Source organism: Streptomyces rimosus (assembly GCF_008704655.1).
Taxonomy (GTDB): domain Bacteria; phylum Actinomycetota; class Actinomycetes; order Streptomycetales; family Streptomycetaceae; genus Streptomyces; species Streptomyces rimosus.
The window spans coordinates 8,636,999-8,694,669 of the sequence record NZ_CP023688.1 but is presented as its reverse complement, the minus strand read 5'-3'; the positions used below and the strand labels follow the sequence as shown (position 1 = coordinate 8,694,669).

Annotated in this window: 42 protein-coding genes (2 of these 42 running past the window's edge); 20 read left to right on the top strand and 22 right to left on the bottom strand. The window is 73.7% G+C overall.

The annotated features are described in order from the left end of the window. Nucleotides 1-3,084, bottom strand: partial view of a non-ribosomal peptide synthetase gene (locus CP984_RS38050; RefSeq protein WP_003981455.1) — the beginning only. It extends 3,114 nt beyond the left edge of the window; the window shows 3,084 of its 6,198 coding nt (coding positions 1-3,084); it begins with the start codon at nucleotides 3,082-3,084; its stop codon lies off the left edge, out of view. A gap of 139 nt (nucleotides 3,085-3,223) precedes the next feature. Further along, nucleotides 3,224-4,132 carry a LysR family transcriptional regulator gene (locus CP984_RS38045; protein WP_003981456.1) on the bottom strand — a complete coding sequence of 303 codons (909 nt, stop codon included), beginning with the start codon at nucleotides 4,130-4,132 and terminating at the stop codon, nucleotides 3,224-3,226. Between the two features lie 72 nt (nucleotides 4,133-4,204). On the opposite strand from CP984_RS38045, the gene CP984_RS38040 reads away from it, so the two are divergent. After that, nucleotides 4,205-5,152 carry an EamA family transporter gene (locus tag CP984_RS38040; protein WP_100246542.1) on the top strand — a complete coding sequence of 316 codons (948 nt, stop codon included), beginning with the start codon at nucleotides 4,205-4,207 and terminating at the stop codon, nucleotides 5,150-5,152. Nucleotides 5,153-5,217: 65 nt separating this feature from the next. Here CP984_RS38040 and CP984_RS38035 read toward each other — a convergent pair whose 3' ends face one another. Further along, nucleotides 5,218-7,122: a sigma-54-dependent Fis family transcriptional regulator gene (locus CP984_RS38035; RefSeq protein ID WP_053806954.1), complete on the bottom strand. Its 1,905-nt coding sequence runs from the start codon at nucleotides 7,120-7,122 to the stop codon at nucleotides 5,218-5,220. 277 nt (nucleotides 7,123-7,399) lie between these two features. Here CP984_RS38035 and CP984_RS38030 point away from each other — a divergent pair, with 277 nt between their 5' ends. After that, entirely contained in the window at nucleotides 7,400-7,738 is a 339-nt protein-coding gene (locus tag CP984_RS38030; RefSeq protein WP_030417416.1) for a hypothetical protein, read from the top strand. A gap of 46 nt (nucleotides 7,739-7,784) precedes the next feature. On the opposite strand, the gene CP984_RS41660 is transcribed toward CP984_RS38030, so the two are convergent. Together CP984_RS41660 and CP984_RS38025 are read right to left on the bottom strand one after the other, a co-directional pair. After that, nucleotides 7,785-7,943, bottom strand: a complete 159-nt coding sequence (locus CP984_RS41660; protein WP_003981460.1) for a hypothetical protein — start codon at nucleotides 7,941-7,943, stop codon at nucleotides 7,785-7,787. A 101-nt stretch (nucleotides 7,944-8,044) separates the two neighbouring features. Continuing rightward, nucleotides 8,045-8,272: a DUF5133 domain-containing protein gene (locus tag CP984_RS38025; protein ID WP_003981461.1), complete on the bottom strand. Its 228-nt coding sequence runs from the start codon at nucleotides 8,270-8,272 to the stop codon at nucleotides 8,045-8,047. A gap of 195 nt (nucleotides 8,273-8,467) precedes the next feature. Between CP984_RS38025 and CP984_RS38020 the strand changes: the two genes are divergently transcribed. Then, a complete protein-coding gene (locus tag CP984_RS38020; RefSeq protein WP_003981462.1) occupies nucleotides 8,468-9,262 on the top strand; it encodes an SDR family NAD(P)-dependent oxidoreductase in 795 nt (264 codons plus the stop codon). Between the two features lie 86 nt (nucleotides 9,263-9,348). Next, a complete protein-coding gene (locus CP984_RS38015; RefSeq protein ID WP_003981463.1) occupies nucleotides 9,349-10,788 on the top strand; it encodes an erythromycin esterase family protein in 1,440 nt (479 codons plus the stop codon). A 190-nt stretch (nucleotides 10,789-10,978) separates the two neighbouring features. On the opposite strand, the gene CP984_RS38010 is transcribed toward CP984_RS38015, so the two are convergent. Next, a complete protein-coding gene (locus tag CP984_RS38010; RefSeq protein WP_129820882.1) occupies nucleotides 10,979-11,452 on the bottom strand; it encodes a hypothetical protein in 474 nt (157 codons plus the stop codon). Nucleotides 11,453-11,748: 296 nt separating this feature from the next. On the opposite strand from CP984_RS38010, the gene CP984_RS38005 reads away from it, so the two are divergent. The 12 genes from CP984_RS38005 to CP984_RS37950 all read left to right on the top strand — a co-directional run bounded on the left by CP984_RS38005 (nucleotide 11,749) and on the right by CP984_RS37950 (nucleotide 23,283). Next, on the top strand, nucleotides 11,749-12,057 hold the full coding sequence (locus CP984_RS38005; RefSeq protein WP_003981464.1) for a helix-turn-helix domain-containing protein: 309 nt from the start codon (nucleotides 11,749-11,751) through the stop codon (nucleotides 12,055-12,057). Between the two features lie 325 nt (nucleotides 12,058-12,382). Beyond that, entirely contained in the window at nucleotides 12,383-13,144 is a 762-nt protein-coding gene (locus tag CP984_RS38000) for a DeoR/GlpR family DNA-binding transcription regulator (RefSeq protein WP_003981465.1), read from the top strand. 180 nt (nucleotides 13,145-13,324) lie between these two features. Beyond that, nucleotides 13,325-14,734 carry an ABC transporter substrate-binding protein gene (locus tag CP984_RS37995; RefSeq protein WP_030417417.1) on the top strand — a complete coding sequence of 470 codons (1,410 nt, stop codon included), beginning with the start codon at nucleotides 13,325-13,327 and terminating at the stop codon, nucleotides 14,732-14,734. A 118-nt stretch (nucleotides 14,735-14,852) separates the two neighbouring features. Next, nucleotides 14,853-15,713 (top strand): carbohydrate ABC transporter permease, encoded by an 861-nt coding sequence (locus CP984_RS37990; protein WP_226048858.1) that lies wholly within the window; start codon nucleotides 14,853-14,855, stop codon nucleotides 15,711-15,713. Continuing rightward, nucleotides 15,710-16,576, top strand: a complete 867-nt coding sequence (locus tag CP984_RS37985) for a carbohydrate ABC transporter permease (protein ID WP_003987123.1) — start codon at nucleotides 15,710-15,712, stop codon at nucleotides 16,574-16,576. The genes CP984_RS37990 and CP984_RS37985 overlap by 4 nt, the downstream gene beginning before the upstream one ends. Next, nucleotides 16,573-17,565 (top strand): zinc-dependent alcohol dehydrogenase family protein, encoded by a 993-nt coding sequence (locus CP984_RS37980; protein ID WP_003987122.1) that lies wholly within the window; start codon nucleotides 16,573-16,575, stop codon nucleotides 17,563-17,565. The genes CP984_RS37985 and CP984_RS37980 overlap by 4 nt, the downstream gene beginning before the upstream one ends. Before the next feature lie 115 nt (nucleotides 17,566-17,680). Then, a complete protein-coding gene (locus tag CP984_RS37975) occupies nucleotides 17,681-18,361 on the top strand; it encodes an alpha/beta hydrolase (RefSeq protein ID WP_003987121.1) in 681 nt (226 codons plus the stop codon). Between the two features lie 145 nt (nucleotides 18,362-18,506). Further along, nucleotides 18,507-19,025, top strand: a complete 519-nt coding sequence (locus tag CP984_RS37970) for an SRPBCC domain-containing protein (protein ID WP_003987120.1) — start codon at nucleotides 18,507-18,509, stop codon at nucleotides 19,023-19,025. Next, nucleotides 19,022-20,017 (top strand): GNAT family N-acetyltransferase, encoded by a 996-nt coding sequence (locus tag CP984_RS37965; RefSeq protein WP_030417419.1) that lies wholly within the window; start codon nucleotides 19,022-19,024, stop codon nucleotides 20,015-20,017. The genes CP984_RS37970 and CP984_RS37965 overlap by 4 nt, the downstream gene beginning before the upstream one ends. Then, nucleotides 20,014-21,333 carry an ABC transporter substrate-binding protein gene (locus CP984_RS37960; protein ID WP_030179208.1) on the top strand — a complete coding sequence of 440 codons (1,320 nt, stop codon included), beginning with the start codon at nucleotides 20,014-20,016 and terminating at the stop codon, nucleotides 21,331-21,333. The genes CP984_RS37965 and CP984_RS37960 overlap by 4 nt, the downstream gene beginning before the upstream one ends. Before the next feature lie 58 nt (nucleotides 21,334-21,391). Then, the gene (locus CP984_RS37955) at nucleotides 21,392-22,414 is read left to right on the top strand and encodes a carbohydrate ABC transporter permease (RefSeq protein WP_003986962.1); all 1,023 of its coding nucleotides are present in this window, start codon (nucleotides 21,392-21,394) and stop codon (nucleotides 22,412-22,414) included. Beyond that, nucleotides 22,411-23,283, top strand: a complete 873-nt coding sequence (locus tag CP984_RS37950) for a carbohydrate ABC transporter permease (protein ID WP_003986961.1) — start codon at nucleotides 22,411-22,413, stop codon at nucleotides 23,281-23,283. The genes CP984_RS37955 and CP984_RS37950 overlap by 4 nt, the downstream gene beginning before the upstream one ends. A 14-nt stretch (nucleotides 23,284-23,297) precedes the next feature. On the opposite strand, the gene CP984_RS37945 is transcribed toward CP984_RS37950, so the two are convergent. The 5 genes from CP984_RS37945 to CP984_RS37925 form a co-directional block, all read right to left on the bottom strand. Further along, entirely contained in the window at nucleotides 23,298-23,924 is a 627-nt protein-coding gene (locus CP984_RS37945; RefSeq protein ID WP_030179206.1) for a ScbR family autoregulator-binding transcription factor, read from the bottom strand. 128 nt (nucleotides 23,925-24,052) lie between these two features. After that, nucleotides 24,053-24,307 (bottom strand): YbaK/EbsC family protein, encoded by a 255-nt coding sequence (locus tag CP984_RS37940; RefSeq protein WP_003986959.1) that lies wholly within the window; start codon nucleotides 24,305-24,307, stop codon nucleotides 24,053-24,055. A 51-nt stretch (nucleotides 24,308-24,358) separates the two neighbouring features. Continuing rightward, nucleotides 24,359-25,639, bottom strand: a complete 1,281-nt coding sequence (locus CP984_RS37935) for a hypothetical protein (protein WP_030179200.1) — start codon at nucleotides 25,637-25,639, stop codon at nucleotides 24,359-24,361. Continuing rightward, entirely contained in the window at nucleotides 25,636-26,772 is a 1,137-nt protein-coding gene (locus tag CP984_RS37930; protein ID WP_094777485.1) for a hypothetical protein, read from the bottom strand. Before CP984_RS37930 ends, CP984_RS37935 begins: the two co-directional genes overlap by 4 nt. After that, nucleotides 26,769-30,683, bottom strand: a complete 3,915-nt coding sequence (locus CP984_RS37925) for a tetratricopeptide repeat protein (RefSeq protein ID WP_050504540.1) — start codon at nucleotides 30,681-30,683, stop codon at nucleotides 26,769-26,771. The genes CP984_RS37930 and CP984_RS37925 overlap by 4 nt, the downstream gene beginning before the upstream one ends. Nucleotides 30,684-30,744: 61 nt before the next feature. Here CP984_RS37925 and CP984_RS37920 point away from each other — a divergent pair, with 61 nt between their 5' ends. Then, nucleotides 30,745-31,080, top strand: coding sequence for a trypco2 family protein (locus tag CP984_RS37920; RefSeq protein ID WP_003983469.1), 336 nt, complete (start codon nucleotides 30,745-30,747; stop codon nucleotides 31,078-31,080). A gap of 277 nt (nucleotides 31,081-31,357) precedes the next feature. Continuing rightward, nucleotides 31,358-31,618 (top strand): hypothetical protein, encoded by a 261-nt coding sequence (locus tag CP984_RS37915; RefSeq protein ID WP_003983468.1) that lies wholly within the window; start codon nucleotides 31,358-31,360, stop codon nucleotides 31,616-31,618. 109 nt (nucleotides 31,619-31,727) lie between these two features. On the opposite strand, the gene CP984_RS37910 is transcribed toward CP984_RS37915, so the two are convergent. The 5 genes from CP984_RS37910 to CP984_RS37890 are packed head-to-tail and all read right to left on the bottom strand — an operon-like array spanning nucleotide 31,728 to nucleotide 42,021. Then, a complete protein-coding gene (locus CP984_RS37910; protein ID WP_003983467.1) occupies nucleotides 31,728-33,740 on the bottom strand; it encodes a cytochrome P450 in 2,013 nt (670 codons plus the stop codon). Beyond that, complete coding sequence (locus tag CP984_RS37905; RefSeq protein WP_003983466.1) at nucleotides 33,737-38,350, bottom strand: type I polyketide synthase; 4,614 nt, start codon at nucleotides 38,348-38,350, stop codon at nucleotides 33,737-33,739. Before CP984_RS37905 ends, CP984_RS37910 begins: the two co-directional genes overlap by 4 nt. Next, nucleotides 38,347-40,275 carry a non-ribosomal peptide synthetase gene (locus tag CP984_RS37900; RefSeq protein ID WP_003983465.1) on the bottom strand — a complete coding sequence of 643 codons (1,929 nt, stop codon included), beginning with the start codon at nucleotides 40,273-40,275 and terminating at the stop codon, nucleotides 38,347-38,349. The genes CP984_RS37905 and CP984_RS37900 overlap by 4 nt, the downstream gene beginning before the upstream one ends. Further along, complete coding sequence (locus CP984_RS37895; RefSeq protein ID WP_003983464.1) at nucleotides 40,272-41,174, bottom strand: NAD(P)-binding domain-containing protein; 903 nt, start codon at nucleotides 41,172-41,174, stop codon at nucleotides 40,272-40,274. The genes CP984_RS37900 and CP984_RS37895 overlap by 4 nt, the downstream gene beginning before the upstream one ends. Before the next feature lies 1 nt (nucleotide 41,175). Further along, nucleotides 41,176-42,021: a class I SAM-dependent methyltransferase gene (locus CP984_RS37890; RefSeq protein WP_003983463.1), complete on the bottom strand. Its 846-nt coding sequence runs from the start codon at nucleotides 42,019-42,021 to the stop codon at nucleotides 41,176-41,178. A 594-nt stretch (nucleotides 42,022-42,615) separates the two neighbouring features. On the opposite strand from CP984_RS37890, the gene CP984_RS37885 reads away from it, so the two are divergent. Beyond that, nucleotides 42,616-43,809, top strand: a complete 1,194-nt coding sequence (locus CP984_RS37885) for a cytochrome P450 (protein ID WP_003983462.1) — start codon at nucleotides 42,616-42,618, stop codon at nucleotides 43,807-43,809. Nucleotides 43,810-43,900: 91 nt separating this feature from the next. Here the strand turns inward: CP984_RS37885 and CP984_RS37880 are convergent, their stop codons facing one another. From CP984_RS37880 to CP984_RS37855, 6 genes are all read right to left on the bottom strand, one after another. Next, entirely contained in the window at nucleotides 43,901-44,452 is a 552-nt protein-coding gene (locus CP984_RS37880) for an EF-hand domain-containing protein (RefSeq protein ID WP_003983461.1), read from the bottom strand. Nucleotides 44,453-44,864: 412 nt separating this feature from the next. Continuing rightward, on the bottom strand, nucleotides 44,865-45,689 hold the full coding sequence (locus tag CP984_RS37875; RefSeq protein ID WP_003983460.1) for a SigB/SigF/SigG family RNA polymerase sigma factor: 825 nt from the start codon (nucleotides 45,687-45,689) through the stop codon (nucleotides 44,865-44,867). Nucleotides 45,690-45,930: 241 nt separating this feature from the next. Further along, nucleotides 45,931-50,175 carry a hypothetical protein gene (locus tag CP984_RS37870; RefSeq protein ID WP_003983459.1) on the bottom strand — a complete coding sequence of 1,415 codons (4,245 nt, stop codon included), beginning with the start codon at nucleotides 50,173-50,175 and terminating at the stop codon, nucleotides 45,931-45,933. A 3-nt stretch (nucleotides 50,176-50,178) separates the two neighbouring features. Then, nucleotides 50,179-53,820 (bottom strand): hypothetical protein, encoded by a 3,642-nt coding sequence (locus tag CP984_RS41655; RefSeq protein WP_003983458.1) that lies wholly within the window; start codon nucleotides 53,818-53,820, stop codon nucleotides 50,179-50,181. A 125-nt stretch (nucleotides 53,821-53,945) separates the two neighbouring features. Further along, on the bottom strand, nucleotides 53,946-55,451 hold the full coding sequence (locus CP984_RS37860) for a carboxylesterase/lipase family protein (RefSeq protein WP_003983457.1): 1,506 nt from the start codon (nucleotides 55,449-55,451) through the stop codon (nucleotides 53,946-53,948). A 21-nt stretch (nucleotides 55,452-55,472) separates the two neighbouring features. Continuing rightward, nucleotides 55,473-56,387, bottom strand: coding sequence for an MBL fold metallo-hydrolase (locus tag CP984_RS37855; protein ID WP_003983456.1), 915 nt, complete (start codon nucleotides 56,385-56,387; stop codon nucleotides 55,473-55,475). 168 nt (nucleotides 56,388-56,555) lie between these two features. Between CP984_RS37855 and CP984_RS37850 the strand changes: the two genes are divergently transcribed. Next, a protein-coding gene (locus CP984_RS37850; RefSeq protein ID WP_003983455.1) for a helix-turn-helix transcriptional regulator crosses the window boundary here: on the top strand, nucleotides 56,556-57,671 show its beginning. Its footprint extends 1,695 nt past the window's final position; only the first 1,116 of its 2,811 coding nucleotides appear in the window; its start codon is at nucleotides 56,556-56,558; its stop codon lies off the right edge, out of view.

The following is a 57,671-nucleotide window of genomic DNA, read 5'->3' as shown; positions in this document are numbered from 1 at the left end:
CATCCGCTGCTGGGCGGAGGACATGGGCAGCGGGGTGGGCCGCACGGCGGGGGTCACCGCCGGGCGCGCCGCGCCGAGCCGGTCCAGGCGCCGGACGAGCCGGGCCGGGGTCGGATGCTCGAACAGCATGCGGTTGGAGACTTCGACGCCCAGTACGGTACGGATGCGGCTCGCGAGCCGGGTGGCCAGCAGCGAGTCGCCGCCGAGCGTGACGAAGCTGTCGTCCGGGCGGACCCTGGGCGCCTTGAGCACCTGGGCGAACAGGGAGCACAGGAGGTCCTCCTGCGGCGTGCCCGCCCGGCCGTCGGCGGCCTCGGGCGCCGGGTCCGGCGCGGGCAGGGCCGCCCGGTCGACCTTGCCGTTCCGGGTCAGCGGGAGCCGTTCCAGGACGACGGTCGCGGCGGGCCGCAGATACTCCGGCAGGTGGGCGGCCGCGAACCGCCGGACGGCGTCGGCGACCGGGGCGCCGGGGCGCGCGGGGACGACGTAGGCAACCAGCCGCTTGTGCCCGGGGGTGTCCTCCCGTACGGCGACCGTCGCCTGGGCGGCCTCCGGGCAGCGGGCCAGGACGGCGGCCGTCTCGTCCGGCTCGACGCGGTAGCCGCGGATCTTGACCTGGTCGTCGGTGCGGCCGAGGAACTCCAGGTGCCCGTCGGCGTTCCAGCGCACGAGGTCGCCGGTGCGGTACATGCGCCCGCCGTAAGGGCAGGCGACGAACCGATCGGCGGTGAGTGCAGGCCGGTGCAGATAGCCACGTGCGACGCCGGACCCGGCCACGTACAGCTCGCCCGGGACGCCGGCCGGTGCGGGCCGCAGCCCGCCGTCCAGGACGTACAGGCGGACGCCGGAGCGCGGGCCGCCCAGCGGCAGGGGCTCCGGCACGGGGGCGCCCGGCCGGAGCCGGTGGACGGTCGCGCACAGGGTGGTCTCGGTGGGACCGTACAGGTGGCGGATCTCCACGTCCGGGCAGACGCGGGCGACGCGGGCCACGGCCTCGGCGGGCACCACGTCGCCGCCGGTCAGGACGTGCCGCAGACCGGCCAGGCACTCCGGGGTCTCCTGGGCCAGCACCCGGAACAGACCGGCCGTCAGGTGGACCGCCGTCAGGCCCGCGTCGGCGACCAGGCCCGTCAGCAGGTCGGAGTCGGCGACGCCGGCGGGGGCCACGACGACGCAGCCGCCGTTCAGCAGCGGCACCCAGATCTCCAGGAAGGAGGCGTCGAAGGTGTGCGGGGCGTGGAAGAGCATCCGGCCGGTGGCGCAGTCGCCCCAGCAGGGGTCCGCCGCCAGCGACGCGACGCCGCCGTGGGTCGCCGTCACGCCCTTGGGCTCCCCGGTGGACCCGGAGGTGTGGAGCACGGAGAACGCCGAGTCCGCCGTCACCCGTGCCGGTACGGGCCCCGTGCCGCCCGTACCGGCGAGGGCGTCCGCCAGGTCGGCCCCGGTCACCTCGAAGGCCGCCGCCGCGTTGCCGGTCATCAGGCCGGTACGCCCCGGCGGGCCGGCCGGGTCCACGGGCACGTACGCCGCCCCCGCCTTGACGACGCCGAGCAGCACGGCCACCAGCTCCGGGGACCGGGGCAGCCGCACCGTCACCCGGTCCCCCTCCCCCACCCCGCGAGCCCTCAGGAATCGCGCGACGGCATCCGCCCGCCGGTCCAGCTCGCCGTACGTCAGCTCCGCGCCTCCGCCGACGACGGCCGCCCGGTCCCGGCACCGCGCCACCACCCGCGCGAAGGCGCCGGTCACCGTCTCCCCCGTCACGCCGGGCGGGCCGACGTTGACCCCCGTCGTCAGCCGCTCGCGCTCGCCGGCCAGCAGCGCGTCGATCTGCGCGGGCCGCACCGAGGTGTCGTCCGCGAGCTGTTCCAGCACCCGCAGCAGGCGGGCCGCCACCGCCTCGGCCGCGTCCCGGGCGAAGAGGTCCGGCCGGTAGGTGAGCCGGAAGTCGCCGGGCAGCGCGTTCAGGACGAGGGGGTAGTGGGCCGCGGACCGCCCGGTGACCGCGCCGAGCCGCACCCCGTGGCCGAGGTCGCCGGACGGCATCTCCTGTGGGAGGTTCTGGTAGACCACCAGCGTGTCGAACAGTTCCCGGGTGCCGGTGAGATGGTGCAGCTCCGACAGGCCGAGGTGCTCGTGCGGCAGCAGCGCGGCCTGCTCGGCGGACAGCCTGCGCAGGAAGTCCGCCAGCGGCTCCCGCTCGCCCCAACGCGCCCGTACCGGCAGCGTGTTGATGAACATCCCGACCATGTGCTCGATGCCCGGCACCTCCGGCGGGCGACCCGCGGCGGTCGTGCCGAATACCACGTCGTCGCGGCCGGTCAGCCTGCCGAGCAGGATGCCCCACGCGCCGCGGACCAGGGTGCTCACCGTCACGCCGAGGCGGCGCGCCTGCCGTTCCAGCCGGGCGGCCAGCGGCGCGGTGAGACCGACCGGGACCTCGGCCGGGTCCGTCGGCGCACGGGTCCCCTTGCCCGCCGCGACCAGCGTGGGCCGGACGCCCGCGAGCGCCTGCCGCCAGGCCGCGAGAGCGGCGGCCCGGTCCCGGGCGCCCAGCCAGGACATGTACGTGGCGTAGGGCGTCACCGGCGGCAGGCAGGCGGGGTCCCCGGCGTGCTCGTACAGCGTCATCCATTCGTCGAGCAGAATCGCGATGGACCAGCCGTCGCAGAGAATGTGATGCAGACCCAGCAGAACGCGGTGACGCCCACCGGCGAGCCGTAACACCGTGACCCGCAGCAGCGGCGATTCGGCGAGGTCGAACCGGCGCCGCCATTCCCGCTCCGTCACCTCCCGCAGAACGGAATCGCCCGCCGCACTCAAGTCGATTTCCGTCCAGGGGACCTCGGCCTCGCGCAGCACGAACTGTACGGTTTCCCCGGAATCCAGCGTACGGAATCCCGCGCGCAACGGCGGGTGCCGCCGTATCAGCCGCTGCAATGCGGAACGCAGCATTCCCAGGTCGAGCGGCCCTTCGAAATCCAGGGCCGTCTGACTGCGGTAGATGTCGGTGGCCCCCGGGTCATAACCGGCATGGAAGAACATGCCCGTCTGCATGGCGGTCAGCGGCCAGATGTCAGCCAATTCCGGCTTTCCCATGCGCGCGGCCCCCGCTCCGCTCTGCGATCGCTCAGCACAACATCCCGGTCATGTTATCCAGCGCGGTGCGGCGAAAGGGGACGTCCAACTGGGCACTTTTCCGCGCCTAATTGAGGTGGACGGTTCAGCCGGCCGGCACCTGGGCGGCGCGGGCCCGCAGTGCCGCGAGGCCGCGGGCGATGCCCTCCTGTTCGTGGCTGCCGCGGCGTACGCAGGTCAGGACGCGGCGCAGCGGCCGGGGGTCGCCGTGTACGGGTACGCGTACCACGCCCGCGTGCGCCGCGCAGGAGACCAGGCGCGGGACGAGGCAGACGCCGAGGCCGTGGGCCACCATGTCGAGGACGGCGTGCCAGGCGTTCGCGTGGTGGGTCATCCGGGGCGCGAAGCCGGCGGCCGTGCACAGCGCCCGGGCCAGGTGATCCTGGTCGTGGTGGGCGGAGATCCAGTCCTCCCCGGCGGCGTCGGCCAGTTCGACGTGGTCGCGCCCGGCGAGGGGGTGACCCGACGGCACCGCGAGATCCTGCGCCTCGTCGAGCAGCGGCTGCTGGTCGAAGCGGGCATCGTCCGACGACGGGCTGCCGGACAGCGGGGTCACCACGGCGATGTCCAGTTCCCCGGACAGGAGTTGCCGGTAGCACCGGTCGGTCTCGGTCTCGGTGAGCAGCGCCCGGACCGGGCGGGGTTCGCGCAGCAGCGCCTGTGCCGCGGGCGCCAGCAGGGGGCCCACGCTGGTGGCGAATCCGCCGACGCGCAGGGTGCGGTACGGACTGGCGTCGTGCCGGCTGAGATCCGCGCGCACCCGCTCCCACTGCGCGGTCAGCGCGTCGGCGTGGCTCAGCAGCACGTGCCCGGCCTCGGTGAGGCGCAGCCGGCGCCCGTCCCGCTCCAGCAGGTCCGCGCCCACCTGCCGGGCCAGTTGGCGCAGTTGCTCGGAGACCGCGGACGGCGACAGGTGCAGGGCCCGTGCCGTGGCCGTCACCGTCCCCTGGGCATGCAGCACGCGCAGCGTCTGGAGCAGCCGCAGATCGATCATGCGGTGATTCAACACGATGCCGTGCGAAATTCTGCGATGGACCCGCACGATCGCCGGACGCACGCTGGGTTCATGGCGTCACAGCGAAGCAGTGCCGGGACGGACGCGGGCCATGTGCCGGCGGAGACGGGAGCTACCGCCGGGCCGGACCCGACGGCCGTACGACCGCGGCGGCCGGGCCCGCCCGCGCCGGTGTTCGTGCTGCGCAGCGTGGTGTGCGTGCAGCTCGGCCAGGCCCTCGGCAAAGGGCTGATAGACGATGTCGGCGGACCGTGGGGCGTGGTGGCGCTGCGGTTGGCCCTCGCCGCCGTGGTCCTCCTCCTGTGGCGGCGCCCCCGGCTGCCCGCCGCACGCGGAGACCGGCTGCTGGTCCTCGCCTTCGGTACGTCGATCGCCGGTATGAACCTGGTCTACTCGGCGATGGCGTACCTGCCGCTGGGAGTCGCCGTGACCCTGCAACTGCTGGGTCCTCTGGCGATCGCGCTCGGGTCCGTACGGCGGTGGCGCGACGCCCTGTGGGGCGTACTGGCGGTGGCCGGCGTCCTGCTGTTCGCGGCCCCGGGTGCGGCCGGTTCCCTGCCCGCGGCCGGTCTGGCCTACGCGCTGGCGTCCGCCGCGGCCATGGGGAGCTATCTCCTGCTGAGCCGCCGGGCGGGCGCCCGCTCGCACGGCGCCGGGCCGCTGGCCCTCGCGGTGGCGTGGGCGGCCGTGCTCACCGTTCCGTACGGCCTGGTGGAGAGCGGCGCGGCACGGCTGACCGGGCCGTCGACGCTTGCCATGGCGCTGGGGGTCGCCCTCCTCTCGGCGGTGGTCCCGTACTCCCTGGAGTTCACGGCGCTGCGCCGGCTGCCGGTGCGGGTGGTCGGTGTGCTGCAGAGTCTGGAGCCGGTCGTGGCGGGCCTGGCCGGGCTGCTGCTCCTGCGGGAGTGGCTGACGGCGGTGCAGTGGGCGGCGATCGGGTGCATCGCCGCCGCTTCGGCCGGCGTGGTCGCCACCGGGCAGCGCCCGGAGCCGTCCTGAACGGGCTCTCCTGTATGGGCCGTCCCGAAACGGGCCTGCCTGTACGGGAGTCGGCCCCCCTCTCCTCACCGGGCTCTCGCGGGCGCCACCGTGACGCCGTAAAGCCGGATCTTGCGGTAGATGGTGGCCCGCGAGATGCCCAACTGCCGGGCCGCCGCTTCGCGGTTGCCCGCGGTGTCGTGCAGGGCCCGGACGATCGTGTCGCGTTCGGCGGCTTCCCAGGGGGTGAGGGTGCGGCGGCAGGTGCTGTGGCACTCGGGTGCGAGGTCGTGCGGCTGGAGGTCGGCCTGGCGGCGCCCGCGTGCCGCCTGCTGGAGCACCTGGCTCAGGTGCCGTACGTTGCCGGGCCAGTCGAAGCGGGTGAGGACCTGGAGCGCCGCCGGAGTGCAGGACACGGTGCCGCCGCGGCCGTGCCGGGCCAGCAGCGCGGGGACGAGTTCGCGGATGTCCTCGGGGCGGTAGCGCAGCGGCGCCACCGCCACCGTGCACGGGAAGACGGCGCTGTCCAGCGCCGGGGGCACCGGGCCCGCGGGCGCGGCGGGAGCAACCGGGCCCGGTCCGGGGACGGTGTGGAGGCCGACCACCCAGGGACCGGCGCCCCGGTTGCGGCGGGCCCCGACGAGCAGCGCTTCCAGCCGGTGTGTCAGCTCCCGGCCGGCCAGTTCCAGGTGCCGGAGCACCACCGTGCCGTCCTCGTCGCGCAGGGCTTCCTCGGTACGGGCCAGCACATGCGGGGTGCGCTGGGTGGTAGCCAGGTCCAGGACACGCAGGGCGGCCCCGGGCCGTACCCAGTGGTGGGCCGCGCGCACCAGCGCCAGTTTGCCGACGCCCGCCTCGCCCACCACCCGGGTGGGCAGCCGCTGCCGGCAGGCGGACGCGACGTCCCGGCTCGCGGAACGCCAGGACGGCGAGCTGCCCGCCAGGCCCGGCAGCAGTGCCGGGAGCGCCGCCGGGGGCCGGTGTGCCGGGGCCTGCGGGGCGGACGTCCGTCCCGGTGCGGCGGTGGCGGTACGGGCCTCCGGCATCGTCACACCGGCCAGGCAGCCGACCGGCCGGTCCGGCGGCCCGATCAGGGTGCAGCGGGCCCGTACGTCGGGACCGGAGGCCAGCCGCAGCGACGCGTCGACGCGCTGCCTGCGGCTGCCCGGCGGCGCGGCCAGCAGGTCGGCGGCCAGCGCGCCCAACTGGCGCAGGTCCTGCGGCTCCAGGAGACTGACCGCGTCGGTGTTGGCCGTCCGCAGGGTGGGGGTCACGAGGACCACCGGGCCGCTGGTGCGGCGCACGGCGGCGAGGAAGGCGTCCAGGGCCGCGCGTTCACCGCCGGAGTAGCGGTCGAGCAGCCGCTCCTCGATGTCGGCGGCGGCCCGCCGTACCACCGCGGCCATCAGCGGCGAGGCGTCCTGCCGCAGACAGGTCAGGTTGACCACGCCTTCCTGGCGCCCGGTGAGCGGGTTGCGTACGGGAATGCCGGCGCACGCGGCGCGCTGGAGCGGTTCGGCGAAGTGCTCGGGGCCGAAGACGGTGCTCAGGCGCCGTTCGGCCAGCGCGGTGCCGATCCCGTTGGTGCCGACGGCCTCTTCGGCGTAGCTGAAACCCGGTGCCAGGTGCACCCGGTCCATCAGGCGGACCACGGCCGGGTCGCCGCCCCGGCAGGTCAGGACGCGGGCCGCGGCGTCGGCGAGGACCACACTGGCCGTGCAGTCCGCGAGGAGTTCCCCGACGCGGTCGAGCACCGGTGCCGCAGCGGCCAGCAGGCGGCTGTCCCAGTCGATGTGCTGTTCCAGGTGCGGTACGTGCAGCCGGTCGGCGTCGACGGCGTGCCGGCGGCATCGCTCCCAGGAGCTGAGGATGCGGTCCCTGGTCTGCGGGTGCGGAACGCCGGACGCGGCGGCGGCCGTGCCGCGTCTTTGCGGTCCGCGCGGCGTCGCCGTTTCCCGGGCGCCGCTCAGCGCCCGCTCGCGTGCCCGCATGACCGCCCGATCGGAAGCGTCCCGGAAATCCATGGTGGCAGTCATGCCCCGGGGGCCCGGACCGCGATCCCCGCCGCCGCGCCCAATCGCGCCGCGACGCTCACGGCCGTGTCACGACAGGCCGAAGGGCCGCTCAGCAAAGGGCGGTTGGCGCCGTACCGTCTCAGAGTGAGACATCACGGCCACCGGGGGCGTGCTGTACTTCTGAGCGCGGTCCGGCGACTCCGGGCGCCGCGGACGACCGCACCCGCACCCCACCCCCGCGCGAGGACCGCCCATGCCGCCCAGGACGCAGGAGCCGACCGTGACGCTGTGCTGCGACGGACGTCCGCTCACCCTCGACCCGAGCCGGCCCCTCGACCGGTACGCGCTCAGGATCACCGAAGCGAACCGATCCGCGCTGACCGAGCTGTTCGACGCGCTGGACATACTGGAGTATCTGATCGGCGAGATCCGGGACACCGCGCACGAGACGGTGGCGGGCGCCCACACCTGTCTCGCCCAGTCCCTGCACCGCGTGCAGGCCAGTCTGGTGACCGTGGAGGCGCTGGGCGACCTGACCCGCCATCTGCTGCCCGGGCTCGCGGCGCCGCAGGACGGCGGCGGCCGTAACTGAGCCGGGCCCGCCCGGGCGGCGGGCCCGCTGTCCGGCGTACGGCCCGTCAGTCCCGGCCGGAGCGCAGCTCGCTCCAGTCCAGCAGTTCGTCGGCCTCGCGCTCGGTCTCCTTGGCTACCTGGCGGACCTGGGCCAGGACATCGCCGTGCTTCTCGATGAGACTGTCGTAGATCGGCGGTCCTGCGGGCAGGCGGGCAGCGGTCATGTGGGGTCAGTCCTCGAACGGTTCAGCCGCACCGGCCCTCGCCCGCGGCGAGGGAGGATGCGGGATCTACAACGACGCCGGAACGCCGGGCGGACGGCGCTTCAGACGGCGAGGAGGGAGTCCTCCCGCACGCCCGTGCCGGGCAGCCGGTGCCTGGCCGCGACCAGTGCCGCATCAACGTCCTTCGTTCCGGTGGATATACACAGCGAGTAGGCGAGATCGTCCATCCGCCGCCGCAGCTCAGGACTGCCGTCCTGGGCACGCAGCACCCGCAGTGTCTCGTACTGATCGACGAGGTTACCCAACACCACCGGGTGCGCCAACAACATCCTCTTCTCCTCCCATCACACTCGTGCCCTGTCTCACGGCAGCGGCTACCCGTCTCACGGCTCGCCATGCCCACGCCGAAGGAGATACATCACACGCCCCACAGCTCACCTCGTGTCCCGCGCGCCCCGCACACCGGACGCACCGCACCCGCGATGCTGGCAGCAGACGTACGCCACAGCGAAGGGAGCACGGACATGCACATCGACCTCTCCGGCCGGACGGCCGTGGTGACCGGTTCGTCCCAGGGCATCGGCCACGCCATCGCCACCGGCCTCGCCCGGGCGGGCGCGAGCGTCGTGCTCACGGGACGCGACACCGGGCGGCTCGACACCGCCGCCGGGCAGCTGCGGGAGGCGGTGCCCGGGGCGGAGGTCTCCGGCGTCACCGCCGACCTCGCCACCGAGAGCGGCGCGCGGGACCTCCTGTCGGCCGTGCCGCACACCGACATCCTGGTGAACAACCTCGGCATCTTCGGCTCGCGTCCGGCCCTGGAGATCACGGACGCGGAGTGGCGCACCTACTTCGAGACCAATGTGCTCAGCGCCGTCCGGCTGATCCGGGCGTACCTGCCGGGGATGAAGGGGCGCGGCTGGGGGCGCGTACAGAACATCGCCAGCGACTCCGCGGTCGTGGTGCCCGCCGAGATGATCCATTACGGTATGTCCAAGACCTCGCTGCTGGCCGTCTCGCGCGGCTTCGCCAAGGAGGCCGCCGGGACGGGTGTCACCGTGAACTCAGTGATCGCCGGGCCGACGCACACCGGCGGCGTCGAGGACTTCGTATATCAGTTGGTCGACCGCGATCTTCCGTGGGACGCTGCCCAGCGCGAATTCATGCGCCTGCACCGCCCGCAGTCGCTGCTGCAACGCCTCATCGAGCCCGAGGAGATCGCCAACATGGTCGTGTACCTCAGCTCGCCGCAGGCCTCGGCGACCACGGGCGGCGCGCTGCGTGTGGACGGCGGATACGTGGACTCGATCCTTCCCTGAGCCCGCTGCCGTCCCGCGCTCCGTTGCCCGATCCGTACGTCATTCCGCCCCCGGTTTCCCCGCCCGCGAGAAAGTGAGCATCCGGCATGCCCGACAGAAGTCACGACCGAAACCGGGCCGAGGACCGGGAGCGGAATTCCGGCGGCGGGAGCGGCGGGAGCCCGTTCACCGGCCGGCTGCGGGACCGGGCCGCCGTGCTCGAAACCCTCGACCCCGACGCCCCGCTCGACGACCTGGAACCGCTGCGGGCGCTGATCGGTGACGCCCGTGTCGTCGCGCTCGGCGAGAATTCCCATTTCATCCGGGAATTCGGGCTGGCCCGCGAACGCGTGCTGCGTTTCCTGGTCCAGCGGTGCGGTTTCACCGCCCTGGCCTTCGAGTTCGGTTTCAGCGAGGGCGTCGCGCTGGACGCCTGGGTCCAAGGGGCCGGTACGGAGGAGGACTTCGACCGGCAGACCGGAGCCGCCATCCCGATCGGGCTCTCCGGTCCGCTGCACTGGCTGCGCCGCTACAACCGGACGGCCACGCTTCCCGTACGGTTCGCCGGTGTCGACGTGCCCGAGGCCGGGGGCTCGCTGCTCCCGGCCCTGGCGCCGGTGGCCGAGTACCTCCGCGAGGTCGATCCGGACGGCCTGCCGCTGGTCCAGGACGCGATGAAGATCGCCGACCGGTTCGCGGGCGCGTCGATGGCGCTCGCCGCGCCGGCCTGGTCCCGGCTGGACACCGCCGAACAGGACGCCCTGAGCGCGCTGCTGACGCGGCTGCGCACCCGGCTGCGGGCCATGGAACCGCTGTACGTCGAGCGCGGCGGCCGGTGGGAGTACGACGTCGCGCTGCACCGGGCCGAGGCGGCGTGCCACACCGACCACCAGTTCCGTGCCATGGCGGAGCTGTACGCCGGGCGCGGCGCGGTGGCCGACGCCTCCGCCCGCGAGGTGTTCATGGCCGACTCGGTGCGCTGGCTCCTGGACCACACCCCGCCGGGCACGCGCGTCGTGCTGCCCGCGCACAACGCCCACATCCAGCGGACCCCGGTGTTCTTCGACGGCCGACTCACGTCGCTCCCCATGGGCCATCATCTGCACCACGCGCTGGGCGACGACTATTTCGCCCTCGCCATGACCAGCGTCGGCGGCCACACCGCCGAGATGCACCTCGACGAGGACACCACCTTCGGCTTCCGGGTCGAGGACACCCCGCTGGCCCCGCCCGAGCCCGGCAGCCTCGAAGCCGCCGTCGCGGACGCGGGGCTGGGGTCCGGTATCGCCCTCGCCGGGCTGCGCGGGCACCAGGGGCCGGGCGGCCCCGACCGTATCCGCATGCACAGCGGTTACCTGCACACCCCCGTGCTCGACGCCTTCGACGGCGTCCTGAGCGTCCCGGCCTCCACCGTCGCCGACGACCTCGGGTTCTGGCCGCCCCGCCGGCCGCCCCGTTCCGCCCGTTGCGGGGACAGGGGCCGGTCGGAACGGCAGAGTGGAAGCCTGGACTCTCGCACGGGTCGTCGGGGAGTGAGGCCGCCATGACGTACGGGCTGGTACTGACACGTGAGGCACGGAGCCGGCTGAACGGCCTGCGCCGTGACGATCCCCGGGCGGCCCGGCTCGTCGGGGAAGCGGTCACCGCGCTGCTGGCCGAGGGCCTGCGGCTGGGGCCGCCCCTGGTGGCGCCGGTGGGTGTCGCGCTGCGGGCGGGCGAGCCGCGGGAGGCGCTGGACTACTGGTACCGGCGCCAGCTCGCGCTGCTGATGAAGATCCGGCGGGCGGTGGCCGACGTGAAGGCGTCGCGGCGGCAGCTGGACCGGCAGATCGGCGAACTGGGGCGGCAGGCCAGGCGGCTGGCCGAGCTGGGGGCGCGGGCCGCGGGCTCCGGCCGGGAGGACCTCGCCGAGGAGGCGGAGGAGCGGCGCACGACGGTACGGCAGCGGCAGGCGCTGCTCGGCGAGTCGTCCGCCGGTGTCCGCGAGCGGGAGGCCGACCTCGTCGGGATCAGCCGGCGGGTGCAGGACAAGGTCGACCTCTTCCTGGCCCGCAGGCGGGGCGTGGAGGCGGTCCAGCACGCCGGGCGGGCCCAGCAGGACGTCCACGACGCGCTGACCGAGCTGGACGGGCCGCCCGGCGAGGGAGCGGCGGCGGCCCGTGCCGTCGCGGACAGCACGGTCGTCGCGGCCCGCACCGAAGCGCGCGACATGGCCGACGGGGCGCAGCGGCTGGAGCACGAGGTGCGTGCGCCGCTGGGCGTACGGCCGTCGGCGACGGAACTGTACGAACTGCGGCTCGCCGCGCTGACCGGCCGGGACCTGCGGGTGCTGTGCACGGTCGAGGCCGCGGAGTCCGGGACGGCGCAGGCCGGCGCCGTGGTGCTGCTCGCGGTTCGGCGCGGACCGCGGCCAGTGGTGGGACTGGTACGAGCACGCCCTGCCCCTCGCCCGCGAACGCCTCGCCAGGAGGGAGCGGCGGGGCCGGGAGCCCGGCGCGGAGGACGCGGTGTTCGCGGGCAGCCGGGAAACCTTCCGCGACTGGTATCCCGGGACCGAGGAGGAGCGGCAGGACGGCGCGGCCCTGCTGGTGGCCCGCAACCGGGCGCAGCGGCTGGCCTCGGTACGCCGCCGCCGGGGCCTGACACAGCGTCAGGTGGCCGTGCTGATGGGCGTGCCCGTCGAGCGTGTGGCGGCGCTGGAGCAGGCCGAGCCCGGCGCCGTCGAGGTGCGTACGCTCGCCGCCTATGTGGCGGCTCTCAGCGGCCGGCTGGAGGTCATCGCGGACTTCGACACCGAGCGGCTGATCCTGGGCTGAGCCCCGGGCCGCCGCCGGGTCCGGTCCGTCCGTCATGCGTCGGATTCAGGCCGTACGCGGCACACCTCCAAGCCATCCGCCGCGTAGCGGTCCCGGGGGCCGCGTACCGGTGTGCGGGCCCGCCGGAGAGGCGAACGGGCAGGGGCGCGGCGCCCCGGCCCGGGAACACGGCCGAGCAAGCAGGCAGAAACGGGCGGGTTTTCTGCCGCTACGGGCATCGGAACGCGCCCGGCCGCTTGCTATAAACCTGGTGCCGGGCAGAAACGGGCAGGACGATGACCGAACGGAACGCCGTGGAACCGAGGGAACCGAGCAGGAGTGCGCCGTGAGAGCCGAGGAACGCCAGCACCGCATCCTCGTGCTGGCCCGTCAGGCCGGACGGGTGGACGTCACGGACGTGGCCGGTGAGTTCGGGGTGGCGCGCGAGACCGTACGGCGTGATCTGAGCGAACTGGAACGGCGCGGCCTGGTCCGGCGCACCCACGGGGCCGCGTACCCGGTGGAGAGCGCCGGATTCGAGACGACGCTGGCCCGGCGCGAGACCCAGCACGTGGCGGAGAAGCGGCGCATCGCGGCCGCCGCCGTCCAGCTCGTCGGCGAGGCCGAGACGGTCTTCGTCGACGAGGGGTACACCCCCGAGCTGGTGGCGATGCTGCTGCCCACGGACCGGCAGCTGACCGTGGTGACCTCCTCGCTGCGCACCGCGTCGCTGGTCTCCGCGTCCGACGCGGTCACCGTGCTGCTGCTCGGCGGGCGGGTGCGGTCCGGCACCCAGGCGGCGGTGGGGTCCTGGGCCCGGGACATGCTCGCCGGCTTCGTCATCGACCTGGCGTTCCTCGGGGCCAACGGGGTCTCGCGGGAACACGGCCTGACCACGCCCGACCCGACCGTCGCCGAGGTGAAGGCGCAGGCGGTGCGCTCGTCGCGGCGGCGGGTGCTGATCGGGGTGCACAGCAAGTTCGGCGCGAGCAGCTTCTGCCGGTTCGCCGCCGTACGCGACATGGACACGATCGTCACAGACACCGGCCTCTCCGCGCCGGAGGCCCACCGGTACACGCTGCTGGGGCCGCAGGTGCTCCGGGTCTGACCGGGGCGCGTACCCGAAGAGAATCCGCGCCTGTACGGGCGTGACCACACCACGGCGGGACCACCCGCACACCAGGGCCGCACGGGAGCCGGCGTGCGGGCCGGCGGTCCGCCGTGCCCGCGACCGCGCCCGGCGGGTCGCCCCGGCCGGCGAGTTCTTCCAGCAGAGAGGTGTTGAGCCGTGCGAGCACGATCCCCCGGACGGACCGTTCGCGGTGAGCGGTCCGCCGTACGCCCCGGGCGCCGCGGCCCGATCGGATGGGCGGCGGCCACCGTCGCCGCCGCGCTGGTCCTCAGCGGCTGCTACCGCGGCGCCGGCAACCTCGGCAACGAGGGCCGGGACACCATCAACGTCCTGATGGTGAACAACCCGCAGATGGCCGACCTGCAACGGCTGACCGCCGAGCACTTCACCCGGCAGACCGGCATCAAGGTCAACTACACCGTGCTGCCCGAGGACGACCTGCGCGACAAGATGAGCCAGGACTTCTCCAGCCAGGCCGGCCAGTACGACGTGGCCAGCCTCAGCAACTACGAGACCCCGATCTACGCCCGCAACGGCTGGCTGAGCCCGCTGGGTGAACGCGCCGCGCGGGACACCTCCTTCGACCAGGCGGATCTGCTCGCCCCCGTACGCAAGTCGCTGACCGCGGCCGACGGGAAGGTCTACGCCGAGCCGTTCTACGGGGAGTCGTCGTTCCTGATGTACCGCAAGGACGTGCTGCGGGACGCGGGGCTGACGATGCCCGCGAAACCCACCTGGAAGCAGGTCGCGGCGCTCGCGGCGAAGCTCGACGGCGCGCGGCCCGGCATGAAGGGCATCTGCCTGCGCGGCCAGCCCGGCTGGGGGCAGCTCGCGGCGCCGCTGACCTCGGTGGTCAACACCTTCGGCGGCACATGGTTCACCAAGGACTGGCAGGCCCGCGTCAACAGCCCGGAGTTCACCGCCGCCACCCGCTTCTACGTCGACCTGCTGCGCGAGCACGGGGAGGCGGGCGCCCCGCAGGCCGGGTACACCGAGTGCCTGAACGACATGCAGCAGGGCAAGGTCGCCATGTGGTACGACGCGACCGCCGGCGCGGGGTCGCTGGAGAGCGGTGACTCCAAGGTCGCCGGGAAGGTCGGCTACGTACCCGCGCCGGTCGAGCGAACGGCGAGCTCGGGCTGGCTCTACACCTGGGCGTGGGGCGTGCAGAAGGCGAGCACCCACCAGGACGCCGCCTGGAGATTCATCTCCTGGGCGTCCGGCAAGGGCTACGAGCGGCTGGTGGGCGAGCGGCTGGGCTGGTCGAAGGTGCCGGCCGGGAAGCGCGCCTCCACCTACCGCGACCCCGACTACCTGCGGCAGTCCGGGGCGTTCGCCGCGGCGACGAAGAACGCGATCGCCTCGGCGCGCCCCGACGACCCCGGGGTGCAGCCGCGGCCCGCGCCCGGCATCCAGTTCGTCGGCATCCCCGAGTTCTCCGATCTGGGCACCAAGGTCTCGCACGAGGTCAGTTCGGCGATCGCCGGGCGGCAGAGCGTGTCCGAGGCCCTCGACAAGAGCCAGCGGCTGGCGGAGGAGGTGGCCCGTGCCTACGCGAAGCGTTGAGACCCGGGACGAGCGGGGCGGTTTGAGCGGGACGCGGAGCCCCGGCGCCACCGCCGCCCGGCCGCGCGGCGGCGCCCGCGCCCCCGGTCGCGCCGCCGCCTGGGCCCGCCGCGCGCCGCTGCTGCCCGCCCTGGTCTTCCTGATCGTGGTGACCCAGCTGCCCTTCGTGGCGACCGTGGTCATCTCCTTCGTCCGGTGGAACGCGCTGGCCCCCGACAACCGGGGCTTCGCCGCCTTCGACAACTACAAGGCCGTCTTCACCGACCCCGCGATGCGCTCCGCGATCTGGACGACGGTCCTGCTGACCGTGACCGTCGTGCTGGTCAGCCTCGTACTGGGGCTGGGGCTCGCGCTGCTCCTGGACCGGAAGTTCACGGGACGCGGCGTCGTCCGTACGATGCTGATCACCCCGTTCCTGGTCGTACCGGTCGCCGCCGCGCTGCTGTGGAAGCACGCGCTCTACAACGCCTCGTACGGGCTGATCAACGGAACGCTGACCTGGATATGGAAGCTGTTCGGCAGCGCCGACCCGCCGCAGCCGGACTGGATGACCACCTCGCCGCTGGCAGCCGTCGAGGTGGCGCTGATCTGGCAGTGGACGCCGTTCATGATGCTGATCCTGCTGGCCGGACTGCAGAGCCGGCCCGCCGACGCCGTCGAGGCGGCGCGGGTGGACGGCGCCTCCACCTGGGACGTGTTCCGCTACCTCACCCTCCCCCACCTGCGCCGCTACCTGGAGCTCGCCGCGCTGCTCGGCACGATCTACGTGGTGCAGAACTTCGACGCGGTGTTCACCATCACCTCGGGCGGCCTGGGCACCGGCAACCTCCCGTACACCATCTACCAGACCTTCTACCAGGCGCACGACTACGGACGGGCCTCCGCGCAGGGCGTCGTGGTCGTGGTCTGCTCCCTGCTGGTGGCGACCTTCGCGCTGCGCACCGTCTCGTCCCTGCTCCGTGAGGAGATCACCCGATGAGCGCGACCACGGTACGGGCCGTCGCCCCCGCCGAACGGCGCCGCCGGCGCACCGGGAGCCTGCTGGGCCTGGCCGCCTGGCTCTGCGGCATCGCCTTCTTCCTGCCGGTCGCGTGGATGGTGCTCACCTCCTTCCACAGCGAGGCGGACGCGGCCACCAACCCGCCGAGCGTCGGCGCCGGGCTGACGCTGCACGGCTACCGCGAGTTCTTCGGCGCGGGCACCGGCGTCAGCCCCTGGCCGCCGCTGCTGAATTCGCTGACGGCCTCGGTGGCGTCCACGCTGCTGGTGCTGGCGCTCGCCGTACCGGCGGCGTACGCGCTGTCCATCAAACCGGTGCGCAAGTGGAGCGATGTGCTCTTCTTCTTCCTGTCCACCAAGATGCTGCCGCTGGTGGCAGGGCTGCTGCCGGTCTACCTCATCGCCCAGAACGTGCGCATGCTGGACGACATCTGGCTGCTCGTCATCCTCTACACCTCGATGAACCTGCCGATCGCGGTGTGGATGATGCGCTCCTTCCTGGCCGAGGTGCCGGTGGAGATCCTGGAGGCGGCGTCCATCGACGGCGCCGGGCTGCCGACGACCCTGGTGCGGATCGTCGCGCCGGTCGCGCTGCCCGGCATCGCGGCCACCGCGCTGATCTCCTTCATCTTCAGCTGGAACGAGCTGCTCTTCGCCCGGGTGCTCACCGGCATCGTCGCCGGGACCTCCCCGGTCTTCCTGACCGGGTTCGTGACCAGCCAGGGCCTGTTCCTGGCCAAGGTGTGCGCCGCCGCCACCGTCATCTCCCTCCCGGTGCTCGCCGCCGGGTTCGCCGCCCAGGACAAGCTCGTCCAGGGCCTCTCCCTAGGAGCCGTGAAATGAAGGCCGCAGTGATCAGCGCCCCGGGCCGTGTCGAGATCACCACCGTCGACGATCCGGCGCCCGGGCCCGGTGAGGTCGTCGTGGATGTGGCGGGCTGCGGACTGTGCGGCACCGACCTGCACATTCTGCAGGGCGAGTTCGCGCCGACGCTGCCCGTCGTGCCCGGTCACGAGTTCGCCGGTACGGTCGTCGCCCTGGGCGCCGGGGTCACCGGACTGGCCGAGGGCGACCGGGTCGCCGTCGATCCGTCCCTGTACTGCCACACGTGTCACTACTGCCGCATCGGACGCAACAACTTGTGCGAGCGGTGGGCCGCCATCGGCGTGACGACCGCGGGCGGCGCCGCGGAGTTCGCCGTCGCGCCCGCCGCGAACTGCGTGAAGCTGCCCGAGCACGTACGGACCGAGGACGCGGCCCTCATCGAGCCGCTGTCCTGCGCCGTACGGGGCTACGACATCCTGCGCTCCCAGCAGCTCGGCACCCATGTGCTGATCTACGGTTCCGGGACGATGGGCCTGATGATGCTGGAACTGGCCAAGCGCACCGGCGCGGCGAGCGTCGACATGCTCGACGTCAACCCGCAACGCCTGGAGACCGCACGGCAGTTGGGGTGCAGCAACGCGGCCGCCTCCGCCGACGAGCTGGACCGGCCGCGCGGCTGGGAGGTGGTCATCGACGCGACCGGCAACGCGCACGCCATCCAGGACGGGCTGGGCCGCGTCGGCAAGGGCGGCACGTTCCTCCAGTTCGGCGTCTCCGACTACGCGACGCGCGCCACGATCGAGCCGTACCGGATCTACAACCAGGAGATCACCATCACCGGCTCGATGGCGGTGCTGCACAGCTACGAGCGGGCCGCGGAGCTGTTCGCCGCGGGCGTCCTGGACCCGGAGATCTTCATCAGCGACCGGCTGCCGCTGGACCGCTACGCGGAGGCGATGGACCGCTTCAAGGCGGGGCAGGGACGGAAGATCCAGGTCACGCCCTGACCCAGGTCACGCCTTGATCCAAGGCCGTTGTCAGACCCCTGCGGCATGATGCGGGTGTGGGCCCGGAGAGCTGTCGGTGGCGGTCCGGGCCCCGCGCCGAAGGGGGCCGAGGGGCATGACGGACCGGAAGTGTTACGTACTCATCCCGGGGGCCGGGGGCGTGCCCTGGCACTGGCACCGGGTGGCGGCGGAGCTGCGGCGCCACGGCCATGACGTGATCGCGGCGGACCTGCCGAACGACGACCCGTCGGCGGGCCTGGCGGAGTACGCCGACGCGGTGGTCCGGGCCGTGGGCGACCGGCCGGGCGTCGTCCTCGTCGCGCATTCGCTGGGCGCGTTCACCGCGCCGCTGGTGTGCGGGCGGATACCGGTGGAGCGGATGGTGCTGGTGGCGGCGATGGTGCCGGCGCCCGGCGAGCCGCCGGGCGACTGGTGGGAGAACACCGGCCACAGCGCGCTGATGGCCGAGCGGGAGCGGCTGGACGGCGGCCCGCCGGACGAGAATGTGCTCTTCTACCACGACGTGCCCCCGGAGCTGGCGGCCGAGGCGGCTTCGCGGGAGCGCGTACAGTCGGGCGGCCCGTTCGGGCAGCCGTGGCCGCTCGCCCGCTGGCCGGAGGTGCCGACCTCGTTCCTGCTCTGCCGCGACGACCGGCTCTTCCCCGCCACGTGGCTCCGCGGCCTGGTGCGGGAGCGGCTGGGCATCGAGCCGGAGGAGATGGACGGCGGCCATCTCCCGCTGCTCGCCCGTCCCCGGGAGCTGGCGGAGCGGGTGATGCGGCTGAGCGGGGGGTGAGCGGACCCAATCGGGGGATTGACGGCGGCCGATCGCCGTCGGTGTGCACGTCCTTCAGGGCTGTGGTGCGGGAGGTGTTGGAGCCTGGACCGATGGCGGGGACCATGGCCCTGCCGGCTCGTACGGGATGGACGAGAGGACGCCGATGGACGACGCGACGCTGTACCTGGAAGGCGCCCGGCCGGTGCTCCGCTTCGAGCGGGTGCTCCCCCGGCCGCCCGAGGCGGTATGGCGGTCGCTGACGGACCGCGAGGAGCTGGCCGGCTGGTTCCCGAGCGCGATCGCCGCCGGCGGTACGGAGCCGTGGGCCGCCGGCGCTCCGCTGACGTTCACCTTTCCCGGGGCCGAGGGCCCGGCGCCGACGGGCGAGGTCCTCGAATCCGACCGGCCCCGCCTGCTGGCGTACACCTGGGACGGCGAGGCGCTGCGGTTCGAGCTGTCACCACGGCCGGACGGCGGCACCCACCTCGTCTTCTCCTACCGCGCCACTCCCGGCACGGCGGCCCTGAACGCGGCCGGCTGGCAGGTCTGCCTCGCCAAACTGACCGACGGCCCAGCGCGGGCCCCGGCCTGGCAACCCCTGTTCGACGGCTACGTGGCAGCGTTCGAACCCCTCCTCGGCCCACAGGAAGGCCCGCCCGCGAGCGTGGGACGGGAACGGTGAGCGGGGCGGGGAGCGATGTCGGGGGTGGGACCACCCACCCCCACGTACGCCCCTTCGCCCCCGGCGACGGCGCCCCGCTCGTCGCGGCATGGGCACGTAGCGTCCCCTACGACCCCGTCACCCGGGAGCGCTTCCGCCGCCACGTCCTGCTTGATCCGAACTTCGATCCGGCGGGGCTGCGCGTCGCCGTTCGGGACGGCGAGGTGGTCGGTGCCGCGTACGGGGTGCGGCGGAGGGTGGCGGTGGGTGGGGATGGTCTGGAGCCTGAGCAGGGTTGGATTCCGTTTTTCTTTGTGGATCCGGCTGTCCGCCGTGCCGGGCTGGGGCGGCGGCTGCTCACCGGCGTTCTCGACTGGCTCGCCGGACACGGCCGCACTCGCGTCGACTTCGCCTCGTACACCCCGCATTACTTCCTCCCCGGCCTGGACCGGGATGCCTATCCGGAGGCCGCCCGGCTGCTGACGGGCCTGGGCTTCGCGCCCCGGCTCGAAGCCGTCGCGATGGACCGCGGCCTGGTCGGCTACCGGATGCCCGAAGCGGTACGGCAGCGGGCCGCCGCGCTGGCCGCCGAGGGCTACCGCTTCGGCACGCCTCGGGACGACGACCTGGTGGGGCTGCTGCGGCTGGCCGAGGCGGAGTTCGGCCCGGACTGGCCGCAGACGATCCGGCATGCGCTCGACACCGGCGCGCCCCTGGACCGCATCGTCTCGGCCCATGATCCGGCGGGTGAGGCCGTGGGGTGGGCGATGCACGGTGCGTACGAGGGGCTGGCCGAGCGGTTCGGCCCGTTCGGCGTACGGGCGGACCAGCGCGGCACCGGCCTGGGCAAGGTGCTGCTGCACCTGACGCTGGAGCGGATGCGGGCGGCGGACGCGCACGGGGCCTGGTTCCTGTGGACCGGCGAGGGCAGCCCGGCCGGGCATCTCTACCGGTCGGCGGGGTTCGCCACGACCCGCAGGTTCCAGGTCTTACGGCGGGAGGTACGGCCATGAGGCGGCGCCGGGTCCTGGCGGGGCTGGCGGGAGCGGCGGTGAGCGCGGCGGGCTGCGGCGCCCCCGACCGGGGTGGCAGCGGGCGTCCGGGCGACCCGATCGTGCTCACGCTGCTGTCGCACTATGCGACCGATCCGCTGAAGTCGGCGCTGCAACGCGTGGTGGACGAGTGGAACGCGGCGCACGACCGGGTGCACGTACGGACGACGGCGGTCCGTTTCCAGGATCTGCTGACCACCCTGATGGTGCGGCAGGCCGCCGGGCAGGGCGCGGACATCATCCACCCGTACAGCCTGTGGGCCGGGCAACTGGCGCAGGCGGGGGTGGTGCGGCCGGCGCCGCCCGAGGACACCGCCCGTATCGAGCGCGGTTTCGCCCGGCCCGCGGTCCGGGCGGCCTCGGTGCGGGGCCGGCCCGTCGGCTATCCCACCGAGGTGCAGTCGTACGCGCTCTACTACAACAAGCGGCTGCTGCGCGCGGCCGGACTGGCCGGGCCGCCGCGCACCTGGCGGGAGCTGGAGGAGGCCGCGTACCGGACCGCGCGGCGCGACCGGCACGGCAACACGCTCGTGCAGGGTTTCGGGCTGTCGCGGACGGACGATTCCACGGTGGTGAACCAGACGCTGGCGCTGCTGGCCTCCCGTGGCGGATCGTTCCTCCAGCCGGACGGTACGCGCAGCGCCCTCGACTCCCCCGCCGGACGCGCCGTCTTCGCGCTGGAGCGGCGGCTGATCGACCGGGGCGCCAGCGACCCCGGCATCGACCTGCTGAAAGCCTTCCCCGCCGGCCGGGTGGCGATGGCGGTCAGCGGCGCGTGGTGGACCGGCAGCCTGAAGCAGACGATGGGCCGGGACTACCGCGATGTCGGGGTGGCGCCGGTGCCGGGCCCCGCGCCCGGCAACCGGGGCACGGTCACCACCGGCTTCCTGCTGGGCGTCAACGCGAAGAGCCGGCATCCGCGGGAGGCGTGGGAGTTCCTGCGCTGGCTGAACGACGAGGTGGTGCCGGCCGGTCCCCGGGCGGGCCGGGCCGCGGCCGTACGGGCCACGCGGATGAGCGTCCTCCAGATGTCCGTCGGCACGATGACCGGCCGCACCGGTGACATGCGGGCGCTGCTGGCCGCCGGCGGCGACCCGAACCTCGGCCCGTTCGTCGACGCGCTGGACTACGCCACGCCCGAACCGAACGGGCCGCGCGCGCAGAAGGCCAAGGCGCTGCTGCGCAAGAACATCGAGGAGATGTGGACCGGCCGCCACCCGCCGGACGCGGCCGTGCGCAATGCCGTACGCCAGGTTGACCAGGAACTCTCCCGCTGACCGCGCGCCCCTCCCCCGGGCCCCGATCGGTCCGCCCGTCCCGAAAGGCTGGTGCTGCATGGCGACAACCGTCACAAGCGCGGACGGCGACGGCGGCGAGGCCGAGCGCCCGGGCAGAGCCGAAGGCCGCGGCCGTGCGGCGGGCGGACGGAGCGTACGTACGGCCGGGGACCGCGCCCGCCCCGCCGCGCGCCGGACCCGCTACCGCTGCCGGCAGACCGCCGTCGCCTACCTCTTCCTCGCCCCCAGCCTCGCCTTCTTCGCGGTCTTCCTCCTGCTGCCGCTGCTGTTCGCGGTGCTGCTGTCGCTGTCCCGCTGGGCCGGCTTCGACCTGGCCGACATACGGCCGGCGGGGGTGGACAACTTCGCCGCCCTCTTCGCCCGCGGCTCGTCCTTCCTGACGCCGGTCCTGACCAACACCCTGCTGTACGCGCTGGGCACCGTGGCCCTGGCGCTGACCGGCGCCGTACTGGTCGCGCACTGCATCACCCACCTGCGCTTCCAGGGGTTCTGGCGCACGCTGTACTTCCTGCCGATCGTGACGACCGTGGTCGCGGTCGGCAATGTGTGGAAATACATGTACGAGCCGGGCGGCCTGGTCAACGGCGTGCTCAACGCGCTCGGGCTGCGCTCCGTGGCCTTCCTCCAAGACCCGGCGACGGCGCTCCCGTCGGTCGTGGTGGTCCAGGCGTGGGCCTCCCTCGGTTCCGCGATCCTGATCCTCACGGCGGGCCTGAAGGCCATCCCGCACGTCTACTACGAGGCGGCGGAGCTGGACGGCGCCGGGCCGTTCACCGTCTTCACGCGCATCACGCTGCCGCTGCTGCGGCCGTCCCTGCTGTTCGTGTGCGTGACCCAGTTCATCACCGGCCTCCAGTCGTTCGCGCTGATCATCGTCATGACCGGTGAGGGCGGTCCGGGCGACGCGACGAACGTGGCGGCGCTGGAGATGTACCAGCGGGCGTTCACGTACGGGGACTGGGGCTCGGCGAGCGCGGCGGCCCTCGTGCTGTTCGTCCTCATCCTGGTGATCACTTTGGCGCAGTTGTGGCTGTTCCGGCGCAAGGGAGCGGACGGATGAGGCGGCGCGGGCGGGTTCCCTGGCTGTCGTACCTGCTGGTGGGGCTGGGCGCGGTGGTGACGGTGGTGCCGTTCCTGGACATGCTGCTGACCTCGTTCAAGGGGCCGGGCGAGTACGGCAGGCTGCCCTACCGCTTCCTCCCCGAGGCGTTCGACCTGTCCAACTACCGGGAGGCGTTCGTCCGGCTCGACCTGCCGCTGCTGTTCCGCAACAGCGTCGTCGCCACCGCGGTGATCACCGGTTCGGTGCTGCTGACGTCCTCGCTGGCGGGCTACGCCCTGGCCAAGCTGCGCTTCCCGGGCCGCGATGTGATCTTCCGGCTGGTGCTCGCGACGATGATGTTCCCGCCGTTCGTCTTCTTCATCCCGCACTTCCTGATCCTGGTGCACTGGCCGCTGGCGGGCGGCAACGGCCTGCTCGGCGAGGGCGGGGCCGGGCTGACGGTCAGCCTCGCCGCCCTGGTCATGCCGTTCCTGGTGTCCGGCTTCGGGATCTTCTTGATGCGGCAGTTCATCGTGTCCGTGCCGGACGAGATGCTGGAGGCGGCGCGCATCGACGGCGCCGGGGAGTTCACCGTGTGGTGGCGCATCGTCGTACCGCAGACCCGGCCGGTGGCGGTGACGCTCGCGCTGCTCACGTTCGTGGGCGCCTGGAACGAGTACATCTGGGCGCTGCTGGTCTCCACCGCGAACCCCCGGCTGATGACGCTTCCCGTGGGCATCCAGACGCTGCAGAGCTACCTCGACCCGAACCGCATGGTGCCGGTCATGATGGCCGGGCTCATGCTGAGCGTGCTGCCGGTGCTGCTGCTGTTCCTGCTGCTCCAGAAGCACTACATCCGGGGTGTCATGCTCAGCGGCCTCAAGTAGGGCCGCCGGGACGCTCAGGCAGCGGTGCCGTCGCGCTGTTCCGCGAAGGTGATCCGCGCCTTGACGTCGGGCACGGCGACGCCCGGCAGCAGGTACCGCCACAGGGTGATCACCCGCTGGTGCAGGTCGGCCCGGCCGGTGGAGATCTGCGACAGGAGCTGCGTACCGGAGTACGAGCTGACCAGCATCCAGGCCAGGTCGTCCACGTCCACCTCCGGCTGCAGCTCCCCCTTGTCCCGCGCGGCCCGCAGCTGCCCGGCGAACTCCTGCACCCAGTACTGGTACGGAGCGTCGTCCTGCACCCCGAACTCGCCCTGCTCGATCGCCAGCCGTACGCCGGCCCGCAGCGCCGGGTTGGTCTGCAGCTCACCGGCGAGGTACAGCGTGATGTCGACCAGCCGCTGGAGGCCGTCCTCGCCGGGCGGCAGCTCCAGCCCGTTGCCCTGCTCGACCATGACGGCGTGCGCCAGGGCCTCCTTGGACGCGAAGTGGAAGTACATCCCGCCCTGGGTGACCCCGGCCCGCTTCATGATCTTGCTGACGCTCGCGCCACTGAACCCGAACTCGTCGAACACTTCGGAAGCCGCCCGGAGAATTGCCTCCCGCGTCTTGACCGCCCGCTCCTGCACTGACCGCACCATTTCCCTCGGCAAACACGTGAATGGTACGAAGAAAACGCGTCCCCTGCCGACCCGGTACCGACGCCACCCGTGATCTGGATCACGTCAACGGATCTCCCGGGGCTCTCCGGGCGGACGGCCGGGCCCGGTCAGGCGCCCACGGACAGCGCCTCCCCCTCCGTCATGGCCGGCAGCTCCTCGAACGTGGTGGGGAACATCGTGTGCGGCAGCCCGGCACCGGCCCACACCCGGTCGTACCCGGCCGGCGCGGTGTCCACCAAGGTCCGCAGCGGCGCGGGATGCCCGACAGGAGCCACCCCGCCCACCACCTGCCCCGTGGCCTCGAAGACGAGGCTGTTGGCGATGGTGCCGACCGGACAGCCCAGCAGTTCCTCGGCGGCCACCGCGGCGGGCGCCGGCGCGGCCCCCTGGCGGGGGCGGCCCGTACCGGGGGCTCAGTCGCCGAGGCGCCCGCACAGGTGCTCCAGCGCGAAGGCGCCGGCCCGGTGCTGGGTCAGGCGTTCCGCCTCCAGCTGCCGCAGCAGGCCGTCGAGCAGGCGGGCGTCCTGCGGGTCCTGGAGGAATTCCAATACGGCCCGCTGGAACGCGCCGCGCAAGGTCGACGGCATCGCGTCGGAGGCGTCGAAGCACACCTTGTCCGCGGCCCGGAAGAGTTTCTGCACCGCCGCGGTGCTCGCCGAGAGCTGACCGCTGCCCGTACTGCCGTCGGAGAAGAAGGGCCGCTCCCCCGGGCGCGCCAGCCGGGCCCACTCGCCGCGGGCCGGTTGCGAGGTCAGCGCCGCCAGCAGTTCCCAGGCCGCGGCGCTGGGGCGGAAGACGGCCGCCATGTCTCCGGAGACCTCGAAGGCGCGGCGGTCGGCCGGGAGGCCGGGGACGAAGGTGTGGGTGGGCGCGGGCAGCACATCGTCGGCGTAGTGGCGGCGGATGAAGGAGCCCTGGTGCTCCAGGGTGCATCGGCCGGAGTTCAGCAGGCCGTACCGGCCGTCGCCCAGATACTCGAATCCGGTGGAGATCGCGTTCTCGGCGGCCTTCGGGCCGTCCTTCGCGAGCAGGTCCCGCCACGCCTGCCACGCCCGCCGCACCGGTGTGCTGGTCCACGGCAGGTCGCCGGTGGCCCACGCGTCGTACACCGTCGGGCCGTACTTCTGGAGCAGCAGGTCCTCGACCCAGTCCGTGCCCGGCCAGCCGGATGTCGCGCCGGAGGCCATGCCCAGGCACCAGCGGGGGTGCGCGGCCGTCCGGCGGTCGCCGGGCCGACTCCACACGATGCTCTTGAGGTCCACCCGCACCGGCACCCAGTAGGAGTGCTGGCGCCACTCGCCCTGCTGGTTCTTCAGGGTGATCCGCTGGGCCCACGGGCCGAGCGCCAATCCCGCCACATCCTCCGCGAGGGGCTTGGCGGAGCCTTCACGCGCGTACTCGGACAGTTCGCCCAGTCCGTTGAGGATCGCGACGTCGGGCGGCGAGTCCGTGCGCAGCTGGGTCGCCAGGGTCTCCGTGAGGGAGCGGGTGCCCTCGTAGACGTACGTATGGCCCGTGCGCTTGCCGATCTCCTTCAGCGTCTCGACGAACGGCCGCTCCTCCTCGTCCGTCCACGGCCCCAGGACCACCACCGTCCGGTCCTCCTCGGACGAGCAGCCGGCCGGCAGCAGGGCGGCCGTGACCAGCAGGCAGCAGGCCAGGGCGGGGCGGAGCATCCGGCGCGGGCTTCTCATGCGGACCTCCAGTCGATCTTCCAGTGTTCGCGGCCGTACTGACGGAGCGTCAGGCCGCACCCCACGGCGCCCGCCGCGCCCACGACCAGGGCCAGCACCGATGCCAGCACCCACGCGCCCGGGTGGGTGCCGCGCAGCCGCCCCGCGAGGTCGGCGTCCACCTTCTCGATCGCGGCGTCGGGACCGTCCGCCCCTTCGGTCCGCTCCGGTCCGGCCGCGCGCGGCACGGATATCCGTCCGAGCCGGGCGGTGGAGCGTTCCACGTCCTGCTGGGCGCCGTGCTGCACGGTGACCCCGGACCACAGCACGCCGAACACCAGCAGGACGGGCAGTGCGTACAGGGCCAGCAGGGGGCTGCGGACGCGCAGGCGGGCGCGGACGTAGTCGAGCAGGCCGACGAAGACGAACGCGAGGACCAGGGCGGCCAGCAGCGCCGCCGAGGCGGTGACGGCGAACATGGCGCGCCAGCCCGACAGATCGGCGACGGCGGCGCGGAGGTCGGTCTCCAGGACGCCGATGCGGTTCAGGACGGCGGTGGAGCCGGTGCGCAGCAGGGTCGTCGCGTACTCCATGCCGGCCCTGCGCAGCGGCCGGCTGTCGTGGTGGCTGTCGGCCCACTTGATCCAGTCGTCGTAGGCGACGACCAGGCCGGAGACCACCCGGACCTCCTGCTCCTGCGCCTTGCTCAGCGCCCCGGTCTGCACGGCGTTGTTGAGGCTCTGGGACGCCGCGGTGACCAGGGACGGATAGCGCTCGCCGAGCCCGACGAGGTCGGTCTGCGGCAGGGGTTCGCCGTCGTCCGCGCCGAGCCGGCGTTCGGCCTCGGCCTGGGCGAGGGACAACGACACCCGGGTGTGGGCCAGTTCGACGAGGGCCGGGGCGTAACGGCCGCGCAGGTCCTCCGTACGTCCGTGGACGTCGAAGTACGCGGTGCCGGCGAGGGCGAGGACGGTGAAGGTGAGGGCGGGCAGCATCAGCATCCGGCTGAACAGGAACCTGCCGGTGTGCTTGCGTCCGCGCACCGGGTCGCGCCCCGAGGACCAGCACCACAGCGCGCGGAGCGGCCGCCTGCGGGCCGGGGGGTCCACGGGCGGCGCGCCGCGTCCCGGTGATCCGCTGCCGTGGCCGCTCATCGGGCCCCCTCGCTCGCGGTGTCGTCGTACGGGGGAAGGGCCTCACCGGACCGTCCGTACCGGCTCGCGCGGCGGAACCAGCGGGGGCGCTGGTCGCCGCGGCGGTGCCGGAAGCCGATGGGGCGGGTGCGGTAGGCGTTGTCGAGCAGGGCCTCGGCCAGGGCCCGGTCCCGGGCGCGGGCGGCGGGCGGCAGCTGTTCGAAGAGCCGCAGATAGCCGGCCGCCAGCTCCTCGCGCAGCGCGTGCTCCGTACGCGGGACGGTGATCTTCTCGGCCTGGATGTCGGGTTCCGCGCAGAGCGCGCCCAGCGGACCGGGCTCCGCCGCGGGCGCGGTGGTGACGAGCAGGAGCAGCAGTTCCAGGAGGTCGACGCGGAGCCGGTCCTGGGCGTGCCGGTCGGTCAGCCCCTCCCTCAGGGTGAGCCGGTGCAGCGCGAGCCAGGCCAGCCGGGCGGCGGACACGGTGGGCGGACCGCCGTCGGCGGGCGGGGCCGCGAGGATGCGGACCATGGCCGTCCGGGCGGCGGTGCGGTGCCGCGAGTCGGCGGGGACGGCTTCGAGGCAGTCCAGGGCGAGCTGCGGCTTGGCGTCGGCGAGGTGGATGCGGGCCAGGCCGAAGGCGGCGCTGCCGAGCGCGTGGTTGCGGTGCCAGACCGCCCCGTACAGGGCCACGGCCTCCTTCGGGGCGCGCAGGACCTCGTGGCAGTAGCCGAGGGCCAGCTTCGGCGCGTACTCCCCCGGGATCGCCTCGTAGACCCGGTCGAAGCACTCCAGCGCCGCCGGCACCCGGTCGTCCACGAGGTGCAGCAGCCCTTCGTGCCAGTGCAGGCGCCAGTCGTACGCGGCGAGTTCGCCGACGGCGGTGCGGGCGCGGGCCAGCTCGGCCCCGGCGGCGATCCGCTCCCCCGCGGCCGCCTCCGGGTGGTCGCGGGCGATCTCCAGGTGGAGCCGGCAGTGCAGCAGCGCCTTCTCGGGGGACTCCTTCCACGCGTCGCTGAGCTGGAGCAGGCCGACCGGGTCGTCGTAGGAGGTGCGGTGCAGTTCCGTCCAGTTTCCGTCGGCGATGTCCGGTTTGGGGACCGGCAGGCCGAGGGCGACCTCGGCGGGCGTGGGCGGCCGGGCCGTCAGCCCGCGCTTGACGTTGCTGCCGTCCCGCCACTGGCCGAGCGGCGGTGCCTTGCCCAGCTCGCCGTCGAGGGCGGCGGGCGCTGCGGCGAAGAGCGAGGAGGGCTCGAAGGCGGCCTCCTCGCCGAGCCGCAGCGAGCGCAGCTCCCGCAGCACACCGCGCAGCTGTACGGACATCTCGCGGGCGTCGGCGAAGCGCTCCTCCGGGCGCGGGGCGGTGGCCCGCGCCAGTACCCGTTCCAGGGAGCGCGTGCCGAGGCCCGGGGGAGCTTCGGGGACCCGGGCGACCAGCTCCCCGAGCACGGCGCCGACCGCGTACAGGTCGGCCGCGACGGTCATGGCGGTGGAGCTGTGCAGTTCGGGCGCCGGGTAGGTGACGGGGCCCGAGGTGCCGATGGGGCGCACACCGGCCACGTCGATGAGCTTGATGCCGGCGCCGCAGTGGATGATGTTGGTGAGGGAGAGGTCGCCGTAGACGAGGCCGCGCTCGTCGTGGAGGTAGGTCAGCGCGTCCAGGATGAGCAGTCCGTAGACCGCGATGAATTCGTGCACCCGGTGGTCGTGGAAGGGCTCGGCGCGCCGCGCGATCCGGTCGGCGACCCAGCGCAGCGGCGCGCCGTCGGCGAACTCCATCACGATGAAGCTGAGGTTGCCGTCCGCGGGGCCGGGCTGCCGGGCGTAGTTGAACACCTTGATGATCGACGGGTGGTTGAGGCCGACCAGCCGCAGGCGCTCCCGGCCCGCCTCCTCCACGGCCCGCGCGTCGTCCGGATCGTGTACGCCCTTCAGGGCCACCGGCCGCTCGGCGAGCATCCGGTCGCGGGCGAGGTACACCTGTCCGTAGCTGCCCTGGCCGAGGCGGCCGACGACGCGGTACTGCTGGTGCAGCTCCTGGCCGCGGACGAGGCCGGGCCGCCGTGCGGGGAGCAGCAGCGGTACGGGGCCGTCCGCCGCGCACGGCGCGGGGGCCGGGTCGGGCTCCGGCTCGACGAGGGAGTCCGGGTTGCCGACGGTGACGTGCGGGAGGTCGGTCAGGCCGTCGCCGGGCGGGAGGACGACGTAACCGCGTGGGGCGCGCGGCAGGTCGAGGCGCTGGAGGGCGTCCTCGACGGCGATGCCGATCCGGAACAGCCGGTACGCGGCGTCCGCGCTGTTCTTCAGGGTGCCGCCCTGGCGCAGCTCCGCCAGCTTCGCGGCGAGCTGCCGGTGCGTCGGTGCGTATCCGTCGGCGTCCTCCGGCCCGGCGCGGGTGCCCCGCAGCCGGCGGTACTGCTCCTCCAGGCCGGACAGGACGGTCAGCCGGGCGGCGACGGCCGCTTCGTGGCGGCTGGCCCAGCGGTCGTCGAGGAGTTCGCGGACGACGCGGGCGAGCAGCGGTGCGCGCGGGTCGCGGAAGACGAGCAGGAGGCGGCTGTGTCCCGGGGTGAGCAGCGCGCGCAGCAGCACCAGGACCGGCTCGTCGGCCGAGGCGAGCCGGTCGACGGAGAGGAAGGCGGCGGACAGCGGCGGGGCCTGCTCGGCGATCTGCCGTGTGATCTCGACCGTGTCGCCGGCCGGTGCCTTGGAGGTGGTCAGGCCGGCCCGGACCGCGATGCGCCGGACCAGTTGGCCGGCCGTCCAGCCCGTCGCGTCCAGGGCGATGTCGATCGAGCCGGCCCGCGGCTCGGTGGCCCCGCCACGCCGCAGCGGCCACGGATTGCGCTCCCGGTCGGCCAGGATCAGCGCGGAGTGCAGCGCGGTCCGGGCGTCGTGCTCGTCGTCGGCGACGAAGGCCAGCTCGACGGTCTCGGCCGGGCTGTCCGGACGGTGGCGCCCCGGGGTGCCGCGGACGCCGTCGGACCGCACCGGCGAGCCGCGGCGCGGTACCGCGCCGCTGCCCGTGCCCGCGGTCCGGCCCGCGCTGCCCTCTCCGGCCGTGCCCCGGCCGGTGACCGTACCCCGGCCGGTGACCGTCACTCGGCCGGTGGCCGGTCCGGTGTCGCCGAGCCAGCGGGCGAGCCAGCGGCGCAGCCCGAGCGCCCGGTCGGAGCCGGCCGCGCCGGGGACGAGCCGGATGGAGCCCGCGACGGCCCGCGCGCCGGTGACCCGCAGCCGCAGCTTCTCGTCGGCCAGGTGGGCCAGGATGGTCTCGGTCGGGATCATGTAGGCGTGGCTGGAGGGGACCGGGAAGCGCTCGGTGCCGTGCTGGTGGACGAGGATGCCGATGACGCCGCCCGTACGGCCGTGCACCACGCCGCTGCCGCTGAAGCCGTGCCGGACCACATAGGGCGCCGACTCCGGGTCGAGCTGGACCCACTCGGGTTCGTGGCCGGGGCCGCCGCGGCCCATGAGCCGCGCGGTGATGTGCTCGCCGCCGGGCAGGTCCTGCGGATAGCCGACGGTGTGCACCCGTTCGTCGCGCGCCGGGACCTGCCGGTGCAGCACGGCGGGCTCCACCGGCGGCTCCTCGGCCAGCCGCAGCAGCGCGATGTCGGCGCTGAACCGGGAGGTGGGCGGCCTCAGATGCCGGGTGAGCACCTCGGCCGCCAGGGGGCGGGGCACCGCGTCCGGGGCGCCGGGGAATTCGGCGTACACCTTCTCCAGGGGCAGCGGCGGGGCGGGCGGACGGCCGTCCGTGGCGGGGGCGCGTCTGGCGAGGACGACGTGGGCGCAGGTGAGGACCAGGGCGCCGGGCAGCAGCACGCCCGCGCCGAGCGGTGTGGCACCCCGGCGCTCCCCCTGGAACAACCGGACCCGCCAGCATCCGTCGCCTGAGGAGTAGTTGGAAGTTCCCCCGAGCTCCCTCATACTCCTGACGATAGCCGCGGGGAGTGACAACCGTCCCCCGCCGCGTGACGGGAGGTCCGTGATGGGCGCGAACGGCGGGCGGGGCGGGGCCGACGGCGCGGAGACCGCGGGCCTGTCGGACGTGATCGGCCGCATCCGCGAGGAGCTGGAGACGGCGCAGCGCGAAGGCGAACAGAGCCGGCTCCGGTTCCTGGTGGAACGCGTCAACGTGGAGTTCGCCGTCCAGGTCCGCCGTGAGGGCTCGGGCCGCGGCGGCCTGCGGATCGGCGTGGTCACCGCGGAGGCCGGCGGCACGCTCGCGCGGGACAGCACCCACCGCATCGAGATCGAGCTCAAACCGCACGACCGGGACGCCCCTCCGGAGGGGCCGGGCATCAGCGTGGGCGGGCCTTCTTAGCGGCGGTACGGCGGTTCGGCGGCGGTACGACGGTGTGCGCAGCGGCCTTGCGGAAGCGTGCACGGTGATCTTGCGGGGCCGTCCGCGGTGCCCCCGCGAGGCCCCGCGGTCACCCGTACGGACGAGGGCCCGGAAGTGCCCGGGCCGGGCGGTGGAGCAGGACGTCAGCGGCGGTTCTCCGGGGCCGCGGCCCACTTCGCCGGCCGGGTCCCGGGGTGCGGGCGGGGCGGTGGCGGGTGAGAGTCGTGTCAACAACCCCGCTCCATAAGGAGAGATCATGCGTCGCATCGCGATAGCCGCCGTCGGCGTCCTCGCCGCCGGATTCGTCGCCGCCGCTCCCGCGGCCGCCGCCCCCGCGGGCGGCGGTGGCAAGCACCTCCACCACCACACCGCCAGCCACTGGCAGGCCGCCCACAAGGAGGTCGTGAACGCCGGCGGGCCGGACGGTGCCACCGTCGGTGAGGCCAGCGCCGCCTCGCACACGAAGGTCAGCGAGCTCGACAAGCACAAGTACTACTTCCACCACTGGGCGCGCTGACCACACGCCGCCCGGTTCCACCACGCACACCCGGCCGTATCGGCCCGCAGCCCTTCGCCCGTTCCCCGGTGCGAAGGGCTGCGCCGTGCGGCCGTGCGGGCGTCCGCGCTCACCAGGCGACCGGCAGGGATTCCACTCCGTACGCGGCGTTCAGTGGTGTGAAGCGCAGCTCCTCGACGGGGACGCGCAAGCGCAGACCCGGCAGCCGCCGCAGGACACGGGGCACGCAGACCCGCAGTTCCATCCGGGCCAGTTCGGCGCCCAGGCAGTGGTGCGCGCCGTGGCCGAGGGCGAGGTGGGGCGTCGGCTCACGGGTGACGTCGAGGCGGTCGAGGCCGTCGGCCAGCGCCGGATCGCGGTTGGCGGACGGCAGATGGCACAGCACGTACTCGCCCGCCGCGATGTCCTGGTCCGCGATCGTGACGTCCTCCTTCGCCTGGAAGACCTTGCCGAAGGTCACCACCGACAGGTGGCGGATCAGTTCCTCGGCCATCCGGTCGGGCCGGGCGCGCCCGTCGCGCACCAGCTCCGCCTGTACGGGGTCGAGGATCAGGGCGAGCAGGGACAGGCCCAGGGTGCCGGCGATCGTCGCGTATCCGGCCAGCAGCAACTGGCAGGCGATTCCGGCGAGTTCGTCGTCGCTCAGCTCGGCGCCGTGCGCGGCGACCAGGTGGCCCAGGACGTTGTCGCCGGGTGTGGCGCGTGCGGTTTCCACCAGTTCCCGCAGGTACGCGTCGAGCCGGCGGAACGCTCCCGCCTGCGCCTCGTGGATGGGGTGGAAGTCGTGCAGGAGCGCCAGGTCGTGGTGGAGGCGCCCGGCGTCCTGGAGGGGCACGCCCAGCAGTTCCAGGAACAGCAGCCGGGGCACCGGCAGCACGAAGTCGGCGATCAGGTCGGCGGGCGGCCCGGCCCGCTCGATGGCGTCGAGGTGCCGGTCGGCCAGGGTTTCCGCGCGCGGCTCCAGGACGCGGGCACGCTGGGCGCTGAACTCCGGGGTGAGCATCCGGCGGATGCGGCCGTGCTCCTCGGGCTCGTACGTGTAGAAGACGCCGGGCCGCGGCGGCGGAAAGCCTTCGGGCGGTTCCGGGGGCGGCACCGGGCCGTTCACGGCGGCCCGGGAGCTGAAGCGCCGCTGGTCGGCGATGACGCGGCGGGCGTCGGCGTAGCGCGTGACCATCCAGGCGCGGGCCCCGGTCGGCAAGGTGGTGCGGACCACGGGCCGCTCGGCGCGCAGCCGGGCGAAGTCCTCCGCCGGGTCGAAGGGGCAGGCGCCGGAGCGGCGTACGAACAGCGGTACGGCGGAGGCGGTGGCCGGGCCGGTCGCGGTGCTTCCGGCGGCGCCGTTCGCACCGCCCCGACAGGCGTCCATGACATCGGCCACCAGCCCGGCCTCCTCGGTGGCCAGGTAGAAGTGGTTGCCGGGCAGCGTACGGAGCCGGAAGGCGGCGCCGGTCATCGCGCGCCAGGACCACATGTCGTCCTCGCTCGCCCTGGGGTCGTCCGCGCCACGGTAGGCGACGATCGGCGCGGTGATCCGCGGGGTGCGTACGGGCCGGTAGGCGCGGAGCAGCGCGTGGTCGGCGCGGAGCACCGGCATGACCAGGTCCAGCAGCTGGGGCGAGCCGCGCAGCGCCGGGTCGGCGGCCATCGCCAGCTCGGCGATCTCCCGGTCGTCCGCCGCGGTGTCCGGCGGCGGCCCGGCCACGCACAGATACGGGGCGCCGTGCCCGGACACCAGCAGGGCCACCGGTGCGGTGCCGTCGCGTTCGGCGAGCCGCACGGCCACCTCATACGCGACGACCGCGCCCATGCTGTGCCCGAAGAGCGCCAGCGGGCGGTCGAGCAGCCCGCGCAGCGCCGCGTGCGCCTGGTCGGCGAGGTCGTCCATGGAGGTGAGCGGCGGCTCGGCGATCCGGTTCTGCCGCCCCGGATAGCAGACCGCGCCGACCTCGGTACCGGCCGGTACCCGGTCCTGCCACCCGTGGAAGAAGGTCGCGGCGCCCCCGGCGTGCGGGAAGCAGATCAGCCGCAGCGCGGGGTCCGACAGCACCCGGCGGCGCAGCAGCCACCGGGAGGCGTCGGTGCGGCCCGCTGCGGGTTCGCGGGCGGATACGCCGGTCATACGGGGTCCTTCCGCTCGGGGGCGGGGCCTTCGGTTCCGGGTACGGCCGCACCGCGCGCCGCCTCCAGTTCCGCGGCCAGGAGCGAGACGGTCGGCGCGAGGAACACCGTTTTGACGGACAGGTCCACGCCGAAGCTGTCCTGGCAGCGCTGGACGACCTGGAGGGCGGCCAGGGAGTGCCCGCCGAGGGCGAAGAAGTCGTCGTGCAGGCCGATGCCTTCCTCGTTGCCGAGCACGTCCTGCCAGATGCGCAGGACTTCGCGTTCGAGGGGGCTCCATGTGGTGGTGGCGGGGCCGGCGAGCGAGGTCTCCAGCGCCTCGTCGGGCTGCTCACCGCCATCGGCCTGCGGCTCGGCGCCGCCGTCCCGCCCAGCGTCATCCCTTCCGGGCGGGCCGGTGACCGTATCCGGCGGCAGTACGGAAACGACCACCTGCCCGAGCGACAGCGCACCGAGGCACCGCTCGAACGCGGCCAGCGCATCGGCCGGTTCCAGCCCGCCCAACGGTGCCCCGCTCCTTAGCGCGCGCTGCCGCCGCTCGCCTTCCCGCCCCATGCCGACGCCGTTCCAGCGGTCCCAGTTCACGGCGAGAACCGCTGGGCCCTCGATACGGGCCGCGGCGTGCGCGTACGTGTCCAGGAAAGCGTTGGCCGCGCCGTAGCAGGACAGGCCGGGGGCCTGCGAGAACGCCGCCAGGGAGGAGAAGAGCAGCACGAAGTCCGGCCGGGCGCCGGTCTCGCGGAGGGCGTCGGCGAGGGTGACGGTGCCGGTGGTCTTGGCCGCCAGCGCCTCCGCCACCGTGTCCGGGGTCAGCAGCTGGGCCAGGCCGCCCGCCGGCACACCGGCCGCGTGGACGACGCCGTCCAGGCCGCCGAAGCGCCGCAGCGCCTCGCGCAGCACATCGCGGGTCCGCGCGGCGTCGGTGATGTCGGCGCTGACGGCGAGGAGTTCGCCGGGCAGCTCCGACAGTTCGTCCGCCGTGGCGCGCACCGCGTCCGGGTCGCGGCCGAGGAGGACGACGCGGGCGTGGTGGTCGCGGAGCAGGTGCCCGGCGAGCAGCCGTCCGATGCCGCCCGTACCGCCGGTGATCAGATAGCACCCGCCGTCCCGGAGAGCCGTTCCGTTGGCCACGGGTGGCGTACGGAGCGGCTCGAACCGGCGCAGCCAGCGGCGGCCGGCACGCAGCCCGACCGGTCCGGATTCCGCCGGTCGGGTGAATTCGCGCAGGAGGTCGCGGGCCAGATCGCGAGCCGCGGGTCCGCCGTCGGCCGCCGCGCCCCGCCCGTCGATGTCCACCACCCGTACGGTCGCGGCATCACCCAGTTCCGCGCGCAGCGCGCCCGCCGCGCCGACCGTGAGCGCTGCCCAGGGGTCAAGGTCCTCGCTGCCGGTGATCTCCAGCGCCCCTCGGGTGACCAGGCACAGTTCGGTGCCGTCCGCCGGTGTCGCGAGCGCGCGGGCCAGTCCGGCGAGGTCGCTCAGCGGCGGGCAGGTGGCGTGGGACGGCGCCCCGTTCCAGGTGCTGACGATCCGCAGCGGGAGGCCGGGGCCTCCCCCGGCGGTCTCGATGGCTTTGGCGTACTGGTCGGGTGCGCACGGGTCGAGGGCGACGGTCCGTTCGCCGTCCAGGTCGTGACCGTGCCGCGCGACGCCGCTGTCCGGCAGGACGGTGGTCAACGAAGCGCCCTGATCGGCGAGTTGGCGGCGCAGCGCGTCGGCGGTCGGGGTGCCGTCGTGGAGGAGCACCCAGCGGTGGCCGGTGACTTCCGTACCCGTACGGACCGGTTCCGGTGCGAGGTCGCGCTGCCAGGCGATCCCGTACCAGGGCCCGGCTGCCTGGTCCAGTGTCGGAGCAACAGCCGCCGCCGGTCGGTGCCGCGTGGGCGCGAAGGGGTACGCCGCCGCGGGCACCCGCGGGCCGGGCGTCGGCCACAGCGCGGCCAGATCGACGTCGATGCCCGCTTCCCAGGTGCGGGCGAGCGCGGTCAGCAGCACCTCGCGGTCGTCGCGTCCCTCCAGCGGGTGCCGCATGGCGGGCACGCCGCGGTCGAGGCCCTGCGTACGGGCGAGCGTGGTCAGGGTGGTGCCGGGACCCGCTTCGAGGAGGACGCGCGGGTCGTGGTCGCGCAGGCAGGCGAGCCCGAGGTCGAAGCGGACGGTCTCCCGGAGGTGACCGACCCAGTACTCGGGGTCGGTGAAGTCGGCGTCGGCGGTGCCGGTGACGTTGGAGATCAGCGGTACGGTCGGCCGGTCCAGGGCGATGCCGCGCACCACGTCGCGGAAGGCGCCGAGCACCGGCTCGACGAGCGCGGAGTGCGCGGCGGTGGCCAGTTGCAGGACGTTGCAGGCGATGCCCTGCGCGGTCAGGCGGCGGCGCGCCGTCTCGATGCGGGGCGCGGGCCCGGACAGGACACAGGCGTCGGGGCCGTTGACCACCGCGAGGCAGACGCCGTCGCCGCGGAAGGCTTCGAGGTCGCGGGCGTCGGCGCGGACGACCAGCATGGCCCCGTTGTCGATGCCGGACAGCAGCCGGCCCCTGCTGCTGACGAGGGTGAGCGCGTCCGGCAGGGACAGCACGCCCGCGAGGTGGGCGGCGGCGTACTCGCCGAGGCTGTGGCCCATCAGGACGGTGGGCGTCACGCCGAAGGAGCCGAGCAGCCGGGCCACGGCGATCTCGGTGATGAAGACGGCGGGCATCGCCACGCGCGGATCGTTGTCGGCGTCCGGCGGGGTGTCCGCCGCGGACTCCGTGCCGGGCCCGGCGGGCCACCAGGCGCGCAGGCGCCGGGCCGCCTCCCGGTCGGGCAGCAGCCGCAGGCAGGTGTCCACGGCCTCCCGGAACACCGGTTCGTCGCGGTACAGCCCGCATCCCATCCCCGGGTACTGCGAACCGCCGCCCGGGAAGACGAACGCCACCTCGCCCGCGCGCCCTTCGCGCGGCAGCGCCGCTTCCGTACGGAAGGCGGATTCCGTGAGCGCGTGGGCGCGGTCGCGCAGGACCACGGCGCGGCGCAGCGGCAGCCGGCGCCGCCCGACGGCCAGGGTGCGGGCGTAGTCGGCGAACTCCTCGTCGCGCAGGCCGCGCAGCGTACGGGGGTGCGCGGCGGCCATCGCGTCGAGCCCCCGCTCGTCGCGCGCCGACCAGGCCAGCAGCTGCCAGGGCCGGGCGGGCGCGGGCGGCCGGGCCGGGGGCGGTTCCTGGAGGATGACGTGGGCGTTCGTGCCGCCGACTCCGAAGGCGCTGACCGCGGCGCGGCGGGGCGCCGACGTACGCGGCCAGTCCTCCGCCGTCACGGCGGGCACGAACGGGCCGGTGGCGAAGTCGATGTCGGGGTTGGGGTGGAACGGGGCGTTCGGGCTGGGCGGGATGCGGCCGTGGCGGACCATGAGGGCGGCCTTGATGAACCCGGCCACCCCGGCGGCGGCGTCGGCGTGTCCGATGTTGGCCTTCACCGAGCCCAGCCGGCAGGTGCCGCGGCCGGTGGCGCCGGCCGCGCGGTAGGCGCGGGTCAGGGCGGTGACCTCGATGGCGTCACCCAGCGCGGTGGCCGTGCCGTGCGCCTCGACGTATCCGATGCTGTCCGGGTGGACGGCGGCGTCCCGCAGTGCCGCTTCGATGACGGCCTGCTGCCCGGGGACGCCGGGCGCGGCGTAACTCAGTTTGTCGTTGCCGTCGTTGTTGACGGCGCTGCCCTTGATCACGGCGTAGATGCGGTCGCCGTCGGCGCGGGCGTCGGCGAGGGGGCGCAGGGCCACGATGCCCAGCCCGTCGCCGGAGACGAAGCCCGAGGCGTCCCGGTCGAAGCAGCGGACGTATCCGTCGGCCGACCAGACGCCGCCCGCGCGGCGCAGATAGCCCTGACGGCGCCACGGCGACCAGGACACGCCCCCGGCCAGCGCCAGGTCGCAGTCGCCCGCCGCCAGCGCCCGGCAGGCGACGTGGACGGCGACCAGCGAGGTGGAGCAGGCCGCCTGCACGGCGAACGCGGGCCCGGTCAGGCCCAGTTTGTAGGCGGCGCGGGTCGGCAGGAAGTCCTTGTCGTCCGCGGCCATCAGCAGGTCCGCCGAGGTGCCGAGGAAGACGGAGCTGTCCGGGGTGCGGTGGGTGCCGACGGTCTGGCCCGCGTAGACGCCGACGCGTCCGGGGAACCGTTCGGGGTCGTGGCCGGTGTCGTCGAGGGCGTGCCAGGCGGCTTCCAGGAACATCCGCTGCTGGGGGTCCATGACGGCGGTCTCGCGCGCGGAGTAGCCGAAGAACGCGGAGTCGAACCGGTCGGCGTCCCAGAGGATGCCCGCGGCGGGCACCAGCGCGGGGTCGGCCAGGCGCGCGGGCCCGGCGCCCGCCTCGGCCAGCTGCTCGGGGGTCAGTTCCCCGATGCCGCGCCGCCCTTCGGTGATCATGCTCCAGAACTCGTCCGGGCCGGTGGCGCCGGGGAAGCGGCAGGCGATGCCGACGACCGCGACATCGGTCTCCCGCCGGGCGGGGCCGGGCCCGGGCGCGGGGTCCGGTACGGCCTGCGGGTCACGGTCGGACGAGGCTGCGGGCCCGCTGCCGGACGGCGTCACGGGCCCGCCGTCCCCGCCCGCCGGCTCGCTGCGCGCTGCGGTCACTTGAATCCGCCTTTCACCGTGCGTACGGCCGGTAGAGGATGCCCGGGAGCGCGCGCGGCGCCGGGCGGTGCGGTGCCCGCGCCCCGGGCGCCGTTGCGCGTACGGTCGAGGAGCGCGGCCAGTCGCCGCACCGTGCGGGCGTCCATCAGGTCGGCAGCGGCCAGCCGGGTGCCCCAGCGCGCGGTGACGGCCGCCTGGATGCGGATCATGTCGAGCGAGGTGGCGCCGAGGTCGGCGAAGTCGTCGTCGGGGGCCACCTCGGCCAGGCCCAGCACGGTGGCCACCAGCTCCGCCACGTCCCGTTCCCGCCCGGGGCCGGTGGTGTCGCGCCTGGTCTGCGGGGTGCACCGCCGTACCGCGGGCGGCGCCAGGGCCGTACGGTCGATCTTGCCGTGCGCGGTGAGCGGCAGCCGGTCCACGAGGACGAAGGACGACGGCACCAGGTGGGCGGGCAGCAGCGCGGCCAGGTGCCGGCGCAGCGCGGCGCCGGTGACCGTGGTGCCGGGGGCGGCTTGCACGTACGCGGTGAGCCGGTCGGTGCCGCCGACGGGCGGCGGGCCGTCCGGTCCCGGCGGCGGTACGGAGCCGTCGGGCGCGCCGCGCGTCGCGGTCACGGCGGCCGCGGTGACGTCCGGGTGGCGCAGCAGGGCCGCCTCCACCTCGCCGGGCTCGATGCGGTAGCCGCGGACGTTGAGCTGCGCGTCGATCCGCCCGAGGAACAGGTAGGAGCCGTCCGGGAGGCGGCGGGCCAGGTCGCCGGTGCGGTAGAGCAGGCGGCCGGGACGGTCCGCCGCGAAGCGGTCGGGGACGAAGTGGCGCCGGGTTTCCGCCGGGCGGTCGAGGTAGCCGAGTCCGACGCCGGGGCCGCCGATGTGGACCTCGCCGGGTTCCCCGTCCGGTACGGGGGTTCCCCGCTCGTCCAGGAGGTGTACGGAGACGCCGGGCAGCGGGTGCCCGATGCCCGGGGTGCCCTGTCCGGGGCGGCAGCGGCCCATGGTGGCGCAGACGCCCGCCTCGGTCGGCCCGTACGCGTTGAACAGGCGCACCCGGCCGCCCCAGCGCCGTACCAGGTACTCGGGCAGCGGCTCACCGCCGGAGGTCAGGGTGGTGACGGGGATGGGCTCCTCCTCCGGCAGCGTCGCCACCAGCGAGGCGGCGCCGGAGAGGTGACTGATGTGCAACTCACGTAATATCCGGCTGAGTTCGGGCCCGTGCAGGGGCACGTCGGCGCGCGGGACGACGAGGGTGCCGCCGCTGAGCAGGCTCATGGCCAGCTCCCAGATCCACACGTCGAAGGTGAACGGCGCGAACTGCAGCACCCGCGCGCCGTCCAGGTCGCCGTAGACGTGCTGGAGCCCGCACGCGAGGTTGACCACCGCACGGTGCGGTATCCGTACGCCCTTGGGCGCGCCGGACGAACCCGAGGTGTGCAGGACGTAGGCGAGGTCTTCGGGACCGGCGGCGTGGCCGGGCTGGGCGGTCGGCGCGGGTGGGCGTGCGGGCGCCCGTAGTGTGCGGTCCGTCAGGCGTACGCAGGTCACGGCGTCCCCGGCGGAGCCGGACAGCACGTCGGGGTCCGGCTCCCGGTCGGTGAGCACCGTCCGTACCCCGGCCTCCCGGAGCACCGCCCGGTTGCGTGCGGCCGGGTACGAGGCCGGCAGCGGCACATAGGCGCCGCCCGCCGTCCAGAGCGCCAGCACCGCCACGGGCAGCAGCGGCGAGCGCTCCATCGTGACGCCGACGGTGTCGCCCGGCCGCACTCCGGCCAGGGCCAGTTCGGCGGCCAGGGCGCGGGCCCGGCCGTCCAGTTCGGCGTAGGTCAGCCGGCCGCCGGGGTACTCCAGCGCGGCGCGCCCGGGCACCGATCGCGCCCGCTGCCGGAAGAGCGCGACCGCGCCCTCCCCCGCCCGGCCGCCGCCCGTCACGCGCCCTCCATCGGGCGTGGGGCGGCGCCCCGGCGGGCACGGAACTGTTCGGTGAGGATGGCGATGTGCTCGCGCCGGTGGCCCTGGTCCAGCGCGGTGCGCACCCGGTCGCGCAGGGCCTTGAGGTACGAGGCGTCGATCCCGGCGCTCTCGGCCGCTCCGGTGAGGTTCTCCAGGACGTCGATGTGGGTGGTCAGCGGGGCCTGCTCGAAGTGGTAGTCGCCGCGTTCGATCAGGTCGAGGCCGACCCGTACGGTGTTCTCGAAGCCCGGGTCGTACAGCGGCACCGAGTCGGCGAACGCGCCGAGAGGCACCCCGATGTGCTCGGCGATCGCCGCGCACTCAAGGAAGCCGCTGACGAACGCGTAGTAGAAGGCGCTGGCCACGACGTGGTACGCCTTCGCGTAGCGCGGTTCGGCGTGCAGGTGCACCTGGTGGCCGGACATCGCCTTGGTCACCGGGCCCAGCTCGGCGAAGTCCTCCGGCGCCCCGCCGTAGACGGTGAAGCAGGCGTCGGTGCCGATGGCGTCCGGGTAGTTGAGGATGGCCGCCTCCATGTAGCGGCCCCCGGCGCCGGTCACCCGGTCCTGGAGCGGCCCGACGCTCTCCGGCACGCCGCTGGAGTGCTGGACGACCAGCCGCCCGGTCAGGTCGGCGCCGGATTCCTCCAGCACCTGGTGGGTGACCGGGTAGTTGAGCAGACACAGCAGGGTGGTCCGGGACGCGCCGATCGCCCCGGCCGCGGTGGGGTGGACCCGGATCCGCGGGCTCTCGGCCGCCACGTCCCGGGCGCGCCGCTCGGTGCGGTTCCACACCGCCACCTCCAGGCCGGCCGCGGCGCAGGCCCGGATCACACCCGAGCCGATCACACCGGTGCCGATCACGGTCACGTCCGCCATGTCAGTGCTCCGTCCTGGTGAAGGTCATGAGGATGGCGCCGACCTCGGGCGCCTCGGCCCAGCCGGCGAAGGCCGCGAGGAGGCGGCCGGCCTGTTCGTCCCCCAGCGTGTCCGCCAGGCGGGCGCGGACCTTTTCGAGCCGGGCCAGCAGCCGGCCGAAGGAGCCCCGTACGTCCTCGGTGAGGTCCCTCAGTTCGGTGATGTGCAGCCCGGCCTCGCGGGCCGCCGCCAGATGCGTGTGCGGCGGGTCCAGCGACACCGCGTTCAGCAGGCTGAGGTAGGGGCCGATGCGGTCCAGCAGGTCCGGGGTGATCCGGCCGCGGACGTACGGGGTCTCGACGACGAGCCGGCCGCCCGGCCGCAGCACCCGGGAGAGGGCCCCGTACAGCTCCGCGACGTCGAAGTGCGGGGTGCTCTCGAAGGCCAGCGCCGCGTCGAAGGAGCCGTCCTCGAAGGGCGGCCGCAGCGCGTCGGCGTGCTGGAAGCGCACCGCGTGGCCGAGCCCGAGCTGCCGGGCGTACGCGGACGCGGCGGCCAGGGCCCGGTCGTCGATGTCGATACCGACGACGCTCGCGCCCGAGGTCTCGGCGAGGCGGACGGCGGGACGGCCGTTGCCGCAGCCCACGTCCAGGACGCGGCTGCCCGGGGCGGCGCCGAGCTGGGAGAGCACCAGGGCGGTCAGCCGCTCGGTGGCCTCCTCGACGGTCGCCGGGTCGTCGGCGCCGGTCCACATACCGAAATGCCGGTCGGGCCCGGCGGCGTCCTCTTCGAGGACGGTGAGCATGGCGTAGGTGCGCTCGATCTCCTGGTGGGAAAAGGCCCCGGTCCAACTCGGTTCGGCGGACATGCGGAAATACCCTCCGTCGTGATCTGTACCGAATTACGGACCGGCCGGGACCGACTGCCGCCGCCCTCCTCCCTCTTCCCGCTGCCGGCACGTGAAAATGCAAGTACGGGCGCCCGCGCGGGCAATGCGGTGCCGCCCCGCGGCGCCGGAAGTCCGGCGGTACGAAAACAACGCGATGCCGGGAGCGCTCCTGGAGGTCCGGCATCCGGCTGCAAGAGTTGCCGAGGGCCGGGCGGGCGTCAAGCAACGGTTTTGGCCACCCGTCGGCACCCGGCCGGAACGCTCCGGGCGGGCCGCCGCGGACGTACCCGGCGGGGCAATTCGATTGCACCCCATCATCCCCATCGACACCTCGCGCGTTCCGTTCCGCACCGCACGCTCCGGCGGAATCGGCCACCTTCCGCGTACGGCCCGGGATATGACCAATAGGGGTCGCCCCTCGGCGGCACGGCGGCACTAACGTCTTTCCGGTGAGTTGCCGCGCCGGGTGACACCCGTACGCGCCGCAGGCACGGAAAGCACCGCACACCCGGGGCACCGGCACCGGGGAAAGACGATCGCGGGCAGGGCTCCTACTTCCGTACTGGAGATTCCGTGGACACACACCCCGAACCCATCGATTACCCTTTTTCCGAGCCGTCCGGGCTCACCGTCGATCCGGAATACGAGGACTGCCGCAGCCGCCCCGGCCTGACGTGGATCCGGCCGCCGTACGGTGACCACGCCTGGCTGGTGACGCGCTACGCGGACATCCGCTTCGTCCTGCGGGACCGGCGGTTCGTCCGCACGCCCCCGCCGGGCAGCGACGAGGCGCGGCTGACCCCGCTGCCGCTGCAGGACAGCATCCTGAACACCGATCCGCCCCAGCAGCCCCGCCTGCGCAAGGCCCTCGCCCAGGGCCTCAAGTTCAACGCCGAGCACGTCCGTGAGCTGGAGGAACTGGCCACCGGGGAGGCGCGGCGGCTGCTGGCCCGCTGCACGGCGGAGCCGCCCCCGGCCGATCTGGCCGCCGCGTACACCAAGCCGCTCACCGTGGCCATCCTCTGCCCGCTGATCGGCATCCCCGAAGAGGACCTGGCGGTCTTCCTCGACTGGTTCGAGGGGTTCGCGGGCACCGGCCTGCCCGCCGACGTGGTGGAGTCGCGTATCGAGGAGATCTCCCGCTACACGGCCCGGCTCATCGCCGACCGCCGGCAGCGGCCGCGGGAGGACCTGGTCAGCCGCCTGGTGGCCCGGCTGGGCCAGGACGACGGGCTGTCGATGGAGGAGCTGGGCGAGCTGGTCAACGACATCCTGCTCGCCGTCGACAACGTCACCACCCAGCTCACCAACGCCTGTTACGTGCTGCTCTCCTCCCCCGCCCACTTCCGGGAGCTGGCGGCCGACCCGGACCTGCTGCCGCGGGCGGCCGACGAGCTGCTGCGCTACGCGCCGTTCCCCTCGCACGTCACCTTCGCCCGGTACGCCACCGAGGACGTGGAGGTCGGCGGCACCCTCGTACGGGCCGGTGAGCAGGTGCTGCCCGCGCTGCCGGCCGGCAACCACGACCCGCGGATGTTCGCCGAGCCGGAGCGGCTGGACTTCCACCGCGGCGGCAACCCGCATCTGTCCTTCGGCCACGGCACCCATCACTGCATGGGGCCGCCGCTGGTGCGGATGCTGGTGAAGGTGGCCGTGGCCGCCCTGCTCGGCCACCCCGGCCTGCGGCTGGCCGCGCCGGACGAGGAGCTGCCGTGGCGCGCCGACCTGATCATCCGGCGGATCGAGGAGCTGCCGGTCACCTGGTGAGCAGACGAAAAGCGGAGGCCGGGCCCAGCCCGGCCTCCGCCCGAATTCCGCGTGCCGACCGCGAATTCCGCTGTTCGTGTCCGCCAGGATTTCAGGTACGGGTCAGCGGCCCGAACACCTGGCTGCTGCGGTCGTCAGCGGCTTCCCTGGAGTAGAGGTCACGACAGGCCACGAAATACTCCTCGTGGCTGATGCGACCGTCGCTGTCGGTGTCGATGCTGCGGGCGCCGGTCCGGGCGTCGCGGGTCGACAGACCGAACGCGCGCAGCAGTTCGGCGTACTCGTCCTGGGACAGGTACCCGTCGTTGTCCGTGTCCGCCACGTCGAACTCCGCGTCCGTGATCGGACGGAGCAGACCGTCGGCCGTGGACGGCTTCGCGTTGCGGTCCATGTAACCCTGGAACTCGGTCCGCGAAATCCTGTTGTCCTTGTCCGTGTCGGTCAATTCGTACATGATCTGCCAGGCTTTGGCGTACGCCTCGTGCAGGCGCGCCCACTTGGGGCTCTCCTTGCTGTAACCGAAGTGCGTCAGCGTCCGTTCGGCCAGTTGCCGGAGGTCGTCTTCCTCGATGTAGCCGTTACCGTTGACGTCCGCCAGGTTGAACCACTGGTCCGATTTCTGCGCTATGACACCGGCGACCATTCCGCTCTCCGTTCCTGTAGACGGCAAGCTGTGATTCGCGCATGGAGCACTCTACCGACGCGGGTGTAAGGGGCCACCTCGAAAACGCGACATTCGCCCGTCCGCACGGGAGTTTCCGCCGGGAATTCCGTTGCCGCTGAGCGGTACTGGCCGTCGTGGTGGGCGAGGTGAGCGGTGTCCGCGTCAGGCTCCTGCGTCGGCGGGGGCGCAGCGGTGCAGGGACTCGGCGGTGAGCGGGGAGGGGACACCGGGGAGAGCGCCGCCGAGCGGCAGCGCCGGCAGCTCCGTCTCGGTGGTGGCCGGGCGGCGAACGCCAGAAGGCGCAGCGGCGGGCACCCGCGGTGACCGGCCTGTCCGAGCTATCCCTCGGATTCCGGTTCCGCGATACGGTGCCCGCCCCTTGGGAGCGCCGTCACGCGGCGGCCCGGTACTCCTCGTCCGCGTTCCGGGTGACCTCCGCCCGCACCCGGGCCAGGGCCCGGCTGATCAGGCGCGAGACGTGCATCTGGGACAGGCCCAGCTCGGCGGCGATGGCGCTTTGCGTCATGTCCTTGAAGAACCGCAGGTACAGGATGCGGCGTTCCCGTTCGGGCAGCCGGGCCAGGGCGGGCTTGACCGCCTCGCGGTCCTCTATGAGCCCGAAGCGGCTGTCGGCCGAGCCCAGGGTGTCCATGAGGGTGTAGTCGTCGTTGTCGCCGCTGCGGTCCAGGGCCACGTCCAGCGACAGCGACCGGTAGGTCTCCAGGGCCTCCAGCCCGAGGACGGCCTCCTCCTCGGTCAGCCGGGCGTGCCCGGCGATCTGCGCCACGGTCGGCGAGCGCCCGTCCAGGGTCGTGCTCAGCTCGCGCACGGCCTTGCGGACCTTGTTGCGCAGCTCCTGGGTGCGCCGGGGCACATGCACGTCCCAGGTGTGGTCGCGGAAGTGCCGCTTGAGTTCGCCGGTGATGGTGGGGATGGCGAACTGCTCGAAGGCGTCGGCACGCTCGGGATCGAACCGGTCGACCGCCTTGACCAGGCCCAGCGCGGCGACCTGCTTGAGGTCGTCGAGCTGCTCCCCGCGCTCCCGCAGCCGGACGGCCTGCCGGTGCGCCAGCGGCAGCCAGGCGGTGATCACCCGCTGCCGCAGCCGCTCCTTCTTGGGCCCGTCCGGCAGCGTGATCAGCAGCCGCATCTCCTCGGTGGTGTCGGGGTCGTCGGCACGGCGCCCGTGGTGGCGCGCGATCGTGGTGGTGGCCATCGCCGGCTCTCCTTAGACGCTGGTGGGCGGTTCGCAGGCTTACGAGTGGCCACTCGCCGGAAGACGACAGACTGGCCCCTCTGTGACGGGGTGCCTGCGGTTCCGAAGCACTGACGGTCTTGTGTCCAGGCATGCGCGGCTCACACTCCGGGATTGCGGACTTTTTCTTCCGGCCGTGCCTCTGGGGTAAAAGCCCAGGTGAGACGGCTGCGCGGACAGCGGGCGGCGCGGCCCCGGCTCCTCACTCCTCCAGCACGACCTTCCCGAACACCGTCGTCGTCAGCCCGAAGAAGTCCGCGTGGACGAGCCGTCGGGACACCGGGCGGGTGACGCCGCCCGCGGTGACGGTGGCGGTGGCCGTCGTGCGGTCGGTGAAGCAGGTCTCGGACTCCTCGATCAGGAGGCGGTGGCGGGTGGGGGACGGGAAGCGGCCCGGCGGCGGGGTCAGGTCACCGGTCCAAATGAAGCCGGTGCCGCGGGGTGTGCAGGTGAGTTCGGCGGTGGCGTCGGCCGGCGTCCATTCGAGGTCGCCGGCGGTGCTGGGCCGCTGCTGCACGGTGGCGACGACGCGGCGGCTCGCGGCGGCGCCCTCGCGTCCCGGCCCGGTGAACTCGCCGACGTCGTTGGCCGCCGCCGGGCCGCTCAGCTCGATGTGGATCCGGCCGTCCGCCGTCATCGCGGCGGTGACCGTGCGCTCGGGCATCAGCTGGACGTATTCCCCGGTGACCACCTTCGACAGGTGGAGCGGTTCGACGGCGTACGGCTGGTAGCGGGCGAGGGCGGGCCGCAGGAAGGGGTAGTACGCGGGGCTGTCGGCGAGGTCGCCGAGGTTCACGTCGATGTCGCAGGACCACAGACCCAGCTGTGTGTCGTAGACGGGGGCGAAGGTGGCGACCGAGACCGTGGCGGGTGCGCCGCCGACGGTTTCGGCCAGGGTCCGGCCGGTGGCGGTGCCGGCCGCGTTCGGGAAGTTGGCGGGGCGCAGCCGCGGCAGGACGGAGTCGTCGGCCCATACGGGGTCGATGCCGCAGCGGGTGACGAGTTCGGCCGGGAGGCGGCTGCCCGGGTCGAGGACGACGGCGAGGAGTTCGTCGTCGCCGGAGCTGAACCACGGGCGGCGGAGGTATACGCGGATGCCCGCGGCGCGGCGGGTGCGGGTCACCCGGTGCGCGTCGGTGTCCACCGTCTGTTCCCAGGTGAAGGTGGGGACGAGATGGCTCACTTCGGGTGGCTCCGGGCGCCGGGTGGCCGGGACCGGCCAGCCCTGCCCGGCGGGCCCGGAAGCGGCGGGCCCCCGGCTGGTGATCAGTTCGGGCCGGTCGGTGATCGCCGGGTGGAAGTACTCGCGGAAGCGGGTGGTCGCGGTCGGCGTGTAGGTGACGTTGCGGTGGCGGGTGTCGCGGAACTCGTGCCGTACGCCGCTGAACGTGAACGTGTCGCTGCGGGGGCCGGGCGTGAGGTCGCCCACGTGGTCGTACCCGGTCACCCGCCGGGGCGCGGGCTCCTTGACGTCGTCGAGCCACTCCTGCCAGGTCGCGTCGAGGTCGATGCGGCCGGTGCTCCTGGCGTGCAGGGAGAGCACGCCCTCCACGAACGCGGAGGTCTCCCCGGCCGTACGGCTGAACCGCAGGTCCGCCAGGGACGGCGGCGCCAGGGGCTTCTCGACGGCGTGGACGAGGGTGAGTTCCGTCCACGGCGTGATCATCCAGTTCTCGCCGGCCGCCGACGCCACCGTCAGTTCCCGCCGCTTCTCCGGGGTCAGACCCAGCGGGTCGTTCCACAAGGGCGAGGCGGTGAGCAGCTGCCACACGCGGAACAGCCGGAGGTCCTGTTCGGCGATCCGGCAGCTCAGGCGGACGGTCACGACCTCCGCCTTGGGCACGTACACGGTCAGGACGCCGCCCGTCGGCGGGTCCGGCGGGCGGTCCCCCTCCACGATCCGCAGCCGCAGCGGCCTCGCCTGGGGCCAGGTGCCGGTGAAGTCGTACGTGCGGTGGGGTCCCGCGTCCGTCCCCGTGCCCGTGCCCGGAAGTCCCCGCAGGGCGATGCCGCGCGCGGGCACGTCGGGCAGGTACGGCAGCAGCAGTTGCGGGGCGTCGTGGACGACGTACTCGCCGGTGTGCAGGCCGCTGCCGCGTGGCACGGGCAGTTCGGTCAGCGGGGACGTGTCGTGCGGGCTGTGCTTGGCGACGTGGATCTCCCCGGCGGCCTTGAGGTCGCGGGTGACGCGCGGGTCCTCCGGGAGGCTGACGACCGTGTCGAGGTAGCTGCCGGACTCGCGGGACGCCGCGGCGAAGTACTGGCGGCGCAGCGCGTCCGGCTTGCCGGGGCCGAAGACCGCGTCGTACACGCCGTGCTGTTCGGCCATCTGGAGCGAGCTCTTGGGCGGGCTCAGGTGGCGTTCGTCGAAGGCGCGGTAGCGGCGGTCGAGCCCGTCGGCGGGCGACACCTGCTCGTGGTCGGGAACCTGTCCGTTGCGCAGGGCGGCCCACTCGCCGGGCGACAGCGGCCGTCCGGACGCGTCGATGGTGCTGCGGATGACCAGACGCGGTTCCGACTCGCCTTCCAGGAACGGCCACCTCGGCACGATGACGGGCGGTGGTACGGGTTCCCAGCGGCCGTACGTGACGGGTTCGGTGGCGGTGCCCTCCACGGAGGGGGCCTCGGGGCCGAGGCTGTTGCCGGCGAGGTCGACCAGGCGGGCGCGCAGCCGGTAGGTGCGGCCGTAGCGCAGCGCGGGCAGGGTGCCGGGGGTCGGCCGGAACGCGGCGGCGAGCGGGAAGCGGTCGGAGATCTCGGGGTTGGGCACCTGCGGCCGGTCGCCGGGGCCCAGGGTCCGGCCGGGCGGTGGCGCGGCGAGGCTCCAGCCGTGCCAGCCGAAGAGCGCCTGGTGGACGTAGAGCTGCTGGTCGTCGGCGCGGTCCCGGGTGACGGCGGACGCCTTGACGTGGCCTTCGTCGGGTGCGGCGCCGATCGGTACGGCGGGCGCTCCGGGCCGCCTGATCGCGTACTCCCCCGTACGGGCGCACAGCGGATACCAGGCGGTGACGCGCCCGGTCCGCTCGTCCGCCGCGCCGACGTCGACGCGCAGGCCGCGTACGAGGTGCGCGGCGTCCAGGACCGCGGCGGCGACGGGCTTGCTGTCGGGGCCGACGCCCGCCGTGTGCCGGGCGTCGGCCTCCATCTGGTCGGCCAGGGCGCGGTCGCGGTCGTCGTGGACGACGGTCAGGCCCGCGCCGTGCAGGGCGGGGAGGGCGGTGGGGTCCGCGGCGGCGGCCGTGCCCGGCGCGTTCGTGCCGCTCAGATACTGGTCGAGGACGCGGGAGAACTCCACGAACTTCATGGCCGCGCCGTCCAGGTCCAGATCCGTGACGTGCACGGTGTCGGCGCCCAGCTTGAGCATCCGGTGGCCGTGGAATCCGTCGTCGGCGGCGTACGGTTCGAAGCGGCGGCCCGGTACGTGGCGCAGCGCCGTCCAGGGGCGCAGCGACTCGTCGGTGTTCAGCTGCCCTTGGGCGGCGGTGAAGGTCACCCGGGCCTGCCACCCGTCGGCGAGCCCGGCCGGCGGGGTGACGACCAGGTCCAGGGCGAGGCCGAAGCGGCGCAGGAGTTCCGGGTAGTCGGCGAGCAGGGCACACGCGATGTGGAAGTCGAAGTCCGGTTTCGCGGGCGGTGCTTCGGCTTCGGCTGCCGCCTGGCCCGTACCGGCTCCGGACGCCGCGGATCGCGGCGCGCGGTCGTAGAACCGGTACATCTCGGCGAGCCCGAGCAGCGCGCCGTCCTCCGCGTACTCGCGCGCGGCGCGGTTCATGTGCCGGGGGCGGTACGGGTTCGGGTCGGCGGCGGCGCCGAACCGACCGCCCGCCGACCGGGCGAGGAGTTCGTCGAGGCGCGGATAGCCGGCGCCGACCCGGCCCGCGAAGGTCCGGATGGCGGAGGTCAGCACGCCGCGGAGATCGTGGCTCTGGGGATGGTCCCAACTGGCGACCACGCCCTGGGTCGGCCCGGCCGCCAGCGCCGCGCCGTTCCCCGCGCTTCCACCCGACGGGGGCTCCGCCCGGCGGGCCGCTGTGGCGCTGACCGCCGCCTCGTACAGCGCCGTGACCTGGTCGCGGACCGCACCGGCGGGGTACGAGCGCAGCGTCGGGGGCCGTTCGGCCGCGGCGGCGAAGGCGCCGGCGGGCGGGCGGACCACCGTGTCGCCCTTGAACAGTTCGCCCCACAGTCCGCTGTCGGCCGGTGGGAAGCGCCCGGTCCTCGCCGTGGTGGGGACGAGGACACCGGGCCCGGTGGCGCCGGGCGCCAGGAACTCGATCTGAAGCGCGGGCGCGTACCTGCGCAGGGTGTCCGGCCAGTCCCGGAAGCCGTCGAAGGCGTCCAGCCGGGTGCCGCCGGTGAGGCGGGGGCTGACCAGCACGGTCAGCCGGAGCGTGCCGTCGGCCGCCTGGCCGTCGGGCAGTACGGTCCAGCGGATCGTCTCGGGCATGGCTCAGCTCACCTCCGCGAAGGCGGTGCAGTATTCGGTGACGGGGTCGCGCCGGGCGCCGGTGACCGGATCGGTGTAGGGCGCCATCATCTCGGCGAAGGCGGGCGGCCGCGGCGGTTCCTCGGCCGCCGCGCCGAGCGGCGCGGGGGCGGGTCCGCTGCCCACGAACCGCTTCTCGCATTCGATGGTGACCGACTGCGACCAGAAGCCGATGTGCACGCTGACGGAGATTCTGGCGCGCCCGTAGACGGTGCCGGTCGCGGTCTCGAAGGTGAGGTCGAGGTAGATCTCGATGGAGGCGGAGACGATGCCGAGGACATCGACCTCGCCGCGGGCCCGGAAGTAGCCGGTCAGCCGGGATTCGCCGGTGGCCAGCTCCAGGCGGAAGTAGATGCCCGCCATGACGGACAGGCTGCCGCTGGCCACCCCGAAGTTGAGCGAGACGGCCGCGCCGAATTCGAGGGCCGCTTCCAGTACGGCCACTCGCTTCGGCGTCAGCACGATGCCGAAGAAGCCCCCGCCGCCGAGCAGCGAGACGGTGAGCCGGAACGGGGCCTGGCGGCTGCAGAAGGCGAACCCGATCTCCAGTGACCGGCCGATGAAGGGCAGGTCCAGATAGGCGTCCAGCCGCAGGTTCTCCAGGCTGAACACGCCGATGGCCAGGTTCGGCAGCGGCAGCCCGTACCGGGCGACGATGCCGGACGGGGTGACCTGGATGCCGGGCGGGTCGCTGAAGCCGTCCACCGGGATCAGTTTGCGCAGCGTCTGGACGAAGGCGAGCGGGCCGATGAAATCGACGCTCTTGAGGACGACGTCGATGTCGGGTTTGCGCCCGGCGCGCGCGACGAAGCGGACGTGCTTGAAGCTCAGCCGCAGCGCGTTGAACTTCGGCACCAGGATGAGGGAGAAGTTCTCCAGGCTGCAGCTGATGTCGGCGCCGACGCTCAGGTCCCCGCGCAGGGAGCCGCGCAGGTCCACGACGAGGGACAGCCGCCCGCCGGTGTCCGGCAGGAAGACCGGCGACCCGTCGAGAAGCACGGGCTGGATGTCGGGGTTCCACTCCAGCCGCGCGTTGACGGTCTCCGGCAGCTTGAAGCCGTTGGCGGCGGCCTGCACGGCGTCGCGCAGCGCGACGACCTCCCCGGCGGCCCGGGTCCAGGTCGCGATCTGCTGCTGCACGCGGGTCAGCAGCGTCCGTACGCCCGGGTCCGTACCGGCGGGCAGGGCGGCGACCAGATTCGCCAGCGCGGCGGCGAAGGCGTTGAAGGCGTCGTCCACCTGCCGCATCGTGATCGGTCCGGTGCGCCCGGCGAGCCCCTGGGCGACGAAGTCGGCGACGACGGTGGCGAACTTCTCCGCCGTGTCGGCGACCTGCCGGGCGGCCGGCGGATAGCGGTCCAGTTCATGGGTGAGCAGTTGCCGGGCGCGGCCGAGGTCGGAGAGGAAGCCGGTGACCGCGCTGACGGTCTCGGTGAAGAAGTTGGGCACCTTCAGGGCCTTGCCCAGCCCTTCCACGCCCTTGATCACCTGGGCCAGCGGGACCACGCCCAGCAGGCTGGGCCCGATCTCGTCCAGTACGTCCAGCGGGCGGAAGAACTCCTCGGGCTTGAAGGTGCCGTTCGCGATGCGGTCGAGCGCGTCCTGCCCGGCCGCCACCGGAACGCCGGAGACCGGCCCGGTCAGCCGGGACAGTCCGGACACGATCATGCTGGGCGCGGTGAGGCCGCCGGACCGGTCCCGCTGCCCGCCGAAGTCCATTTGCAGCGGCTGGTCGGCGGGGGTGAGCAGGCTGAGGAAGACCTGCCCCGCGTTGGCCTTGCGGACCGGTCCTCCGACGGTGTCGAAGCCGGACAGGGCGTACCGCTTCGCGTAGGCGACGGGCACGGTGGCGTCCCTGCCGCTGAGCCGGCCCACGGCGGGCACGGCGGCCTGCGCCCAGCGCAGCTGCGGCAGGAACGGGGCGTTCTTCGACACGGCCGGATCGCCCGGCGCCGGGTCCGCCAGCGCGGGCGGCGCGGCCATGCCCCACACCATCCGGGCCACGTCGAGCCGGGTGTCGTCGGGCCGCAGGACGGGCGCGAGGGCCACCGACTGGCCGAGCAGGTCGGCGCTGGCCTCGGGCGGGTGCGCCACCGCGACGGCACCGGCGGCGGCCGCCGGGTTCGGCGGGTTGCGGTCCAGCGCGTTGTACTCGGCGACGGCAGCGGCCAGCCCCTCGCCGGTGGCCAGGGTCTCATCGAGGAACAGCAGCGGCGTACGGAACTCCACCGCGGTGCCGCCGTGGTCCACCGCGGTGACCTTGAAGTGGAAGAGCTGCTCGGCGGGCGTGGCGGGGAAGAACTTCCGCCGGTCGGCGGGCGGGACGAGGTTCGGCGTCTGCGGGGTGTCGAGCCGCACGCTGGTGAAGGGGAACAGCACGTTCGCCAGGTCGCTCGCGGGGTCGGGCCCGGCGGGCAGCGGGGTGTTCGGGTCGTACGTCTTCAACGGCTGCCGGACTACCACGAATTCGCGCTGGATGAGATAGGCGCCGCGGACGTCGTCGAACTTCCGCTCCGTGACGCGGACGTACACCGCCTTGTGTCCGAACGGGCAGAGGAAGCCCTCGCGCATCACCCGTACGTACTGGTCGCGGCCCATGGAGGCACGGTGGCGCCACTCGGAGAGCGAGACGCCGCGGGGCCGCCGCGGCCAGCTGCCGAGACCGTCCAGCCAGCCGCCGGCCGTCGAGAGCATCAGCAGCCGTACGGCGACCGGTTCCGGGACGTACGGCGTGCCGTCGGGCTGGAGGAGGCCGGCGCCGGTGGTGAGGTCCACGATGTCCCGGCGATCCTCCGGCTCCAGCGCCTGCCGGAAGGCGTACGGGGCGCCGGGGTCGCCGCCGCGCTCCCGGTTCCAGACCGCGCGGACCGTAGCGGCGTCGAGCCGGGTGTGCCAGAGCTCGACGCGGGTGCCGGGGCCGGATGCGGGGGCCCGGTCCCGGTGGATCCAGCGCGCTTTCTGGGAGGGGGACAGATACAGCCGGTAGGGCAGTTCGATGCCGGTGCGGGGGCGTGCGGGGTCGGCCAGCGGGTCCTGCGGTCCGGCCGCGGCGAGCGGTGCCGCGGTCCCGGCGGAGGCGGTCGGCACGCCCGCGGCCCGCGCGAGGGCGAGCGCGGCTTCCGGCCCGTGGCGGGCGGTGAGTTCGGCCGTCGTACGGAGCAGCCGCACCAGGGTCATGGCCCGGGCCGCGGCGTCCTCACCGCCTGCGTCTGCCGGCGGTGGCCCGAGCGCCGGAGCCGCCGGCGTCTCCGGTGCGCGCGCGGCGTCCACGACGCGCAGCGGCAGCCGTCGCATGGCGTCGAGCAGGCCGTCCTCGGAGAAGGGCACCGCGTCCTGCGGGCCGACGTCGAAGACGAGGACGCTCCGGCCGCTGATGAGCGAGCCCACCGGCAGCGCGCGGGACTCCCCCGGCACTTCGTCGCTGAAGGCCTGCTCCACCGTGTGCTGCGGCCCGAAGGTGACGGCGATCCAGCCGTCCGCCTGCGGGTCCGCACGCACCAGCCGTCTGTTCCCGCCGGTCTCCTCGACCTTCAGCCCGGCGAAGCCGAACGTCAGGTCCAGCAGATCGGTACCGCGCAGCAACCGCAGCGCCGCCGGAGTGCTCATGGCTCCCCCTCCCCGCGCATCGTCCGGGCTCTCCCGGCCGTGCGCACAGCCCCCACGTGGTCTAGCTCTACCACCTACCTCTGACAGCGCAGCCGCACCAGAGGGTGCGGTCGATCGCAACAGCCCTAAATTTGTTCGAAGTTGACCCAGGTCCGTCGTTCCGGGCCGCGGGGATCGTCGGCCTGGGACCATGCGGCGTCGATACGCATCGTGGCTCGGCGCTCGGTGTCGTACGGGTCCCAGCCAGGGTCGCCGGTGGCGGCGAAGCGTACCCATGCCCCGTGCATGCGGGCGGCGAGGTCCGCGGGCGGCTCGTCGGGGCCGAGCAGGGCGTTCGGTCCGTACAGCTGGGGAAGACGCGCGAGGTCGAAGACGAAGGGCAGCTCGACCGCGTGGGTGGCGCCCAGCTGCCCCTCCAGCGCGCGCGAGCGCCAGGCGAATTCGTACGCGTAAGTGGCGGACCCGGCGTGGGCGGCATGGGCGTCGGCCAGGGCCCAGCTGCCCGCGCCGAACAGGGCGTCGCCCATGACGGCGGACCGCAGCGCGCCGTGCGATGCCCCAGGGCGGGTCTTCCGGTAGGCGTCGACGAGCCGGGCCGGGTCCGGGTGCGAGCGGGCCGCCGTGGCATCGACGTCCGCGGCGGTCGAGGTGGCGTATGTGCCCACGGGGACGAGGTAGAGGTTCGCCTCCTCGGTGTTGGTTCCGATGAGCAGGTCGACGCCGGTTCCGGCGCCGGCGGCGACGGCCTCGGCGGGCTGGGTGGCGAGGACGAGACCGAAGGGGCTGAGGCCGAGCAGCGGGTCGCGGTGCGTCGCGGTCCGGAGGTCGATGCCCGCGAGCCGGGTGGCGGCCTCGACCAGGCGCTCGTCGGAGACCTCCGCGAAGGCGTCGATACGGGGCGCGATGCCCAGGTGCCCGGCCGCCGCCTCGGTGACGCGGGCGGCCTGCTCGCCGGTGAACGCCCCCAGGCCGTTGCCGCTCTGGACGATCACCCGGCGGAAGAGCCCCGCGGCCTCAGAGGTGGCGAGTAGACCGCCGACGATGGTGGCCCCGGCCGACTGGCCGAAGAGGGTGACGTTGCCCGGGTCACCGCCGAAGGCGGCGATGTTCTCCTGCACCCAGCGCAGGGCCGCGGCGGCATCGAGCAGTCCGCGGTTGGCGGGCGCGCCGGGGATGTCGAGGAACCCGGCGATGCCGAGACGGTAGTTGAGGGTGACCAGGACGACGCCGTCGCGGGCGAACGCGGACCCGTCGTACAGCGCGGACCGCGTCGATCCGGCGACGAATCCGCCGCCGTGGACGAACACCATGACGGGCAGGCCGCCGCCCGGCGCGGCGGGCGTCCAGACATTGACGGTGAGGTAGTCCTCGCCGCGGCTCCAGCCGGTGCCGAAGTACGGGGACATGTCCACGCTGCCGAGCGCGCGCTCGGACTGCGGCGCGTTGGGCCCCGGCACGGTGGCATCCCGTACGCCGTCCCACGGCTCGTGCGGCCGGGGCGGCGCGAACCGGCCGGCGCCGCGGGGAGGGGCGGCGTAGGGGATGTTCAGGAAGGCGGCGGTGTCGCCGCGCCGCAGACCGCGGACGGCTCCCTGCGCCGTGGTGACGACGGGGGCGGGGTGGTGGTTCACAGTGGTGCCTCTCCGCGGGCTTCAGCGCTGCTCGGTGTACGGGGTGAAGGGCGCCCAGCCCTTGATGGCGAACTTCTCTCCCTCGCGTGCCACTTCCACGGCGCCGTGGCCGCCCAGGTGCGCGGGGATGACGAGGGCGTTGGTGTCGGCCGCCCGGCCCAGCACCTTGCGGCGGGTGGCGCGGGCGCCCGCCGGGTCCTCGCAGAAGCAGCTGTTGGTGTCCGGTTCGAGGATTTGCACGGGGTTGTGCAGCATGTCGCCGACGAACACCGCGCGGTCCGTCCCGGAGGTGAGGGTCAGTACGGAGGAGCCGGGGGTGTGTCCGGGGGCCGCTTCGAGACGGAGGTTCGCGTCGATCCGGTGGCTGTTCTCCCACAGCAGCGTCTGCCCCGCCTCGTGCACCGGGGCCACGCTGTCCTCGAAGACGTTCTGATTACCGCGGCCGAGCACCGGCTTGTGACCGTTCTCGGGATTCCAGAAGACGAAATCATCCTTAGGCATCAGATACGTGGCACGGGGAAAGGTGGGCACCCAGCTCCGTCCGTCCAGATACGTGTTCCAGCCGACGTGATCGATGTGGAGATGTGTGTTGATCACGATGTCCACGTCCTCGGGCGCGACACCGGCCCGGGCGAGATTCGCCAGGAAGTCCGTTTCCCGATGGCTCCAGACCGGTGCGTACGGGCGCTCCTTGTGGTTGCCCACACCGGTGTCGACCAGAATGGTCCGGCCCTCGCTGCGCAGCAGCCAGGTCTGGATGGCCGAGTTCACGATCCGCGTTCCGGAATCCAGGAAATGCGGCTCCAGCCAGGAGGCGCCGTCCTCCCACACGTTCTTCGGACTGTCCGGAAAGAATGTCTCGGGTGTCATGTCGACGGGTCCGAAGTATTCCCATACCCGGGTCACGGTGACATCGCCGAGCGTTATTTGTTCCATGGTGCGTCCCTGGTAATTCGGATGATTCACCGGAACCGTACGAGCGGCCTGGACGCTCGCGGTATCCGTCATCTGACTGCACCTGCGTACGGGCCTCCGGCCGCTTGTAGCCTGAACGGGCAAGGAAAAACGGCTCCGATACGTAGAGCCACAACTTCTGGAGACTCCGTGGACGGGCACGCAGGCGACCTCGGTACGGCCACGGAACCGGAATCCGGTACGGAGCCGGTCGTCGGCCGGGACGCCGAGCTGGCGCGCCTCCTGCGTACGGTGGACCCGGCGTCGGCCGAGCGGGTTCTGATGCTGGTCGGCGACCTGGGCGTGGGGAAAAGCGCGCTGCTGGCCCACGTGGCGCGCCGCGCCGAGGCCGACGGCACGCACGTACTGCGCGCCGAGGGAAGCGAATCGGAGTCGGGCCTCGCGTTCTCCGCGCTGCACCAGTTGCTGCGGCCGGTGGCCGCCGAAATGGACCGGCTTCCGGAGCGGCAGCGCGCGGCGCTCCGCGACGCCTTCGGCGCGGGACCGGCGACGCCTGCGCAGACAACCGCATCCGATCCCCTGCTGATCGGCGTCGCCATCCTCAGCCTGCTCTCCGCCCTGGGCGACCGGCGCCCCGTACTCGTCGTGCTGGACGACGCGCAGTGGTGCGACCGCGCCTCCCTGGACGCCCTGGCCTTCGCCGCCAGGCGGCTGGACGGCGACGATCCGGTGACGGTGCTGGTCGCCACCCGTAACGCCCACCTACCGGGACTCGACCGTCACATACCGACGCTCACCCTGGAACCGCTCGACGACGCCGCGGCCAACCAGCTGCTGGACCTCCAGCCGAACAGCCCCACCGGCCGCACCAGAATGCAGATCCTCGACCAGGCCGTCGGCAATCCTCTGGCACTGGCCGAGCTGACAAGGGCAGCGAGCCTCCACGGCACGGCTGCGTCGCTCACGCCCGCGGGCCCGCTCCCGCTCACCGACCGCCTGGAACGCCTCTTCGCCGCCCGCCTGGACGGCCTTCCCGCCCCCACCGCACAGGCCCTACTGCTTCTGGCCGCGATGGACAGCGTCGATTCCGCGCTCTCCGTACAGGCCGGACTGCCGGAAGCCGGGGACGCGGTGTGGCTGCCCGCCGAAGAGGCCGCACTGGTACGGCGGGCCGGCCGGAACGTCCGGTTCCGCCATCCGCTGGTCAGATCCGCCGTGTACCACTTCGCGCCCTCGGACGCCCGGCGCGCCGCTCACCGCACGCTGGCCGAGCTGCTGCGGTACGAACCGGACCGGCGCGCCTGG

What these genes read in the sequence shown, in the direction of transcription:
- CP984_RS37950 (WP_003986961.1), top strand. Translation starts at nt 22,411, where the DNA reads ATGAGGCGGCGCGGGCGGGTTCCCTGGCTGTCGTACCTGCTGGTGGGG.
- CP984_RS38040 (WP_100246542.1), top strand. Translation starts at nt 4,205, where the DNA reads ATGGCGTCACAGCGAAGCAGTGCCGGGACGGACGCGGGCCATGTGCCG.
- CP984_RS38010 (WP_129820882.1), bottom strand. Translation starts at nt 11,452, where the DNA reads ATGTCGCGCGCTTCGGTGCGGGCCGCGACGACCGTGCTGTCCGCGACG.
- CP984_RS38030 (WP_030417416.1), top strand. Translation starts at nt 7,400, where the DNA reads ATGCCGCCCAGGACGCAGGAGCCGACCGTGACGCTGTGCTGCGACGGA.
- CP984_RS38015 (WP_003981463.1), top strand. Translation starts at nt 9,349, where the DNA reads ATGCCCGACAGAAGTCACGACCGAAACCGGGCCGAGGACCGGGAGCGG.
- CP984_RS37875 (WP_003983460.1), bottom strand. Translation starts at nt 45,689, where the DNA reads ATGGCCACCACCACGATCGCGCGCCACCACGGGCGCCGTGCCGACGAC.
- CP984_RS37855 (WP_003983456.1), bottom strand. Translation starts at nt 56,387, where the DNA reads ATGGAACAAATAACGCTCGGCGATGTCACCGTGACCCGGGTATGGGAA.
- CP984_RS37920 (WP_003983469.1), top strand. Translation starts at nt 30,745, where the DNA reads ATGGGCGCGAACGGCGGGCGGGGCGGGGCCGACGGCGCGGAGACCGCG.
- CP984_RS37930 (WP_094777485.1), bottom strand. Translation starts at nt 26,772, where the DNA reads ATGAGCGGCCACGGCAGCGGATCACCGGGACGCGGCGCGCCGCCCGTG.
- CP984_RS41660 (WP_003981460.1), bottom strand. Translation starts at nt 7,943, where the DNA reads ATGACCGCTGCCCGCCTGCCCGCAGGACCGCCGATCTACGACAGTCTC.
- CP984_RS37870 (WP_003983459.1), bottom strand. Translation starts at nt 50,175, where the DNA reads ATGCCCGAGACGATCCGCTGGACCGTACTGCCCGACGGCCAGGCGGCC.
- CP984_RS37985 (WP_003987123.1), top strand. Translation starts at nt 15,710, where the DNA reads ATGAGCGCGACCACGGTACGGGCCGTCGCCCCCGCCGAACGGCGCCGC.
- CP984_RS37915 (WP_003983468.1), top strand. Translation starts at nt 31,358, where the DNA reads ATGCGTCGCATCGCGATAGCCGCCGTCGGCGTCCTCGCCGCCGGATTC.
- CP984_RS37880 (WP_003983461.1), bottom strand. Translation starts at nt 44,452, where the DNA reads ATGGTCGCCGGTGTCATAGCGCAGAAATCGGACCAGTGGTTCAACCTG.
- CP984_RS38025 (WP_003981461.1), bottom strand. Translation starts at nt 8,272, where the DNA reads ATGTTGTTGGCGCACCCGGTGGTGTTGGGTAACCTCGTCGATCAGTAC.
- CP984_RS37910 (WP_003983467.1), bottom strand. Translation starts at nt 33,740, where the DNA reads ATGACCGGCGTATCCGCCCGCGAACCCGCAGCGGGCCGCACCGACGCC.
- CP984_RS38020 (WP_003981462.1), top strand. Translation starts at nt 8,468, where the DNA reads ATGCACATCGACCTCTCCGGCCGGACGGCCGTGGTGACCGGTTCGTCC.
- CP984_RS41655 (WP_003983458.1), bottom strand. Translation starts at nt 53,820, where the DNA reads ATGAGCACTCCGGCGGCGCTGCGGTTGCTGCGCGGTACCGATCTGCTG.
- CP984_RS37890 (WP_003983463.1), bottom strand. Translation starts at nt 42,021, where the DNA reads ATGTCCGCCGAACCGAGTTGGACCGGGGCCTTTTCCCACCAGGAGATC.
- CP984_RS37960 (WP_030179208.1), top strand. Translation starts at nt 20,014, where the DNA reads ATGAGGCGGCGCCGGGTCCTGGCGGGGCTGGCGGGAGCGGCGGTGAGC.
- CP984_RS37945 (WP_030179206.1), bottom strand. Translation starts at nt 23,924, where the DNA reads ATGGTGCGGTCAGTGCAGGAGCGGGCGGTCAAGACGCGGGAGGCAATT.
- CP984_RS37975 (WP_003987121.1), top strand. Translation starts at nt 17,681, where the DNA reads ATGACGGACCGGAAGTGTTACGTACTCATCCCGGGGGCCGGGGGCGTG.
- CP984_RS37955 (WP_003986962.1), top strand. Translation starts at nt 21,392, where the DNA reads ATGGCGACAACCGTCACAAGCGCGGACGGCGACGGCGGCGAGGCCGAG.
- CP984_RS38045 (WP_003981456.1), bottom strand. Translation starts at nt 4,132, where the DNA reads ATGATCGATCTGCGGCTGCTCCAGACGCTGCGCGTGCTGCATGCCCAG.
- CP984_RS37935 (WP_030179200.1), bottom strand. Translation starts at nt 25,639, where the DNA reads ATGAGAAGCCCGCGCCGGATGCTCCGCCCCGCCCTGGCCTGCTGCCTG.
- CP984_RS37970 (WP_003987120.1), top strand. Translation starts at nt 18,507, where the DNA reads ATGGACGACGCGACGCTGTACCTGGAAGGCGCCCGGCCGGTGCTCCGC.
- CP984_RS37925 (WP_050504540.1), bottom strand. Translation starts at nt 30,683, where the DNA reads ATGAGGGAGCTCGGGGGAACTTCCAACTACTCCTCAGGCGACGGATGC.
- CP984_RS37895 (WP_003983464.1), bottom strand. Translation starts at nt 41,174, where the DNA reads ATGGCGGACGTGACCGTGATCGGCACCGGTGTGATCGGCTCGGGTGTG.
- CP984_RS37980 (WP_003987122.1), top strand. Translation starts at nt 16,573, where the DNA reads ATGAAGGCCGCAGTGATCAGCGCCCCGGGCCGTGTCGAGATCACCACC.
- CP984_RS38035 (WP_053806954.1), bottom strand. Translation starts at nt 7,122, where the DNA reads ATGCGGGCACGCGAGCGGGCGCTGAGCGGCGCCCGGGAAACGGCGACG.